Origin of the sequence: Pantoea sp. NPDC088449, from assembly GCF_044753225.1 — a bacterium.
GTDB lineage: Bacteria > Pseudomonadota > Gammaproteobacteria > Enterobacterales > Enterobacteriaceae > Pantoea > Pantoea floridensis.
In genome coordinates, this window is the sequence record NZ_JBIVMT010000001.1 from 1,604,754 (window position 1) to 1,661,311 (window position 56,558).

55 protein-coding genes (2 of these 55 cut by a window edge) are annotated in these 56,558 nt (G+C 54.3%); 21 read left to right on the plus strand and 34 right to left on the minus strand.

The window, feature by feature from the left end; genetic code table 11:
- From ACIP6T_RS07660 to ACIP6T_RS07685, 6 genes are all read left to right on the plus strand, one after another.
- Positions 1-197, plus strand: the end of a protein-coding gene (locus ACIP6T_RS07660; RefSeq protein WP_097096905.1) for an LLM class flavin-dependent oxidoreductase. It extends 853 nt beyond the left edge of the window; only the last 197 of its 1,050 coding nucleotides appear in the window; its start codon lies off the left edge, out of view; its stop codon occupies positions 195-197.
- A 314-nt stretch (positions 198-511) separates the two neighbouring features.
- Positions 512-2,173 carry an ABC transporter substrate-binding protein gene (locus tag ACIP6T_RS07665; RefSeq protein ID WP_097096904.1) on the plus strand — a complete coding sequence of 554 codons (1,662 nt, stop codon included), beginning with the start codon at positions 512-514 and terminating at the stop codon, positions 2,171-2,173.
- Positions 2,174-2,226: 53 nt separating this feature from the next.
- Complete coding sequence (locus ACIP6T_RS07670) at positions 2,227-3,186, plus strand: ABC transporter permease (RefSeq protein WP_097096903.1); 960 nt, start codon at positions 2,227-2,229, stop codon at positions 3,184-3,186.
- Entirely contained in the window at positions 3,186-4,133 is a 948-nt protein-coding gene (gene opp4C, locus ACIP6T_RS07675) for an oligopeptide ABC transporter permease (protein ID WP_400457102.1), read from the plus strand. Before ACIP6T_RS07670 ends, opp4C begins: the two co-directional genes overlap by 1 nt.
- The gene (locus ACIP6T_RS07680) at positions 4,130-5,110 is read left to right on the plus strand and encodes an ABC transporter ATP-binding protein (protein ID WP_097096901.1); all 981 of its coding nucleotides are present in this window, start codon (positions 4,130-4,132) and stop codon (positions 5,108-5,110) included. The genes opp4C and ACIP6T_RS07680 overlap by 4 nt, the downstream gene beginning before the upstream one ends.
- Positions 5,107-6,081, plus strand: a complete 975-nt coding sequence (locus tag ACIP6T_RS07685; protein ID WP_097096900.1) for an ABC transporter ATP-binding protein — start codon at positions 5,107-5,109, stop codon at positions 6,079-6,081. The genes ACIP6T_RS07680 and ACIP6T_RS07685 overlap by 4 nt, the downstream gene beginning before the upstream one ends.
- Positions 6,082-6,427: 346 nt before the next feature.
- On the opposite strand, the gene ACIP6T_RS07690 is transcribed toward ACIP6T_RS07685, so the two are convergent.
- From ACIP6T_RS07690 to ACIP6T_RS07705, 4 genes are read right to left on the minus strand one after another with little or no spacing between them, the layout of a single operon-like run.
- Positions 6,428-7,192, minus strand: coding sequence for an ABC transporter permease (locus tag ACIP6T_RS07690; RefSeq protein WP_097096899.1), 765 nt, complete (start codon positions 7,190-7,192; stop codon positions 6,428-6,430).
- The gene (locus ACIP6T_RS07695) at positions 7,185-7,943 is read right to left on the minus strand and encodes an ABC transporter ATP-binding protein (protein WP_400456223.1); all 759 of its coding nucleotides are present in this window, start codon (positions 7,941-7,943) and stop codon (positions 7,185-7,187) included. Before ACIP6T_RS07695 ends, ACIP6T_RS07690 begins: the two co-directional genes overlap by 8 nt.
- Positions 7,940-9,238 carry an acyl-CoA thioester hydrolase/BAAT C-terminal domain-containing protein gene (locus tag ACIP6T_RS07700; protein ID WP_400456225.1) on the minus strand — a complete coding sequence of 433 codons (1,299 nt, stop codon included), beginning with the start codon at positions 9,236-9,238 and terminating at the stop codon, positions 7,940-7,942. Before ACIP6T_RS07700 ends, ACIP6T_RS07695 begins: the two co-directional genes overlap by 4 nt.
- A complete protein-coding gene (locus ACIP6T_RS07705) occupies positions 9,235-10,299 on the minus strand; it encodes an ABC transporter substrate-binding protein (RefSeq protein ID WP_097096897.1) in 1,065 nt (354 codons plus the stop codon). The genes ACIP6T_RS07700 and ACIP6T_RS07705 overlap by 4 nt, the downstream gene beginning before the upstream one ends.
- A 305-nt stretch (positions 10,300-10,604) precedes the next feature.
- Between ACIP6T_RS07705 and ACIP6T_RS07710 the strand changes: the two genes are divergently transcribed.
- From ACIP6T_RS07710 to ggt, 9 genes are read left to right on the plus strand one after another with little or no spacing between them, the layout of a single operon-like run.
- A complete protein-coding gene (locus ACIP6T_RS07710; protein ID WP_097096896.1) occupies positions 10,605-11,303 on the plus strand; it encodes a GntR family transcriptional regulator in 699 nt (232 codons plus the stop codon).
- On the plus strand, positions 11,300-12,034 hold the full coding sequence (locus ACIP6T_RS07715; RefSeq protein WP_097096895.1) for an ABC transporter ATP-binding protein: 735 nt from the start codon (positions 11,300-11,302) through the stop codon (positions 12,032-12,034). Before ACIP6T_RS07710 ends, ACIP6T_RS07715 begins: the two co-directional genes overlap by 4 nt.
- A 1-nt stretch (position 12,035) precedes the next feature.
- Positions 12,036-12,803 carry an ABC transporter permease gene (locus ACIP6T_RS07720; RefSeq protein ID WP_400456228.1) on the plus strand — a complete coding sequence of 256 codons (768 nt, stop codon included), beginning with the start codon at positions 12,036-12,038 and terminating at the stop codon, positions 12,801-12,803.
- 26 nt (positions 12,804-12,829) lie between these two features.
- Complete coding sequence (locus ACIP6T_RS07725) at positions 12,830-13,807, plus strand: ABC transporter substrate-binding protein (protein ID WP_400456230.1); 978 nt, start codon at positions 12,830-12,832, stop codon at positions 13,805-13,807.
- A gap of 15 nt (positions 13,808-13,822) precedes the next feature.
- On the plus strand, positions 13,823-14,845 hold the full coding sequence (locus tag ACIP6T_RS07730; RefSeq protein WP_097096892.1) for a zinc-binding dehydrogenase: 1,023 nt from the start codon (positions 13,823-13,825) through the stop codon (positions 14,843-14,845).
- On the plus strand, positions 14,842-15,252 hold the full coding sequence (locus ACIP6T_RS07735) for a PaaI family thioesterase (RefSeq protein WP_097096891.1): 411 nt from the start codon (positions 14,842-14,844) through the stop codon (positions 15,250-15,252). The genes ACIP6T_RS07730 and ACIP6T_RS07735 overlap by 4 nt, the downstream gene beginning before the upstream one ends.
- Positions 15,249-16,019, plus strand: a complete 771-nt coding sequence (locus ACIP6T_RS07740; protein WP_400456232.1) for a VOC family protein — start codon at positions 15,249-15,251, stop codon at positions 16,017-16,019. Before ACIP6T_RS07735 ends, ACIP6T_RS07740 begins: the two co-directional genes overlap by 4 nt.
- Positions 16,012-17,538 (plus strand): class I adenylate-forming enzyme family protein, encoded by a 1,527-nt coding sequence (locus ACIP6T_RS07745; protein ID WP_400456234.1) that lies wholly within the window; start codon positions 16,012-16,014, stop codon positions 17,536-17,538. Before ACIP6T_RS07740 ends, ACIP6T_RS07745 begins: the two co-directional genes overlap by 8 nt.
- Positions 17,528-19,150, plus strand: coding sequence for a gamma-glutamyltransferase (gene ggt, locus ACIP6T_RS07750; RefSeq protein ID WP_400456236.1), 1,623 nt, complete (start codon positions 17,528-17,530; stop codon positions 19,148-19,150). Before ACIP6T_RS07745 ends, ggt begins: the two co-directional genes overlap by 11 nt.
- Positions 19,151-19,200: 50 nt before the next feature.
- Here the strand turns inward: ggt and ACIP6T_RS07755 are convergent, their stop codons facing one another.
- The 11 genes from ACIP6T_RS07755 to ACIP6T_RS07805 form a co-directional block, all read right to left on the minus strand.
- Entirely contained in the window at positions 19,201-20,499 is a 1,299-nt protein-coding gene (locus ACIP6T_RS07755; protein ID WP_097096887.1) for an NtaA/DmoA family FMN-dependent monooxygenase, read from the minus strand.
- Between the two features lie 2 nt (positions 20,500-20,501).
- Positions 20,502-21,293: an amino acid ABC transporter substrate-binding protein gene (locus ACIP6T_RS07760; RefSeq protein WP_097096886.1), complete on the minus strand. Its 792-nt coding sequence runs from the start codon at positions 21,291-21,293 to the stop codon at positions 20,502-20,504.
- A gap of 13 nt (positions 21,294-21,306) precedes the next feature.
- Entirely contained in the window at positions 21,307-21,975 is a 669-nt protein-coding gene (locus ACIP6T_RS07765; RefSeq protein ID WP_097096885.1) for an amino acid ABC transporter permease, read from the minus strand.
- Positions 21,976-21,991: 16 nt separating this feature from the next.
- Positions 21,992-22,726: an amino acid ABC transporter ATP-binding protein gene (locus ACIP6T_RS07770; protein WP_400457104.1), complete on the minus strand. Its 735-nt coding sequence runs from the start codon at positions 22,724-22,726 to the stop codon at positions 21,992-21,994.
- Between the two features lie 123 nt (positions 22,727-22,849).
- A complete protein-coding gene (locus ACIP6T_RS07775) occupies positions 22,850-24,088 on the minus strand; it encodes a Zn-dependent hydrolase (protein WP_400456238.1) in 1,239 nt (412 codons plus the stop codon).
- Complete coding sequence (locus ACIP6T_RS07780; protein WP_147198719.1) at positions 24,085-24,564, minus strand: L-2-amino-thiazoline-4-carboxylic acid hydrolase; 480 nt, start codon at positions 24,562-24,564, stop codon at positions 24,085-24,087. Before ACIP6T_RS07780 ends, ACIP6T_RS07775 begins: the two co-directional genes overlap by 4 nt.
- 12 nt (positions 24,565-24,576) lie before the next feature.
- Complete coding sequence (locus tag ACIP6T_RS07785; protein ID WP_097096882.1) at positions 24,577-25,728, minus strand: branched-chain amino acid ABC transporter substrate-binding protein; 1,152 nt, start codon at positions 25,726-25,728, stop codon at positions 24,577-24,579.
- 23 nt (positions 25,729-25,751) lie between these two features.
- Positions 25,752-26,474 carry an ABC transporter ATP-binding protein gene (locus tag ACIP6T_RS07790; RefSeq protein WP_097096881.1) on the minus strand — a complete coding sequence of 241 codons (723 nt, stop codon included), beginning with the start codon at positions 26,472-26,474 and terminating at the stop codon, positions 25,752-25,754.
- Positions 26,467-27,234 carry an ABC transporter ATP-binding protein gene (locus ACIP6T_RS07795; protein ID WP_097096880.1) on the minus strand — a complete coding sequence of 256 codons (768 nt, stop codon included), beginning with the start codon at positions 27,232-27,234 and terminating at the stop codon, positions 26,467-26,469. The genes ACIP6T_RS07790 and ACIP6T_RS07795 overlap by 8 nt, the downstream gene beginning before the upstream one ends.
- Positions 27,231-28,262: an ABC transporter permease subunit gene (locus ACIP6T_RS07800; RefSeq protein ID WP_320204513.1), complete on the minus strand. Its 1,032-nt coding sequence runs from the start codon at positions 28,260-28,262 to the stop codon at positions 27,231-27,233. Before ACIP6T_RS07800 ends, ACIP6T_RS07795 begins: the two co-directional genes overlap by 4 nt.
- 82 nt (positions 28,263-28,344) lie before the next feature.
- Positions 28,345-29,295 carry a branched-chain amino acid ABC transporter permease gene (locus ACIP6T_RS07805; protein ID WP_097096878.1) on the minus strand — a complete coding sequence of 317 codons (951 nt, stop codon included), beginning with the start codon at positions 29,293-29,295 and terminating at the stop codon, positions 28,345-28,347.
- Between the two features lie 169 nt (positions 29,296-29,464).
- On the opposite strand from ACIP6T_RS07805, the gene ACIP6T_RS07810 reads away from it, so the two are divergent.
- The 3 genes from ACIP6T_RS07810 (at position 29,465) to ACIP6T_RS07820 (ending at position 32,768) form a co-directional block, all read left to right on the plus strand.
- Positions 29,465-30,424: a LysR substrate-binding domain-containing protein gene (locus tag ACIP6T_RS07810; protein ID WP_097096877.1), complete on the plus strand. Its 960-nt coding sequence runs from the start codon at positions 29,465-29,467 to the stop codon at positions 30,422-30,424.
- A 933-nt stretch (positions 30,425-31,357) separates the two neighbouring features.
- A complete protein-coding gene (locus ACIP6T_RS07815; protein WP_400456242.1) occupies positions 31,358-32,194 on the plus strand; it encodes a macro domain-containing protein in 837 nt (278 codons plus the stop codon).
- A 61-nt stretch (positions 32,195-32,255) separates the two neighbouring features.
- Positions 32,256-32,768, plus strand: a complete 513-nt coding sequence (locus tag ACIP6T_RS07820; RefSeq protein ID WP_400456244.1) for a TIR domain-containing protein — start codon at positions 32,256-32,258, stop codon at positions 32,766-32,768.
- 99 nt (positions 32,769-32,867) lie between these two features.
- On the opposite strand, the gene ACIP6T_RS07825 is transcribed toward ACIP6T_RS07820, so the two are convergent.
- The 7 genes from ACIP6T_RS07825 to ACIP6T_RS07855 all read right to left on the minus strand — a co-directional run bounded on the left by ACIP6T_RS07825 (position 32,868) and on the right by ACIP6T_RS07855 (position 39,739).
- The gene (locus ACIP6T_RS07825; RefSeq protein WP_400456246.1) at positions 32,868-33,035 is read right to left on the minus strand and encodes a hypothetical protein; all 168 of its coding nucleotides are present in this window, start codon (positions 33,033-33,035) and stop codon (positions 32,868-32,870) included.
- Between the two features lie 157 nt (positions 33,036-33,192).
- Complete coding sequence (locus ACIP6T_RS07830) at positions 33,193-34,605, minus strand: EmmdR/YeeO family multidrug/toxin efflux MATE transporter (protein ID WP_345829867.1); 1,413 nt, start codon at positions 34,603-34,605, stop codon at positions 33,193-33,195.
- A gap of 120 nt (positions 34,606-34,725) precedes the next feature.
- A complete protein-coding gene (locus ACIP6T_RS07835) occupies positions 34,726-35,475 on the minus strand; it encodes an ABC transporter ATP-binding protein (protein ID WP_400456248.1) in 750 nt (249 codons plus the stop codon).
- Positions 35,468-36,343, minus strand: coding sequence for an ABC transporter ATP-binding protein (locus ACIP6T_RS07840; RefSeq protein ID WP_400456250.1), 876 nt, complete (start codon positions 36,341-36,343; stop codon positions 35,468-35,470). Before ACIP6T_RS07840 ends, ACIP6T_RS07835 begins: the two co-directional genes overlap by 8 nt.
- On the minus strand, positions 36,336-37,616 hold the full coding sequence (gene livM, locus ACIP6T_RS07845; protein WP_400456252.1) for a high-affinity branched-chain amino acid ABC transporter permease LivM: 1,281 nt from the start codon (positions 37,614-37,616) through the stop codon (positions 36,336-36,338). Before livM ends, ACIP6T_RS07840 begins: the two co-directional genes overlap by 8 nt.
- A gap of 10 nt (positions 37,617-37,626) precedes the next feature.
- Positions 37,627-38,541 (minus strand): ABC transporter permease subunit, encoded by a 915-nt coding sequence (locus tag ACIP6T_RS07850; protein ID WP_097096871.1) that lies wholly within the window; start codon positions 38,539-38,541, stop codon positions 37,627-37,629.
- Between the two features lie 82 nt (positions 38,542-38,623).
- The gene (locus ACIP6T_RS07855) at positions 38,624-39,739 is read right to left on the minus strand and encodes a branched-chain amino acid ABC transporter substrate-binding protein (protein ID WP_345829199.1); all 1,116 of its coding nucleotides are present in this window, start codon (positions 39,737-39,739) and stop codon (positions 38,624-38,626) included.
- Between the two features lie 429 nt (positions 39,740-40,168).
- On the opposite strand from ACIP6T_RS07855, the gene ACIP6T_RS07860 reads away from it, so the two are divergent.
- Positions 40,169-41,617, plus strand: a complete 1,449-nt coding sequence (locus ACIP6T_RS07860; protein WP_400456255.1) for an AMP nucleosidase — start codon at positions 40,169-40,171, stop codon at positions 41,615-41,617.
- 50 nt (positions 41,618-41,667) lie between these two features.
- On the opposite strand, the gene ACIP6T_RS07865 is transcribed toward ACIP6T_RS07860, so the two are convergent.
- The gene (locus tag ACIP6T_RS07865) at positions 41,668-42,084 is read right to left on the minus strand and encodes a hypothetical protein (RefSeq protein WP_400456257.1); all 417 of its coding nucleotides are present in this window, start codon (positions 42,082-42,084) and stop codon (positions 41,668-41,670) included.
- Positions 42,085-42,424: 340 nt separating this feature from the next.
- Positions 42,425-43,723 carry an NCS2 family permease gene (locus tag ACIP6T_RS07870; protein ID WP_400456259.1) on the minus strand — a complete coding sequence of 433 codons (1,299 nt, stop codon included), beginning with the start codon at positions 43,721-43,723 and terminating at the stop codon, positions 42,425-42,427.
- A 405-nt stretch (positions 43,724-44,128) separates the two neighbouring features.
- On the opposite strand from ACIP6T_RS07870, the gene ACIP6T_RS07875 reads away from it, so the two are divergent.
- Positions 44,129-44,875, plus strand: a complete 747-nt coding sequence (locus ACIP6T_RS07875; RefSeq protein ID WP_097096868.1) for a response regulator — start codon at positions 44,129-44,131, stop codon at positions 44,873-44,875.
- On the opposite strand, the gene ACIP6T_RS07880 is transcribed toward ACIP6T_RS07875, so the two are convergent.
- The 6 genes from ACIP6T_RS07880 to ACIP6T_RS07905 all read right to left on the minus strand — a co-directional run bounded on the left by ACIP6T_RS07880 (position 44,812) and on the right by ACIP6T_RS07905 (position 51,088).
- The gene (locus ACIP6T_RS07880; protein WP_400456261.1) at positions 44,812-45,861 is read right to left on the minus strand and encodes a carbohydrate kinase family protein; all 1,050 of its coding nucleotides are present in this window, start codon (positions 45,859-45,861) and stop codon (positions 44,812-44,814) included. The genes ACIP6T_RS07875 and ACIP6T_RS07880 overlap by 64 nt on opposite strands.
- A gap of 3 nt (positions 45,862-45,864) precedes the next feature.
- Entirely contained in the window at positions 45,865-46,725 is an 861-nt protein-coding gene (locus ACIP6T_RS07885) for a ketose 1,6-bisphosphate aldolase (protein ID WP_400456263.1), read from the minus strand.
- Positions 46,726-46,736: 11 nt separating this feature from the next.
- The gene (locus ACIP6T_RS07890; protein WP_345829187.1) at positions 46,737-47,420 is read right to left on the minus strand and encodes a D-lyxose/D-mannose family sugar isomerase; all 684 of its coding nucleotides are present in this window, start codon (positions 47,418-47,420) and stop codon (positions 46,737-46,739) included.
- Between the two features lie 61 nt (positions 47,421-47,481).
- On the minus strand, positions 47,482-48,420 hold the full coding sequence (locus ACIP6T_RS07895; protein ID WP_097096864.1) for an ABC transporter substrate-binding protein: 939 nt from the start codon (positions 48,418-48,420) through the stop codon (positions 47,482-47,484).
- A 168-nt stretch (positions 48,421-48,588) separates the two neighbouring features.
- Entirely contained in the window at positions 48,589-49,572 is a 984-nt protein-coding gene (locus tag ACIP6T_RS07900; RefSeq protein WP_097096863.1) for an ABC transporter permease subunit, read from the minus strand.
- Positions 49,573-49,582: 10 nt separating this feature from the next.
- Entirely contained in the window at positions 49,583-51,088 is a 1,506-nt protein-coding gene (locus ACIP6T_RS07905) for a sugar ABC transporter ATP-binding protein (RefSeq protein WP_400456266.1), read from the minus strand.
- A 144-nt stretch (positions 51,089-51,232) separates the two neighbouring features.
- Between ACIP6T_RS07905 and ACIP6T_RS07910 the strand changes: the two genes are divergently transcribed.
- On the plus strand, positions 51,233-53,821 hold the full coding sequence (locus ACIP6T_RS07910) for an ATP-binding protein (RefSeq protein ID WP_400456268.1): 2,589 nt from the start codon (positions 51,233-51,235) through the stop codon (positions 53,819-53,821).
- On the opposite strand, the gene phnE (ACIP6T_RS07915) is transcribed toward ACIP6T_RS07910, so the two are convergent.
- The 4 genes from phnE (ACIP6T_RS07915) to phnC form a co-directional block, all read right to left on the minus strand.
- Positions 53,775-54,659 (minus strand): phosphonate ABC transporter, permease protein PhnE, encoded by an 885-nt coding sequence (gene phnE / locus ACIP6T_RS07915; protein WP_400456270.1) that lies wholly within the window; start codon positions 54,657-54,659, stop codon positions 53,775-53,777. The two genes, ACIP6T_RS07910 and phnE (ACIP6T_RS07915), sit on opposite strands and share 47 nt — an antisense overlap.
- Positions 54,656-55,519, minus strand: coding sequence for a phosphonate ABC transporter, permease protein PhnE (phnE, locus tag ACIP6T_RS07920; protein WP_097096859.1), 864 nt, complete (start codon positions 55,517-55,519; stop codon positions 54,656-54,658). Before phnE (ACIP6T_RS07920) ends, phnE (ACIP6T_RS07915) begins: the two co-directional genes overlap by 4 nt.
- Positions 55,520-55,602: 83 nt before the next feature.
- Positions 55,603-56,529 (minus strand): phosphonate ABC transporter substrate-binding protein, encoded by a 927-nt coding sequence (gene phnD / locus ACIP6T_RS07925; protein WP_097096858.1) that lies wholly within the window; start codon positions 56,527-56,529, stop codon positions 55,603-55,605.
- A 26-nt stretch (positions 56,530-56,555) separates the two neighbouring features.
- A protein-coding gene (gene phnC / locus ACIP6T_RS07930) for a phosphonate ABC transporter ATP-binding protein (protein ID WP_345829181.1) crosses the window boundary here: on the minus strand, positions 56,556-56,558 show its final stretch. It continues 828 nt past the right edge of the window; 3 of the gene's 831 nt are visible here — the last part of the coding sequence; its start codon lies off the right edge, out of view; the stop codon is at positions 56,556-56,558.

Sequence of the window (56,558 nt, forward strand, 5' to 3'; positions counted from 1 at the left end):
TGGGCAGTGCGGAGCAGATTCTCGAACGGCTGTTTAACGATCCCGTCTTACGTCTGGTGAATGAGCTGAGAATCGAACTGCCTTATGAATTGCATTATGCGGAGTACAGCCAGATTATCAGCGATTTTGCGACGCTGATTGCGCCGGAGCTGGGCTGGACAGCACTGCCGCAAGTTTCGCACGTTGGGCGCGAATGAAATCCCGAAGAAAGTCAGCGGCAAATGTCCTTATCGCGGCATTCCGGCTTAACACGTAAAAAATAGCGCGGACGTCCAGATTCGTTACCGATCTTTTTATTGTGCCGTAACGTTGATCTGAGTCGCATTCTTGTAATAAAGAAAAGTATTCCCAAGCTTATCCATAAATAACATAAGGACATTTCGTTATTTGTTATAGCGTTTGATTGTTAGACACCGGATCAGGGGAAGATTAATTTTCAGTTTTTGTAAATGAACATTGCCATAATATTTTTGAGGGATCTCTTTTGGTCAGTTTAATAAACAAACAAAGCATGCAGTACAGACTTAAAATAGCACTCTTCAGCAGTCTGGCAGCTTTCAGCGCCATGACGTTTGCCGACGATGCCCTAAAAGAGGGTATCACCCCAGCCACCGATTCCAGCCAGATTCCGGCAGCGGCGAAATTGCGCAAAGACACGGTGGTGGCGGGCATTTCTGAACCTCAGGGGATTTTTAACCCTTACTTTTTTGTCAACGGCTGGGATGAAAATGTCACCAACGTCATTTTTTCACGCCTGATTGACTGGGACAGCCACGGCAATCTGGTGCCGGGTCTGGCGCAAAGCTGGACGGTAAGCCCGGATAACAAAGTCTATACTATTAAGCTTCGCCCCGATCTGACGTTCAGCGATGGCTCCCCACTCACCGCCAAAGACGTTGCCTTTACCCTTACCGTCCTCTACGACCCGAAATATGATGGTGACACCGACATCACCCTCGCGAATATTGCCGGGGGCGCGGAATATAAAGCAGGTAAAGCCGACAGCGTCAGTGGCCTGAAAGTCATCGATCCCCTCACACTCCAGATCACCACCACACAACCTGGCGCAACCACACTGGCAAAAATTGGCGGGCCGGTGCTGTCGGAAGCTTATTACGGCAAAGGCTATCAGCGTGGCAATCTTGACTATCTGCGCACACTGCATGGCAAACCGCTGGGCAATGGCCCCTATGTCTATGACAAATACATCCCCGGGCAGGAAATTCGTTTTCATGCCAATAGCCACTTTTATCGTGGCACACCGCCAACGCCTCGTTTTATTTATCGCGTCACTAACCCCTCAACCAATTTCCAGTTGTTCCAGACCGGTGAAACGGATTACGACGCCTTTACTTCACGACCGGATGATATTGAACAGCTGAAACTGCTCGGCTTTGCCAATATCAATCTCTACGGGTCCAGTGATTACAGTAAAGTCGAGTTCAACGTTCGCCGCCCGGCGTTGCAGGACGCGAAGGTGCGTCAGGCGCTGATATATGGGCTGGATCGTCAGAAGCTAATCGATGTGGTGTACCAGGGGTATGGCAAGGTTGCCATCGAACCTATCGCGCCCATCTCCTGGGCATATAACCCGGATGGCGTGAATCCCTACAAATACGATCCGGCACAGGCGAAAAAATTGCTTGATGAGGCGGGCTGGAAACCCGGTTCCGATGGTATTCGCGTAAAGGACGGCAAACGTCTTGAACTGACCTTACTGGCAAGTAAAAAAGTGCTGAACGACGCGCTCATCCCGATCGCCAAAGAGGACTGGCAACAAATTGGCGTGCTACTGAAACCCCAGGTGGTGGACTTCAATGCGCTGATGGCCCAGCGCAAAGCGGGCAATTACGACCTGGCGTCCTTTAGTACCAGCACGTTAAACGATCCGCATGACGGGGTATGGGATTACTACAGCACCGAGGCTAAGGAGTCCGGTTATAAAAATCCTCAGGTGGATAAGCTGATCAATGAAGGCAATGCGGTGCTGGATGTGGCACAGCGCAAACCGATTTACCACCAGCTGTACAAAGTGCTGGCAGATGACCCGCCGGTGATCCTGCTCGGTTATCGCCAGATCCTCTCCGCCAGCAGCGCCCGCGTGACCGGCTTTAAACCGGATATCTATAACGGCCTGACCGGCAGTCTGCCGGACGTCAGAATCGTTAAGTAACCTTGCCCACTGTTCAGCCGTCAGGACTTCCTGACGGCTGATATGAGAATACCATGAGAAATTTTATCCTGAGGCGGCTGCTGAACACCCTGCCCATGCTGCTGTTTGCCTCTTTTATCATCTTTATGTTGTTTGCAAAGACACCCGGTGACTTTATTGATGGCAACGTGACGCTGACCGCCGCGCGCGCGGCTGAGCTGAAGGCGATTTACGGCCTTGATCAGCCGCTGCTCACCCGCTATCTGCACTGGCTCGGCCAGCTGTTACGGGGTGATTTGGGTTTCTCACTGCAATACCAGATTCCTGTCACTCAGTTGCTCAATCAATACGTCTGGAATTCCTTCCTGCTCGCCAGTGTCGCACTGGTGTTTTACTGGGGAATTGGCCTTGCCGCCGGTATCGCGTCGGCAATCAAACCCAACTCGTGGTTCGATCATCTGGTCAGCGTGCTGGTGTTTGCCGCAATGTCTTTTCCGACCTTTTTTCTCTGCCTGCTGTTAATCAAATGGTTCGCGGTAGACCTGCACTGGTTGCCGGTCGGCGGCATGACCAACACCGGCAGTGATGACAGCGGCTGGGCCTATATTGTGCAGGTGGGGGCCCACCTGATGCTGCCGGTGCTGGCACTGGTGATGTTGCAGGCGGGCAGCCTGACGCGCTATTTTCGCGCCAGCATGCTCGACGTCATCAAAATGGATTTCATCCGCACTGCTCGGGCAAAAGGTTTACGCGAACGCACGGTGATCATGAAACATGCGTTACGCAATGCGCTGCTGCCGATCATTACCCTGCTCGGCTTTGAGCTGCCGGGATTGTTCTCGGGTGCCCTCATCACCGAAAAAGTCTTCAACTGGCCGGGTGCAGGACACATCCACATCGATTCGCTCGCTGCCCGTGACTATCCGGTGCTGATGGGTTTCACGCTGTTTCTGGCGGTATTAACTATCCTCGGCAATCTTCTGGCCGACGTGCTTTACGCGTGGGCTGACCCGCGTATTCGGGTGAGTTCATGATGATCAGTTCACTTTTTTCCACGCAACGCCGCCTGCGCAAAGCGGTAATCCCGGCACTGGCCCAGGCCACGTCCTCACCGTGGCGTCAGGCATGGCAGGCATTACGGCGTAATCCTCTGGCGATGGTGTGCCTGGTTTTACTGGTTGTCATGGCGATCTGGTGCGTGCTGGGGCCAATCTGGTCGCCGTGGCAGGATGACGCCACGGATGCCCTGATGATCAACAAACCGCCAGGGGCACAGCACTGGCTGGGAACCGATTTCCTGGGGCGGGATGTCTACACCCGTTTGCTCCTTGCCGGGCGCATTTCGCTGACCATTGGCCTGCTGACGATGTTGCTATCGGTGGCGCTGGGGTATCTGCTCGGTGCCGTATCGGGCTACGCGGGTGGCCTGACCGACAAGCTGATTATGCGTCTGGCCGATCTGGTCATGACCATTCCCAGTCTGCCGCTGCTGATTGTCGCCGGCGCCATGCTGTCGGAGCTCGATTTTTCAGCGGATGCGCGCATCTATATGGTGGTCATCATGCTGAGCCTGCTAGAGTGGCCTAAACTGGCGCGGCTGGTGCGCGGGCAAATCCTTTCGCTGCGCGAGCGTGATTTTATGCTGGCAACGCAGGTACTGGGCCTGTCATCACGTCGCCGCCTGTTTGGTCATCTGCTGCCCAATACCATCCCGATTCTGGTGGTCATGGCGACGATGGCTGTGGCGAACGCCATTCTGAGCGAGTCGGCGCTGAGCTATCTCGGTCTTGGCGTCGTCCCGCCGACCCCCTCCTGGGGCAATATGATGGATGCCGCCAATAGCCTGATCGACTTCCAGCGTCGCCCGTGGCTGTGGATGCCACCGGGCATCGCCATCTTTATCACCGTGGTTGCTATCAACGTACTGGGCGACGGCTTGCGTGATGCGCTCGATCCCCGCATAAAACGGAGCCAGAAATGAGCCAGCCACTGATCACCTTCGAACAGTTATCCGTCTCCTTTGCCGCCGAACAGGGGCGTGTGCAGGCCGTGCAGGAGGTCTCCTTTACTATTCATGCCGGACAGACCTTGGGTATTGTCGGCGAATCCGGCTGTGGCAAAAGCGTTACCGCCATGTCGCTGATGGGACTGTTGCCGCCGCAGGCCGCACGTATTGACGGCGGAGCCATCCGCTTCCAGGGGCAGGATCTGCTTACACTCAATCCAGCCAGGATGGCCGACCTGCGAGGCAACCAGCTGGCGATGATTTTTCAGGAACCAATGAGCGCCCTCAATCCGGTGCTGACCATTGGCGAGCAGCTGTGTGAGCCATTGATTCGCCATCGTGGGGAGTCGCCTAAAGCCGCCTGGCAGCAGGCGATCGCGCTGATTAGCCGCGTCGGGCTGGCGCGCGCGGAGAGTCTGATGACCAGCTACCCGCACCAGCTTTCCGGCGGCATGCTGCAACGCATCATGATTGCGATGGCACTCAGCTGCCAGCCGAAACTGCTGATTGCTGACGAGCCAACCACCGCGCTGGACGTCACCGTTCAGGCCCAGATTCTGTGTCTGCTGCGCGATCAGGCCCGTGCCAGCCAGATGGCGCTGATGCTGATCACCCATGATCTGGGCGTCATTGCCCGGATGGCGGAGCAGGTAGTCGTGATGTATGCCGGGCGGGTTGTTGAATACGGCCCCACCGCAGAGGTACTGCGTAATCCGCTGCATCCCTATACCCAGGGGCTGATCGCCTCCCGACCGGTTCCCGGCGAGCGGCGACGTCGGCTCTACTCCATCCCCGGCCAGGTGCCGGACCTTACCGCGCTGCCCGCATTCTGCGCTTTTTTTGACCGCTGCGATCGCGCCAGTGAAATCTGCCGGGCAGGCATACCACCGCTGGTGGGTACAACACGGCAGGCCGCCTGTTTTCACCGGGAAAAAGTGGAATCTTTCGCATGAGTTCTGAATACATAATTGAAGTGGACGCGCTGAAGAAGCACTTCCCGATACGCGATGGCCTGTTTGGTCAGGAAACCGGGCAGCTTCGTGCCGTTGACGGTGTCAGCTTTCGCATCCGCCCGGGTACCATCTTCGGTCTTGTCGGCGAATCCGGCAGCGGCAAAACTACCGTAGGCCGCACAGTGCTGGGGTTACATGATAAAACCGCTGGCACGATTAAGTACCGGGGGCAGGACCTGTCGACGCTGACGGCACGGGAAATGCAGTCACTGCGGCCCAGAATCCAGCTGGTGTTTCAGGATCCCTACAGCTCCCTCAATCCGCGTATGCGTATCGGCGATGCCATTGGTGAGGCGCTACTGGCGCATAAACTCTGCACCCGAGCGGAGTTGTACGACAGGGTGATCGCGGTGATGAAGATATGTGGGCTGGCTCCACAGCATTACCCGCGTTTCCCGCACGAATTCTCGGGGGGACAACGCCAGCGCATTGGCATTGCACGGGCACTGATTCTCAACCCGGACTTTATTATCGCCGATGAGCCAATTTCAGCGCTGGATGTCTCCATTCAGGCGCAGATCATCAACCTGTTTTCCGATCTGCGCGATGACCATGGCGTCACCTTCCTGTTTATTTCGCACGATCTCGGCGTGGTGGAACATCTTTGCGATGACGTGGCTGTGATGTATCTCGGGCAACTGGTGGAGACCGCCAGCCGCGACGCCCTGTTTAGTCAGCCGCTGCATCCCTACACACAGGCGCTACTGGCCGCCGTACCGACGCTCGACCCACAACATGAACCCATCGCGGTGATTAACGGGGAGATTCCGGATCCGTCACGGCCTCCCTCCGGCTGCCGCTTCTCGTCACGCTGCCCGCAGGCAGAAGCGCAGTGCCATGCGACGGTGCCGGAATTACGTGAAGTGTCGCCTGGGCACCGGGTGGCGTGTCATTTTATTCAGTTTAACTAAGATTAAGCCTCACCAGACATCGCAAAGAGATGGCAATGGCGGTCACTTAATCTCAGTGATATCCGATCCCCAGCTTTGATCACGCTGTCACCCGGCAGGCGTCGCGTCAGCAGTTCTTTGATGCCGGGGATCTGATGATATGACAAGATTTCGTGGCCGGTTTTATACACCAACGCCGCATCAAAAGTCAGGTAGTACAGCTTTTCATTGGTCAGAATGAGATGTTCAGGTCAAAACCTATTTCAGAAAATCGACAACCCAAATTAAATTTTAAATGAATTTTCATAATCTTCACCATGTAATTAAACACATTTGAATGCATCTTTTAAACACCCCCAAATTTAGATTAACGCTTTGATGATACCTCCCAAAAAACAACCTTACGCTGCAGTATTTTTACAAAATGAGCACCACATATGCCTATTACCGCCAATAGCAACACACCAGAAAACATCGTTGAAAGGCTCATATTGACGGAGCTGGAGGCAATTAAATATCCCAAACCCTGTTGAGCTGACAAAAACTCGGCAACAACGGCTCCAATTAACGCCAGTGAAACACCAATCTGTAATCCAGAAAATATTTCACTGGCAGCCGATGGAAGTTTCACATGAATCAATAAGTAAACTTTCGAAGCTGAAAATGCCCGACAGGTATCTAACAATTCATTATCCGTGCGACGAATGCCATTTACGGTATTAACGAACAACGGGAAAAAACACACGAGAGTGACCAAGACTACTTTGGAGGCGATGCCAAAACCGCACCACACCAGAATAATGGGACCTAATGCGACTTTGGGCATCGCCTGCAAGGCGACCAGCAGCGGATAAACAAATCGTTCAAAGGTAGTGGATTCAGCCAGAACGATGCCGAGAGCGATAGCCAACAGACTTCCAAAGGTATAACCCAAGGCAATTTCACTTAATGTTGCAGCAATATGCGGCCAGATACTGGCATCCGCGAACCCCTGATAAAGGGCTAAGAACACCGCAGCTGGGCCGGGCAGAAGATAATCAGGAATAGCAAAAAGCCGTACCGAAAAGTCCCACAGCAGTAGCAGCACCGCCAAACTGATGGTCGGGCAAAGAAATGGCATAATCTTACGCATGAGTAAAATAGCTCCTCAAATGCTGGCATAACTGCATAAAGTCCCGGTCGGCAAGCGTTTCAAGCGTTCGCGGACGCGGCAACGGAATGATTAAATCTTCAACCAGCGTGCCAGGCCGTGGCGACATCACCAGCACGCGGTCGGCAAGAAACACCGCTTCCTGAATACTGTGGGTGATGAACAGCACGGATTTGCGCTGCTGTTCCCAGATACGCTGTAACTCCAGCATTAACGTTTCTCTTGAGAACGCATCCAGTGCCGCAAAGGGTTCATCCATCAGCAATAGCTGCGGGTCATGTAACAGCATTCGTGCAATACCCACTCGCTGTTGCATTCCACCGGAGAGCTCAAAAGGATAGTTCGCTGCAAATTCCGCCAAGCCCACCAATTCCAGCATGTGGTAGGCTCGCAAGCGCGCTGGCGCGATAGCCAGACCCAGTGTACGCGCCGGTAGCAGTACATTTTCTAGCACCGTTTTCCATGGCAACAGATTAGGCTTCTGGAAGACCACGCCGGTCTGTTTGCCTGGACCTGACAGGGGATGGCCGCCAAGGGTTATCTCCCCACCACTGGCGGGTAATAATCCCGCCGCAAGTTTGAGTAAGGTCGATTTGCCGCAGCCAGAAGGACCTAGAATGGCCACAAACTCCCCTTCCCGCACGGATAAATTCACGTTCGACAATGCTTGGATCGTGCCGCGACGTGTCGGATATGTAAGTTCAATATCCCGAAGTTGCAGTGCCTCAATCATGACTGAGCCGATGTTGCAGCAGCTAAAAATACCAGTACCCGCTCCCAACTACGTTGGTTGGCTCGTGCATTTTCCAGCGCGGTGCCACCGCCATCAATGACAACGCCGGCCACCGGATGCACACGCGCGATGTCAGTCGTCGGAACACCAGGAAAGCCAATGGCGTGGCCCGCACCGTTATTCTCCACATGTTCCACAGGCCAGCGATGCCGATGAGCCCGCAGCGTTTTTTCAATGCGACGGCAATAATCACGAGAAGGCCAAAACCCGTCATCGCTGCCAGAGATGAGCAGCACCGGTCCGGCAATACGCTCAACAGGTATGCGTGCAGCTGTCAGGCTGGCAGCGTGTTGCTCAACGGCCACGAATGCAGGCGCCTGGCGGATAGGTGCACCGGGCTCCGGTGGATGATCAAAAGCATGCCAATCCGCTGCGGGGTTTTCCTGCCAGATGTTGCGTAAAGGTTGCCCCTGATAGGTCCAGGCGACGGCATCTCTTGGCTCGTCTGGGCGTCCAGCACGTAATGTGCCGTGCACTACAGCACTCGGCACATAACCCATCACCGCTGAAACCAGATCGGGATAAGTTGCACCTAACAGCAGCGCCAGCTCACCGCCTCGTGAGTGCCCTGCCACCGCGATAAAGTCAGCTCGCGGCTGTAATGCTTGCCGTGCCCAAATTAGCGCCTGCTCAAAATACTCAAGCGGCGTTTCGGATATGTAATCAGGTCTGCCTGGCGCTTTGAAATATCCCAGTGCCAGTGATTGATAACCCTGCGCCGCAAACAGCGCCGCACGGGATTCAGGCATACCGCCGCCAGAACCATTAAGCACAATGACCAAGGGGAAAGGCCCGGTGCCTGGGGGTGTGAACAGCGTGCCAGACAATCCTTGCTCGCGGACTTCGCGTCGGACAACGCCGTCCGCGAGAATACGCTGCGTCAGTGTTGCCGTAGCGACCTCACCTTTCGCATCATGCAGCTGCAATTTCAATTCGCGCGGCGCCAGACTTTCACTTGAACTGGGATCGGTAGGTCCAGATTGCTTTCGCAACGCCCAAATGAATGCTCCCGGTTCCGCTAGCGACCAGTCCCCCTCAATCGGTGCTGCCGTGTCGAGATTTAACACCTCCGATCCATCGATATCAAAGCGAGCAACACTTTGCCAGATGCTGCCATCAGCATGCACAAAGTCAGTGGTCAGCGTGGCGACGCCTTCAGCCAGACCCACTGCATGAATCTGGCGTGGTCGATCAATCAAATCGTCGGGGTGGTCGATGAATAATTGAGCGCTCATTTGGCCTCCTCGGCGCGTTTTTTCAGGGCTTGCTTATCAAAGTCATTAAAAGCGGCGACAAACTGGTTCGAGAAGATGCGATCGACGGGTACGTCAGCGCTGGGGAACTCACCGGCCTGGGCCATGGCGGTGATAGAAGAACGGATCACTTTCAGATCGTATTCACCTGGTGTCCGGCGCGAGCCGTCTTCCCTATAAAGCGTGCGATGCAGGCGGCGTGAAAGAAGCGTGGTTGCATCAGCAAGTGCTTTGGCATCGGCATTTGCCGGCTTGCTTTCCGGGTTCTGCCGCCAAAACGCCTGCACGCAATAGGTTGGATTGATTTCACACACATAGTGCGCTTCGGTATAGGCACGGCCGAAGCGGCGGATGAGATCCGGATTATCTTTAAAGGTATCCTCATGGGCGATAAAGCCATTGCCGGCACTTTCCTGAAACACGTCAGGGTAAGCGATACGTCGAATCGGTGTTCCCGACAATTCCAGAATATCGTCCCAGCTACTGTTAAAATTCAGTGCATCGACCCGCTTATTCCGTAAGGCAACAAATCCTGATCCCAGCGCTCCTACGGCGACGAACTTGACATTTTTACCGGGTTGAAATCCTGCCACCTTAAGCGCGGCTCTGCTGTTAGGAATCGTGCCCCACGTCAGTGCGCCTACACCAATATTTTTATCTTTGAGGTCAGATAGCGTTTTAATGGGTGAGTCGGCTAAAACCGCATATTCCATGGTTTGTGATGGCGTGCCGTTATAAAAAAAACGTAACGGAAGAGGATTTTTGCCGCTGAAATAGCTGGATATCACCGGCTCTGAAACAGGAAAACCAAAAGTCACGCGCTTGCTGGCAACTTGAGGTAATAAAGCGCCAGCACCCTGGAACACCACCAGATTTACCGCCAGATTCTGTTGCTTAAACAGTCCCAATTCCTGTGCTGCTGCGTAAGGTGCGCCATCATGTACGGCTAAGGGTATAGCCAGCGCAACCGTTACATTATCAACCGCTTTAGCCGGAACAACACCTGCACATAAAAGCGAAAATAAAACCCACTGCAGTCGCATCTTTTATTTCCTGGGTAATGAGTATTGGTCACCAGGGTAAAGGAGTGATTTTGAATCAAGAACAAATAACTTTATCTATTTATGTGCATTTCCTGGATGAAGTGGGATGCCCAGAATAATTAAAGCGAATTTATTCAGTAAAATGCTAAGTGTCTATGTGTGAGCAGCCCACACTATGCATTTTTATAGATTAGATTACTGATTTAATTATTAGGAAATGACGATATGTTTAATTAAGAATGCGCTAATTCATCTCTTCAACCTCGCCCTGTGAGCAGCTCACAAGGGCATACTGAGAGGCCAGCGTGACTGATTTTTTATCTCTAAGTGATAAGGCATACCATACGATTCGCCGCGATATATTGACCTGCCGCTTGCTGCCGGGATCGCTGGTGACTGAATCTGAATTGATGGAGCGCTATCACACCGGTAAAAGCACGATACGTCTGGCGTTGGCCCGGCTAAGCCATGAAAAACTCGTCATTTCCCGGCCGCGCAAGGGCTATCGCATTGCACCGGTTTCTGTGCAAGACGTAGAAGAGGTCTTCACGGTGCGCGCCGCGCTCGAACCCCTTGCAGCACGCCTTGCTGTGGGGAAAGTGGATATTGAATTGCTCAAATCGCTGGAGGCGCAGTGCCGCGTTGAAGTGGCTGCTCCGCTCTCTACGCGCATCGATGTTTTTATGAATGCTAATAAACGCTTTCACCTCACCATCGTGGAAGCAACGGGCAATCAACACCTGATTAATACCTTGTCAGGGCTGATGGATGAAATGTCGCGCCTGGTGGCGCTGGGATTTAATGTTCAGCGAATTAAACCCGAAATTAAACATGACCATAACGCCATGATTGAGGCGTTTATAGAAGGTGATGCAAAACGCGTTGAAACTATTGCACGCCGACATATTGAAACTTTCCAGGCGATGACGCTGGAAAAAATATATGCCACCCTGAGCAAGAAAGGCACCTTATTACCTGTGTTGCCGCGGGAGATATTTGAATGAGCGCGGCCATAAAGTTAAAGGATGTCAGTAAATCCTTCGCCCATCAGCCTGTACTGGAAAAAATCTCATTAAGCATTCAAAACGGAGAGATTGTCGCTCTGCTTGGTGCCTCTGGAGGTGGAAAAAGCACGTTGCTCAATCTCATTTCCGGTCTGCTTGATGCCGATGATGGCGACATTCTTATTCAGGGAACAGCAGCGAAGCATTTTCAGCAATGGCAACAGGTAGCCTACTTGTTTCAGGAGGACAGACTGCTACCCTGGCGCTCAGTCCAACAGAACGTGCATTTTGGCCTGGAAAATAGCGCACTGAGCAAATCTGAGAAGCAGCAACGCGTCAGTGATGCTTTAAAGCTGGTGGGACTCGCAGATTATGCCCAGCACTGGCCTCATCAATTGTCTGGCGGCATGCGCAGCCGTGTTGCGCTGGCGCGCAGCCTGGTGGTGCAGCCGCAAATCATGCTGATGGATGAGCCTTTTTCACGTCTTGATCCTCAAACGCGCAGTACATTACACAACGAACTCTTACGCATCCAGGCGCTAACGGCGATGACCATTATTATCGTGACGCATGATGTTGAAGAAGCCGTTGTATTAGCCGATCGGGTCGTTGTGCTGAAGCCGCACCCAGGTCGTATTCACTCGCAAACGGCATTGTCCTTACCGCGACCGCGCATTGCCACTCTCCCTGACGTCAATGAACAGATTCGTTTGCTCAGGCTGGAGGTGTGAAATGACCTTACTTTCACGCACGCTCAGTCTGCTCATCCAACGTCTGGTCCTGATGGGTATTTTTCTGCTGGCATGGTGGCAAGGTTCGCAGCACCTGCCGACGTTTATTTTACCCAGCCCTGGTGCGACCTGGCAGGCTCTGCTTGGGTTGTGGCATACCGGCACCTTATTTCATGACATTGGCGTAACGCTGGGGCGTGTGGTGTCAGGTTTTGCGCTGGCCGCATTTATCGGCACGCTTTGCGGCTTGGTGCTCGGTGCCAATCCGCGTGTCGCACGATTCTGTGAACCGCTGCTGGCAGTCCTCAATACGGTCTCTTCAGCCATCTGGGCCATTTTTGCCATCATCTGGTTTGGCATATCAGACGCCACCACGGTGTTCGTGGTGTTTATGACAGCGATGCCGCTGATTTTAACCAACGTCTGGCAGGGCGCGCTGAATGTGGAAACCCAGTTTGTGGAGCTGGCACGCAGTTTCCGCATGAGCCGCAGACAACTGCTGTCAAAAATTTATTTTCCTTCAATTTTGCCCTACTTCTTCTCCGGTGCGCGTCTGGCGTTTGGTTTCGGCTGGCGCGTGTCTCTGGTGGCTGAAACGCTCGGTTCATCGGATGGGATCGGTTACCGCCTGCGCCAGGCCGGCGACCTGGTGCAAACCAGCCAGGTTTTCGCCTGGACACTACTACTCGTCGCACTGATGTTGTTGCTGGAAGGTGGTCTGTTGAAGCCACTGGAGCGACACCTTTTCCGCTGGAAAAAACGCATATAACTCATTCTTTTCATCAGGGGTATGTCATGAAAAAGCTGCTTGTCTTGTTCACGCTGCTGGCCACGCTGTTACCGCAGCTTAGCTTTGCCAACACAAAAATTCGTATCGGATACTGGACCTCGGGCGTCAGCCTCGGTTACGGCGCAGTGCTTGAAAACCAGGCTTTTCTTAAGAAGCGCGGGATCGATGCAGAGTTCGTGCATTTCCCGGATGTAAACGCACCGTTAAAGGCATTAGCTTCGGGATCGATTGATTTAGCATTCGGCGCACCGGTTGCTGGCGTATTTAGCATGGCATCAGAAGGTGTGCCGGTCAAAATCATTGCCGCTACCCAGCCCGCCGACGTGGCCTTTGTTGTGCCGCAAGGTTCGCCCATTACCTCGCTAGCTCAGTTGAAAGGTAAAAAAATAGGCATGTCTCCGGCAGGCTCATCGGTGGCGGTAATTGGCACCACTCTGTTACAGGAAAATGCCGGCATCACGGCCAATGACTTTGCCTTGATTGGTGGCAACGAGTCCCGCCTCGCGCAGTTCTTGTCGCAAAAACAAATTGATGCCGCAGCCCTGCGTACGCTGACCGTTCAGCAACTTCCAGAGCTGAAAATGCGCGTCATCGCGACCTATGCCGACGAATGGAAAAAGCTTACCCATAGCGATGCGCTGCCGTATATCGGCGTCGGCACCGCACGCAGCGAGCTGATCGCACAGCACCCTGAAGCCGTTGCCCAGGTTATTGCCGCCTTGCGTGACACGCTGGCGTGGGGCCGCACCCATCCCGACCAGGTCGTGAAAATTCTTCAGACTCAAGCAAATCTGCCGGAAGACCAGGCCCGTGCCTATGTCGGCCTGTGGGATCGCATGAACCAGATGTCATTTGAAACAGCCGACATTGACACGCTGAAGCGTGAGCATGCGGTACTGCTCAGTAGCGGCGCAGTCAAAGGTGCATTGAACAATCAGCTGTTTGATAACCGCCCTTACCTTCAATCCAAAACCCTGAACTAAACCGGAGTACAACTCATGAAAGCGCTGGTATTAAACCAACACGGCGACCTTGACCAATTGCAGATTGATCCTGACAAGCCCCAGCCACTTGTCCAGGCGGGCCACGTGGTGGTGCAGGTTCACTCTTCCTCTTTCAACTATCACGATGTGTTCACCGTTCAGGGCATGCCGGGCATCAAGATTCCGTTGCCGGTTGTGCCAGGGCTGGATTTAGCCGGCACCATCGCCAGCGTGGGTGATGATGTCGCTGACTGGGCCATCGGCGATCGCGTGTTGGTGAATCCACTGAAACCCGGCGTCGGTTTGATGGGCGAGATGATTGATGGCGGCATGGCCGAGTATGCGCTGGTTGAGGCCAGCCAGCTGATAGCCATCCCTGAAAAGGTGAGCTTCGAACATGCGGCGGCCCTGCCCGTGGCCTATGGCACGGCGCACCGTATGCTAATAACCCACAATACCGTGAAAACGGGTGACAAGGTGCTGATCTTAGGCGCCAGCGGCGGTGTTGGCACGGCCTGTGTAGTGCTGGCGAAACACCTTGGTGCGGAAGTGATTGCCTGTGCGGGCAGTGATGAAAAAGCCACAGCGCTGAAAGCTTTAGGTGCCGACCATGTGGTGAATTATCGCGAGCAGGACTTCTCGCGCTGGGCGATCGAAAAATATGGAAAACCGCAGCGCCGCACGCATGAAGGGGGCGTTGATGTGGTGGTTAACTTTACCGGTGGAGAAACCTGGCGCCCCTCGCTGAAGTGCCTGAAACGCGGCGGTACGCTACTGGTATGTGGTGCAACTGCGGGTTACGACCCAAAAGAAGATTTACGTTATGTCTGGAGTTTTGAGCTGAATATCAAAGGCTCAAACAGTTTCTATAAGGAAGATTTAACCGCGCTGCTGCACATGGTTGCCAACGGCCAGATTACACCATTAATCGATCGCGTTTTACCTCTTGAACAAGCCGCTGAAGGGTTACGTCTGATTCGCGATCGTGAAGTGCTCGGCAAAGTCATTGTTAATCCCTCATCAGGAGCTCAGTCATGAATGCACATGAAGTCGAACAAAAACTGCTGCAAGGCCCCTATCATCAATGGCTTGGATTGAAAGTATTCAACGTAGCGGAAGGGGAAATTACGCTACAGGTTCCGTTTCGCGCTGAGTTTGTGGTCAATCCTGCGGGTGGCTACATTCATGGTGGAATTCTGGCGACGCTGATTGACCTTGCAGCTGACTGGGCGTTGGTTGCCTGGACACAAAAAGGCGTGCCAACGCTGAATCTGCACGTGGATTACCATCGCCCTGCACGCGGTGATCTTACGGTAAGCGCCAAAGTCATCAAACACGGCAAACTCGCCTCCAGTGCGGAAGCCTGGATCCATGATGCGGAAGGTCGACTGGTCGCAAGCGGACGGGGTCTTTACGCCACGCCGGTCACACAGGGGGTAGCATGATCCTGCCATTGGATCATTTGGTGATTAATAGCCATTTTGCGCTGGATGACAGCGCAAAGCTGTTTGCAGACCTGGGCTTCCACTTAACCCCGCGCGGATATCACAGCCTGGGGTCGATTAATCATCTGATCATGTTTGAGCATCATTATCTGGAGCTGATTGGTCTGCCAGATCAGCGCGAACCCTTGCGACGCGAACTCCTGGAGAGCCCGGTCGGTATTGATGGATTAGTGTTTGCCACGACAGATGCCGCCCAAACTGAAAATACGCTACGTCAGTCAGGATTCGCCGTACAACCGGTACAACACTTCTCACGAGAGGTCGTCAGCGCTCAGGCCAGTGGCGAAGCACGCTTCAGCACGATGCGCCTGCAAGCCGGTAGCTTTAGCGCAGGTCGTGTTTACTTTTGTCAGCACCATACCCCTGAGTGGGTCTGGCGTGACGAATGGCTTCAGCCAGGCAGAATAAAGTCGCTGATTGTGGTCGCAAAAGAGGTTGTCGCCACCGCACAGCAATACGCGCGTCTTGGGCAAACCGATCTTTTACACGTCATCAGTCCAGCGGAATGGCACCAAGAATACGGTGTGCTGCTGCCGTTGGCGACTGAACGTGAAAGCTGGTTTGCTGCCATACAGATTTCGGGGCGAGACCTGACACTGGTATCACAAGTGGCAGCAGCCACTGGCCTTCCGCATGAGCAGCGTACAGGACAACTTCGTGTTGCGATTCCGGCTCTGCAAATGGTGCTGGAGTTTACCGATGACTAACAAGACATTTTTAGACTGGCCAGAAAACCTCGGCGTGTTTCACGCTAGCCTGCGTGAAAGCGATCGGATCGCGTTTCTGATGCCGCAGGATGAGCGACAAAATACCATCACATTCCGCACGTTAAATACCCGTGCAGATGCCATCGGACTTGGCTTGCAACAGTACGGGTGGCCAGCAGGGAGCCGCGTTGCGCTTCTGGCACGTAACTCGATTGAGTATATTGCTTGCCTGCTGGGCATCATGCGCGCGGGTCTGGTGGCGGTACCGATTAATTTTCGTTTTCCGGTTAGCACGATTGAACGCATTCTCACTGACAGCGGCAGCAAACTGCTGCTGGGTGACAGCGATCAACTTGCACGCGTCAGTACGGATTTGCCACAGGTAGCTTTTGGCAGCGCGCTGACTACGCTGGAACGTAACGGTGAATTCACCGCTTGGCTTCCCAAAGCCGATGATCTGGCTTTAATGCTCTATACCTCGGGTTCTACCGGCATGCCGAAAGGCGTTCGTTTAACCCACGCCAGTCACCGTTGGGTAGTACAAACCCGGTTGACCGCGCAGGAACTGACGGGCGAGAAAGTGCTGATTGCGGCGCCCTTCTATCATATGAATGCCCTTGCGCTGGCGTTATTAACGCTCGCCAGCCATGTCACCACCGTCCTGCTGCCGCAATTTGAAGCCCGAGCCTATTTACAAGCGGTTGATCGCTACCGATGCAGTTGGTTGACGGCCGTCCCCCCCATGCTGGCGATGATGTTGCAGGAAAAAGCATTGTTAGCCTCAGTCGATCTCTCCTGCGTAAGGGTGATTCGCATGGGTTCAGCACCCGTCAGCGATAGCCTCTACAAGGCACTGCGTCAGTGGTTACCACAAGCGCGCATTATCAATGCCTATGGCACCACCGAGGCTGGACCGGTGGTCTTCAGTTCGCATCCTGATGGTTTGCCAACACCGCCGGGATCACCGGGTTATCCTCATCCCGCCGTTAGCGTGAGACTGCAGAGCAGAAAGGATAAACCCGCACAAGAAGGCGTATTAGAGATGAAAAGCCCAGCGCTGATGCTGGGATATCATCAACGGCCTGATGTCTCCCCTCCTTTGACATCTGACGGTTGGTACATCACAGGGGATGTTTTCCGCCGTGATGAGCAGGGGTTTTACTGGTTTGTCGGTCGCCATGATGACATGTTTGTCAGTGGTGGCGAAAACATCTGGCCTGGTGAGGTGGAAAAGTTGCTCGAAAGCCATCCGCAGGTACAACAAGCCTGTGTCGTACCGGTGACAGATGATATCAAAGGGCAAAAACCGGTTGCGTGGGTCATTCCACGCGCGGGTGAGCAACTGGATCCCCAAGCGCTTAAAGCATGGGCTTTAGCGCATGGACCCGCCTATCAGCATCCGCGTCATATCTGGCTGACCGACGGTTTCCCCCTTGCCGGAACCAATAAAGTGGACCGACGGGCATTGCAACTCACCGCTGAAGAGCGTGTGCAACAGAGGAAAGAGCATGGCGTTTAACTGGGAAAACCCTTATCTGACCGCACGCACGCCTGTTTTTGCGCGCAACGTGGTTTCGACTTCGCATCCGCTGGCTGCCCAGGCAGGCAACCGAGTCCTGCTGGAGGGCGGTAATGCGGTAGATGCTGCTATCGCGACAGCAGCGACCTTAACCATCGTCGAGCCTGTATCTAATGGATTGGGCAGCGATGCCTTTGCGCTTGTCTGGGCAGATGGGCAATTGCACGGTCTCAACGCGTCCGGCCCTGCCCCTGCCGCGTGGGATCTGAACTATTTCCGTCAACGTTATGGTGACAATGCCAGCGGACACGCCAATAGACCCGAACGCGGTTGGGACTCCGTTACTGTACCGGGGGCCATCGCCGGCTGGGATGCACTGCATCGCCGATTTGGCAAATTGCCCTTCTCCCGTTTAATGCAGAGCGCATTAGAGATCGCCGAGCGTGGCGTCACGGTCGCACCCATGGTAGCCAAGAAATGGCGGGCAGCCGTCCCGATTCTGGCGGAGCAGCCAGGTTTTGCAGACGCTTTTATGCCAAATGGCCGTGCGCCCCAAGTAGGGGAAGCGTTTCGTTTTTCTGCGGCGGCAAAAACGTTGGGCATTCTTGCTGATCAAGGCGCACGAGCCTTCTATGAGGGAGAATTAGCCGAAAAAATTGTGAAGTGGGCACAAAATACCGGCGGCAACCTGACATTAGAAGATTTACGTCGCTATCAGCCAGAATGGGTAACACCGGTCAGCCAGTCTTATCGTGGCTATGAGGTGCATGAAATCCCACCCAATGGACAGGGTATTGCCGCGCTGATTGCGCTGGGCATTTTGGAAAACTTTGACCTTGCCAGCCTGCCGCTGGACAGCGTTGATAGCCAGCACTTACAAATCGAGGCCATGAAGCTGGCCTTTGCAGATGTCTACCGTTATGTGGCTGACCCAACATCAATGGAAGTCACGCCGGAGCAGATGCTGGATCCCACCTATCTTAAACAGAGGGCTGCCCAGATTGATATTTCTCGCGCCAGCTTACCCGTGGCGGGGATCCCGCGCAGCGGTGGTACCGTTTATCTGACCACCGCAGATGAGAGCGGCATGATGGTGTCCTTTATTCAGTCTAACTATATGGGCTTTGGTTCAGGCGTGGTGGTGCCGGAATATGGCATCAGCTTACAAAACCGGGGGGCAGGTTTTTCTAGCGATCCTAAATCAGCCAATGTGCTAGCGCCGGGTAAACGCCCTTTCCATACCATCATTCCGGCGTTCCTCACGCAAAATGGTCAGCCACAGATGAGTTTCGGCGTAATGGGCGGGGATATGCAGCCACAGGGGCATGTGCAAACGGTGGTTCGCATGCTTGATTATCAGCAACAACCGCAAGCTGCCTGCGATGCTCCACGCTGGAAAGTGAATCGTGATTTCACACTGGACCTGGAAAACCGTTTTGACACTGATGTGACACAGCAACTAAAGGATCGCGGACATCAGTTGAAATCCATTTACGATCCCTACATGGATTTCGGTGCCGGGCAGTTTATCTGGCGACTTTCAGAGAGTCCTGACCACGGCTATGTCGCGGCCAGCGACAGCCGACGTGATGGGCAAGCGCTAGGATTTTAAGGTCAGCGCGGCACACATTTTGGCCTGCAGTACCCAGCTTTCAGAACGGTTCACTGCAGACCCAAATGGCCGCGTAAAGTGTCGTGTTCATAGGCTTCCCTGAAAATTCCTCTTTCCTGTAAAAGTGGAATAACGTGATTAAAAAAGGCATCTGCCGCCCCGGGCCAGGGTGGCATGATCACAAATCCATCCACTGCACGCTGCTGGTACCAAAGCGCCATGCGCTCTGCGAGGCTTTCAGCCGTGCCTGCCACAATAAAGCCACTTCTCGCTATCCATTTCGTGAACTGACGCAGCGTCATGCCCTGCTCTCTTGCGTGATCCAGCATCGGAGCAAAACGTTCACGTCGACTTAGATGGGGGAGAATATCCGGCATGGCTTCATCCAGCGAGTGTTGTGACCAGTCATAATCCATGGTGTTTGAAAGGTGCGTCAGCGTCGCCAGGGGATGATGCAACTGGCTGAGTTCAGCCAGTAACTCGTCTGCTTCCTTTTGTGTCGCCCCGATAATCGGCTGCAACCCCGGCAATACTTTTAGGCTTTTGGCGGAGCGTCCATACTGCACAACTTTGGCTTTGATTGCTGCGTAGTAGGCCTGCGCGGCAGCAAGACTGGGCTTTTCCGAAGCAAAAATGGCGTCCGCGCGCTGGGCCGCCAGCTCGGTAAAGGCCCCTGACCCACCAGCCTGAATCGTTACCGGGCGGCCCTGTGGAGCGCGCGAGAGGTTTAACGGTCCCTGCACGTTGAACCATTTGTTGCTGATGTCAGCGTAATGAATTTTACGGGCATCGGCATAAATTCCCTTTTCTCGATCGCCCACTATGGCACCATCTTCCCAGCTGTCCCATAAGCGGAACACCGCTTCAATAAAGGAACCGGCCTTATGGTAGCGTTGATGATGGCTCAGCAACGGCACCCCAAAGTTCCTGGCTTCACCGCCGCTGGTTGAAGTCACCACATTCCACCCTGCTCGGCCTTGAGAGAGATGGTCAAGCGTCGCCAGCGTGCGTGCCGCCGCAAACGGGCTAGCGAAGGAACTTGAGATCGTTCCCGCGAGGCCGATCTTTTCCGTGACAGCACTCAATGCAGAGAGCACCGAAAAAGGATCGGGCCGTTCGGTGACACGATGGGTGACGGCTTCCGCAAAATCATTGCCATAGATATCATCGACCGACAATTTATCGGCCATAAACACCAGATCAAACTTTGCCTGCTCGGCTTGCATCGCCAACGCTTTGAGCTGTTTGAAATCAGCGGGATGCGGTACAGGTTGAGATGAGGGCATACGCCAACCCGCATAATGGCAACCGGTGGTTTCGAGAAACAAGGCGAGGTGTAAAGAGGACATGATTAATTCTGCCCTCCTGCTGGCGCGTGACTGAGGTCCTGATCAAACCATTTTTCCGAAATGGATTTTAGCGTACCGTCATTACGCAATTGGACGAGCGCAGCATCCACTTTTTTCCGTAACTTGTCTCCTTGCGCATCTTTGCGGAACGGCAATGCCACCTGACGCACGCCAAAAGGCTCGCCTACGACTTTAAGTGGCAGTCCTTTTTGTTTGATTTGTCCCAGCAGGATGACCTGGCCTGAAATAAATGCATCGGCTTTACCTTGCGCGACCGCATTCACCACCACGTCCCTGCCTTCATAGGTCACCAGATTGATTTTATGCTCAGGATCTGACTCCTTTAATACGTTGGCGTAGTTAGAACCCAGTTCCGCTGCCACGGTTTTACCGTTCAAATCGCTCAGGCCATGCACCCAGTTATTGTTTTTACTGACTGCAAGCTGTGCCGCTGAATAGTAATAAGGTGTGGAAAAATTATAGGCTTTACGACGTTCTGGTGTGTCGGCGAAGTTACCCACGGTATCCACTTTTCCGGTCTGGAGAGACCCCAGCACACCGACCCAATCTGAAGTAACCCACTCAACTTTGAGTCCCGCTTTCTTCGCGACCGCGTTCAGCACATCGACGCTGAAGCCCTTAAGCTCACCGCCTTCCTTAAAGTAGTGTGGGTAACCATCTGGTGTCGCACCCACACGCAATACATCCTGAGCATCGCTCGTCTGCTTACTTTGATCGCATGCGCTCAACAACACTGCTGCACACAGGCACATCACCAATCCGCCTAACTTCATACCGACTCCTGAACTATTGTTGATAGGGTTTGCCCAGATGGGTTTCCAGTTGCCGCTGCAGTAATGAGAGCAGGAAGGTCACTCCCCAATAGACCAATGCAACAGCGGTATAAGCTTCGAAGAATTTAAGCGAGGCAGTGGCTTCAAGTTTTCCTGCCGACAGCAACTCGGTGACACCGAGTGTAAAAGCCAGTGAGGAGTTTTTAATCAGCCCGATATACATGTTGCCTGTTGCCGGGATCGCATTGCGACAAATTTGCGGAAACAAAATGCGCCAGCAAGCAACGGGTAGGCTTAAGCCGCTAGCCAGTGCAGCTTCAATTTGCCCGCGGTCCACTGAATCAATCCCCGCGCGGAATATCTCAGCCAAATATGCAGCAGTGTTAAAACTCAATCCGGCGATAACCGCGTAAACGGGCCCAACGGAATTCAATACTGGAAATAGTTGTGGCAAACCAAAATAGATAATCAATAATTGAACCAGTACTGGAGTGCCTCTGAAAAAGGAAATATACAGCCGAGCGACACCACGCAGTAGCTTTCCGCCACGCAGCATGAGCGCGAGTAGCAAACCCAGTAAGGTGGCTACAATGATGGAAGCTCCCGAGATCAGCAAAGTGATTGGCAGATAGCCCAGAATGGCGGGAATCAATTTGAACATATAGATCAGGTCAAAATTCATGGTCTAGTTTCCTGACTTATATTTCGTAGTCGTTTACAAAGGCGTCTATTCGGCTTCCCACATCACCTTGAATGATCTCATCGGGTGCACCCTGAGCGATGATTCTGCCTTGCTCCATAAAAAAGAGCCGATCTGAAATTTCTCGGGCAAAATTCATCTCATGAGTCACGATAGCCAGGGTGATATTCTGCGTCGCAATTTCGGCAATCAGTTTTAATATGCCGCGGCGCATTTCAGGATCAAGTGAGGAAGTGGGCTCATCCATCAGAATGACTTCAGGTTCCAGACTGAGCGCACGTGCAATTCCCACCCGCTGCTGTTGCCCTCCCGATAACATCGCCGGATATGATGACGCTTTATCATGCAGCCCGACACGATGGAGATATTCCAGGGCTTTATCATCCGCTTCCTTACGACCTAGTTTTTTAGCGAAACGCAGGACCTCAGTAATATTTTCCTGTGCGGTTTTATTTCGAAAAAGATTGTAATGCTGGAAGACCATTGAGCTTTTACTGCGCAGCGTATTGATCTGTTTTCGCTGGACATGCTGTGCATCTATAGATGCGTTACCGATTGAAATCTTCCCCGAATCGGGCAGGACCAGAAGATTCAACGTACGTAAAAGCGTGGACTTTCCCGAACCTGACGGGCCAATGATGGAAACCACCTCTCGTGGCTGCACATCGAAACTGATATTGTCGAGTGCCTGGAAGCCGCGAAACGATTTACTTATCCCTGAGACATTTATCATTGATTTATCGGCATACATTAAGAGTCAGCAGCCGATTATCAACAGGTCATTAAATCAGACAAAATGCTTAATAGCGCGAAGCATATGTTTTAATTTGCTAACGAATATTAAGTTAACGAGAATTTACTCGCTTTCATTCGCCGCAATGATAATCGTTCGAAAGAGTGTATTAGCCCCTTTCTCTGACCATTCTGGCAAAATAGCTTCTGCCTCGTTGTGGCTAATCCCTTTTACACAAGGAATAAAAATAATAGCCGTGGGTGCTACACGTTGAATATAACAAGCATCATGGCCGGCCCCGGAGACCATATTGCTTTGACTGAACTCCAAATGTTCCACCGCCTTTTCAATGCGAGACACACAACACTGATCAAACTTAATCGGTGCATAATCAAAAATTTTCTCAACGTGAACTGTCAGATGACGATGGGATAATGTGTTTAGTGCATCATGCAAACCTGATTCCATGACTTCCAGACTCTTTGATTCAGGATGACGAAACTCAACGGTGAAGAAAACTTCACCCGGTACAACGTTACGGGAATTAGGCACCACCCGAGACATGCCAATTGTACCCCGACCATCCTTGCCGCTTTGTTGTGCAATCTTCTCGACAGCCAGCACAATTTCCGCAAAACCGCACATCGCATCCTGACGTAAATCCATTGGTGTCGTGCCCGCATGCGCGGCAAAACCCTGAAGGGTGACTTCAAACCATCGCTGCCCCATGGCGGCATGAACAATACCAATATCCGTGCGAGTTTCTTCGAGGATCGGGCCTTGTTCAATATGCAATTCATAGCAGGCATGAAGGTCAATTGGTTGTACTTTGTGACGACCTTGATAGCCGATCGTTTCCAACGCCTCAGCAACGGAGATACCCGCACTATCCAGGCGGCTCAGTGCAAAGGCCTTAGAGAAGACACCGGCCCAAGCTCCCGAGGCCAACATGGCTGGCGCAAATCGCGCGCCCTCTTCATTGGTCCAGTTAACCAGCAGAATATCGCGCTCGGTTTGGATTTCGTGATCATTAAGGGTGCGCAACACCTCCAACCCGGCCAGTACGCCATAGACACCATCATAATTGCCTCCCTGCGGTTGTGAATCAGCATGAGAGCAGATCATGACGGGCGCCAGCCCGGCATTTTTACCGGGTCGTCTGATGAACATACTACCCAACTCATCAATCTCGCAGGAAAAACCCGCTTCAGCGGCCCAGCGCTTCAGGGTATCTCGCCCCTGACGGTCTTCTTCACTTAGCGTAAGACGCGTCACACCGCCAGCAGGGGTCGCACCAAAAGTGGCAAAGGTTTCGAGGGATTGCCACAGTCGTTGCGCGTTGATACGGGCTGTGATACTCATGATTTTACCCGATAGCGAAAGTCACAACGCGGCGCACCAGACATCACTGTGGTGGTGCGCGTTAGCTCAACTTCAGGTGCATAACCGACAATAAACTTGTCATCCCGCGCACAAGAAAGGAGATGCCCAATCTCGCCTAAGCCCATCTCGTGATACATCTCGGCATAGCGACAGCGGGTGACGTCATAGTTATAGCGTTGCCCGTCGTCATCGAGCACTTTAACGTCTAATGCATTGTCTTTTTCCCAGAGATATTGCAGATTGACGAAACTTCGCAGATCTGCCTTTTTGGGCTCTTTTTTGGCAAACTCTTGCCCCGCCTGGATAGCCGCGCTTTCAATGGCTTCTCCAATCAGCGCTTGCGCCTGAGCCTTCCCGAGCTCTCGCACCAGGACGTCATAAATCGGTTTGATAATTTCGGCTTCAATCTTACGCCGGGCAAGAATGCCCAGCTCTTCGTTTTGATGACAACTCATTATGTTCTCCCGTTACTTCGCAGCACCACCCACGACGGTCTGTGGTTGCCATTTACCGTTCACGACTTTGTAAACAGTGAAGGATGGATTTTTGAGGTTGCCTTGCGCATCAAAGGCGATTTGTCCGGTCACGCCGGAAAAATTGATGTTACGCAGTACCGGCAGGTATTGGCTTGCATCCACAGAATTGGCCTTTTCAATCGCAGCAATCAACACGCGTGTAGCGTCGTAGGCAAATGGCGCATGCAGTTCAATGTGAGTGTGATAGCGAGACTGGTAAGCTTGCTCAAAGCCTTTACCACCCGGCATTTGATCTACCGGTAAGCCCGGCTCCAGCGCAACAACACCGTCCCCTTCTTTTTGCGCCAGTGTCAGGAAGGTCTGACTAACAAACCCACCCGCACCCATTAATGTTGCGTTCATGCCAAGCTGTTTAATGCGGCGCGCCAGCGGTGCGGCTTGGCTGTCAACGCCTCCGAAAAACACCAAGTCAGCATTTTTGCTACGAATAGCCGTAAGTACTGCACTGAAGTCTACAGTTTTATCGTCCACATACTGGCGGTCAACGATTTTGACGCCCTGCGATTCCAGCGATTTGATGAACTCATCCGCCAGCCCTTGGCCAAAAGCAGTGCGATCGTCGATGACTGCAATACGCTTCGCTTTTAGCGTTTTAATTGCATACTGACCTGCATAGTTACCGCCATCATCATCATGACCCATGACGCGGAAGCTGGTATCAAAGCCTTGCTGCGTGTAGGCGTGCCCTGTGGCGACCGGGGCTACCTGCGCGATGCCAGCATCATGATAAATCCGCGCGGCAGGGATACTGGTTCCTGTATTCCAGTGTCCCACCACCCCGGCCACACCGCTGTCAACTAAGCGCTGTGCAACGGCAACCGCAACACGTGGATCAGACTGATCATCTTCCGACTGCAATTTGAAGGTCACAGCTTTACCACCCACGGTCGGGTGCGCTTTATTGGCATCATCGATCGCCAGTTGAGCACCGTTCTCCAAATCCTTGCCGATACGCGCTGAAGGTCCCGTGAGTGGGCCCGCCAGACCGATCAGGATGGTTTCGTCAGCATGTACAGGCACCGAAGCAGTCATACCCGCCAGAAGCAGTGCAGTGCTGATGGTACTCATTTTGATTGTTTTCATAGTGTTCCCTGATGTTGGTGAAGTTAAATGGGCAATTCGCCCAGGTAAATTTGTTGAATACGATCGTCGTTCAGCAACGCATCCGAGCGCCCCTGATAGGGTATGGTTCCACTGTCCATCACCCAAGCGTGGTCGGTGGCTTGCAAGGCCAACCGCGCGTTTTGCTCGATCAGCAGTAATGTGATGCCAGTGGTACGCAGAGAGTGGATAACCTCGAAGATGCGCTCCACCATGATGGGCGCCAGCCCCATGGAGGGTTCGTCCAGGATGAGTAATTTCGGATTGCTGAGCAGTGCTCGGGCAATCGCTAAAAGCTGCTGTTCCCCACCGGAAAGCAGCCCAGCCAACTGCTGTTTTCGTTCAGCAAGGCGAGGAAACTGTTCCATTAGCTGCGCAATGTGGTGGCGAACATGGGTGCGGTCACGACGGTGCCAGGCTCCCATTTGCAGATTCTCCAGCACTGTCATGCGCGTAAAAATTCCGCGTCCTTCCGGTACCAGCACAATGCCTTTTTGGACCAACTCATTGGGATGCAAACCTTTGATGGATTGCCCCTGCCAGAAAATTTCGCCGGAGTAAGGCTGCAAACCGCAGATAGCGCGTACAGTGGAGCTTTTACCTGCGCCGTTCGCGCCGATAAGCGTGCCCTGCTCTCCCGGCTGCAAACTTATATTGATGCTTCGTACGGCCTGTATGCCGCCGTAATGCACGCTAAGATCCTTGATCTGTAACGCAGACTCAGACATGTGCATGGCCTCCCAGATAAGCTTTGATCACCGCAGGATGGCGACGCACCGTCTCTGGATGGCCAGATGCAATCACTTTGCCGTAGTCCAGTACCGAGATGTGATCGCACAATCCCATCATCAATTTCACATCGTGCTCAATAATCAGCAGCGTTTTACCATCGTCCCGAATGCGGCGCAGCAAACCACCTAGCGCGACTTTTTCTGCCGCATTCATGCCCGCTGCGGGTTCATCCAGCGCCAGCAGTTTGGGATCCGATGCCAACGCCCTGGCGATTTCCAACCGGCGCTGATGGCCGTAAGCCAGGTCGCAAGCGCGATAGTGGGCAAACTGAGCAATACCGGTGTATTCAAGCCACTGCCATGCCAGTGTTTCGGTCTCACGCTCTTCAGCACGCGCGCGGCGATGGCGGGAGAGAGCGGCCCACAAACCGTTACGTGTCCGGACATGCCTGCCGATCATCACGTTTTCCAGCACGCTCATCTCGTTGAATAAACGCAGATTCTGAAAAGTACGCGCGATACCCGCTTGCGTGACTTTTTCTATTCTTTGCGGGGTATAGGGTTTTCCCGCAAGGTCAAATTCGCCACTGTCAGCTCGGTATAACCCGGTGATGAGATTAAAACAGGTGGTTTTGCCAGCACCATTCGGCCCAATTAGCCCATAAATGTCGCCCGCCTTAACGTTCAGGCTGACATCATCAACCGCTTTAATACCGCCAAAGTGTTTATGCAAATGACGCACGCTCAGCAGATTCATGATGCCACCCCCGGATGACGCACCGGCCAAAGGCCATGCGGCCTGAACAGCATCACCAGTACCAGCGCCAGGCCATAAAACAGCTGACGTAAAATTTCCGGTTCAATGATCACGCTACCAAACAGTGCCTGCTGCAATGGAATCGCCTGGCTTCTCAGTACTTCGGGCAATGCAGAGAGCAACACTGCACCAAGAATGACGCCCGGCACATGCCCAATTCCGCCCAAGACCACCATGGCGAGAACCACGATTGACTCGTTCAACGTAAACGACTCCGGTGAGACAAACCCCTGGAAAGACGCGAACATCACCCCGGCTACGCCACCGAATGACGCCCCAAGCGCAAATGCCAGCAGCTTGAAGTTACGGACGTTGATACCCATGGCACGCGCCACATCCTCATCTTCACGAATTGCGTGCCAGGCGCGGCCAATGCGCGAATGTTGCAACCGTAAACAGATAAAGATGATGACCGCGATGAGCAGCGCGAAAAGGTAATACCATAAATAGAGTGCCGGAATTTTTTGGCCCAGCAGGTGGTAAGTGCCACTGAATTTCAGGCCAAACAGATTCAGGGAATCAATACCTGAAATGCCTTTTGCACCATTCGTGATATTGACCGGACGATCGAGGTTACGCATCAAAATACGGATGATTTCACCAAACCCCAGTGTGACGATCGCCAGATAGTCACCACGTAATCCCAGCGTGGGTGCGCCCAGCAGAATGCCGCAGATACCCGCAACAAAAGCGCCTAACGGCACCAGCCACAAATAGGAGGTATGCATGCCATGGGAGAACATGGACTGCAAGGCGGGAAAGGCATCCATAAGATGCGGTGACGCCAGAAGCGCCGCGAGATAGGCACCCACGGCATAAAAGGCAATAAACCCCATATCCAGCAGGCCCGTAAAGCCCACCACAATATTCAACCCTAATGCCAACATGATGTAGAGCAGAGTAAAATCAATCACCCTGACCCAGTAATTACCACCCGTGGCAGATGCAAGCCAAGGCGCAATGAGCATGCCCGCGATCAGTAATAACAGGCCTGAATTGAGGCGGCGTTTGGGTACATTTTCAAATGAAATAGCGCTCATAGTCTTATCCTCAGGCACGCTGTGCCACGCGTTCGCCTAACAACCCTGCTGGTCGGAACACCAACACCAGAATTAAGATAATGAAAGCAAAAACATCCTGATAATTACTGCCAAAGACGCCATGCGTTAGCTCTCCCAGATAGCCCGCGCCCAGCGATTCAATAATACCCAGCAGCACTCCGCCCACCATGGCACCACGAATATTGCCAATCCCACCCAGAACCGCAGCAGTAAAGGCTTTAATTCCCGGTAAGAATCCCATCGAGAATCCGGCATTGCCGTAGTTACTTGCCATCATGACTCCTGCTAAAGCGGCGAAAACACCCCCGATGGCAAAGGTCAACGTGATGATGCGGTTTGGGTTGACGCCCATTAGGCTGGCTACGCGAGGGTTTTCAGCAACGGCACGCATACCGCGCCCCAGCCGAGTAAACCCCACCAGCAACCACAACCCTGCCATGGCGCTTAAGGCCAGCAGGAAGGTGACAATACCGGTAACAGTAATAATGGCAGGGGGATGCTGTGCATCACCGGCGGTGATCGCTATCGGATCCATCGATAAAACTTGCGGGAACATCAGCGGATTGCGGCTCCAGATGATCATCGCGCAGGTCTGGAGCAGGACAGAAAGGCCAATACCACTGATCAACGGTGCCAGGCGCGGAGCATTGCGCAAGCGGCGGTAAGCAAAGCGCTCAATGCCCATTGCTAGTAGCGCGCAAACACCCATTGCCAGCAGAGTGGCAATCGTTAGTACGACCAGTGCATTTAAGTGTGGGAAATGTTGAGTAAGCAACTGCATCCCAGACAGGGTAGTCAGTGCCCCAGTCATCAAAATGTCGCCGTGTGCAAAATTAATGATGCGCAAAATTCCGTACACCATGGTGTATCCAAGCGCTATCAGGCCATAAATGCTGCCAAGCATCAGGCCATTAATCAGTTGTTGTATAAATGTATCCACAGTAGTTATCCGGAATTAGCTGTTGCGCGCTTAACATCCGATAACTGAGCAAAATTGTAAAATACGTATATATTCTTACTTATGGCAAAATTAATTACCTATAACCATATGATTTAAGTTAACTTATTTTCAACTAGAGAGTTTCCACCGCTGAGAAATAGTGGTTTATATGAGAAAAACAGAACAATCAATCGATGATGATTTCGCATCACATACAGCGTTTTCGGATGATCCACCTTTACGCGCTGTACGTGTGTTCGAAGCCATCGCGCGTTTAGGTAGCTTGAGTGCAGCGGCGCAAGAGCTAAATATCTCGCCTTCCGCGGTGAGCCATCAGCTTCGCGTGTTGGAAAACTTTTTGCAGCTGCCGCTAACCGATCGCCAAGGCCGCCGGCTGGTTCTTAGTTCGTCGGGCAGGGAATATTATCGCTCCATTCGTTCTGCATTTTCGGTACTCCGACAAGCGACAGGGCATATCATGGAGCAAAATCCCTCACGCAAAGTGACTATCAGCCTGATTCCCCTTTTTGGCATGAGTTGGTTTATTCCCAGACTGCCTAAATTCTCGAATATCCATTCGCAAATTGAAATTAACGTGGTGTATGCCAATCACCGTAATTATCACAGCGATGCCTCTGACCTTTCTATTCGCTTCGGTACCGGACAATGGGCGGGATACAATGCAGAAAAGCTGATCTCCGGGAAAATGGTGCCAGTTGCCAGCAAGGATTTTTTACGCACACATGGCTATATCGATACTCCTGAAATCCTGGCACAAACAAAAAAAGTGCATGATGAGGAGAGGAATGCATGGCAGCAGTGGTTCAACAGTCTCGATATCACGCATTTCAGGAAAGAGGGTCCCATCTTTGAAGATGGGTTACTGACGTTGGCTGCGGTGCGCGCAGGTCTGGGATGTGGCCTGTTGAGGGAGCCGATGATCGCCCCTTTTCTTGCATCAGGCGAACTGGTGAAGCTTTTCGACCACGAAATCGATGATGGCAGGGACTATTATTTATGTACTCGACAGAATATGGATCTGTCTGAAGACAGTCGATTACTGCAGAGATGGTTGTACGGTGAAGCAAAGGGTTCAGAGATGAATCAAATGATAATAAACGCTAAATAACTCACAGGTTGTCAGCGCAGCTGACAAGATTATACCTACATACACGATGCATTATATGATGATCAACCTATGTGTGACATGAATTCTATAAGCCTCGAAACGTTTGTGAAATCAAGTCAACCGCGCCATCGGTAATGGCAGCCTCTCTTGACCTGCTTCCCATTGATTAACACACCGCAAGGTTAGCAATATCTTCATCCGTCACATGAGTACATCCTCATGAAGAATCCTTTTCCGACGATAATGTCATCAATATTGTCCGCGAGGCCGAACCCGGGGTTACGGCCCTGAAACTTTGCCGTAAGCAAGACCCCATCTGCCCCTGATATTGACTGATTAGACAACAAGCGGGTATACCGCATTTGTAACCTTAACGGCTGGGGTGTAAAACGCAGGCGACGCCGCAAGGGTCTGCCGACTGATTGCAGCTGACATGAAGCCGGTTATGCCTGGATCATATTCGGGGGCAGGGTCAACAACCCGATATTACAAACTGACGTTGTTATCTACTACTTGGGACGTCAGTGACAATAGTAGCGATCACCAAATGCACGAGGCCGCACACATCAGTTTGTAGAAACTGCTTCGATTGGTGGTCATTCTGGTGGTCTTGACAGGGAGAGCTTTCAGCATTAGCTTACTTATTAGCCAGTTACTGGCAAAGGCGATCCCAGTCAGAGGAGCCATATTTAGAGAAGCCCGCTTAGGAAACTAAGCGGGCTTTTTGCATTGTGGTTTCCGACAGCGTGAAGATACAAAACTGTTATCAACAACTTAAAAAAATCCCAGGTTTTCAAAATTACCTGTCGCTGGATCATACTTTTAATTAAACACGTATATTTTATGTGGATTTTTGGCTGTCTCACGTTTACTTTCAATTGCGAATGAGCCTTAGGGATTAAGGATACCACTCATAACAAAGGAAAGTCGGATATGTTAAAAGTCAGATTTTTTGATGCAAAAGTGAGAAGCGATTTTTGTAACTATGCTTCAGCTATTACTGGTTGCATCGCTGCGGTAGTTTTATTTAAGGATATCCCGCTAGAATATAAAGATATCGCAGGCGTGACATGCATTATCCTATTAATCCTGGTTTATCTTTTCATCTGGCGCAGGGCGAATAAGCTTAGAGCAATTAATTTGACCGTTGAAGGCAGCACGGTAACGATTAAAACGGGTGATATTTTTGCGGAGCAAGGTCTCAAGGCGATTGCTTTTAACGAGTACTTTGACACGAAGGTAGATGATATCGTCATTGCTCGTCAAAGTCTCAACGGTAAGTTTATTACTGAGCATCTCTCCTGTTCGCTAGAAAAACTGGATGAACACATTGATAATTATGCCTATGCAAGGGAGGATGTTGCCACGCTTAATACGACTAGATTATCAGGTAAAAATCAAAGTTATAAGCTTGGAACCATCTGCGTCTGGGACGATTATCTGTTAACGGCTTTTGCCCGGTTTAATAAATTTAATGAAGCCCATTTATCAATGCCTGAATACCTGGCGTTTCTGATTAACTTTTGGGATAGCGTTAATCGTGTGTATGCCCAGAAAAGCGTCACGGTGCCTATTTTTGGTTCAGGCATCACAAGAATAAAGGGACACAAGCGGATCAATGATGAAGAACTGTTGAAAATTATGCTCTGGACTTTCCGAGTGAGTGAAATGCGATTTAAACATCCCGCAAAATTAACCATCATGATTCATGAAGACAAGATCAGCCAAATCAACTTATTTGACCTCCAGTCAGCAAGAAATGGATTGTAGCGTAGAGCTTAACGCTCTGGTTAAGCGAGATGTATTCAAAATAACAAAGGAGTGATTATTTATGGTATACCGTACCAGAACCTATATTGCGGGCGAATGGGATGGCGATAAAGACGCCATCGATCAGTTACATCTCTGGAATAAGAGTAAACATTGGGGTCTTTCTTTTACCGATGCACATGACTTAACACAAGCCCGCGACAGCAGTTTAAACTGCAGTATCAAATCCTCACTGGCAACAAGATTTAATTCATCAAAAAAATTTGTGCTTATTGTTGGAAAAAATACTAAAACGGCCCGCAGTGGTCGTTGTCAGTATTGCGCGAGTTACCGTAGTTGGACAAGCTCTTGTTCAAAAGGGCGGTCGGTAGATCACCGTAGCTACATTGAGTATGAGTGTGAGAAAGCAATAAAGGACAATCTTGAAATCATCGTGCTTTACAACGCGGCCTCTGTTAATAAAGATAAATGCCCTGATGCCATACGGAATACAGGTACTCACGTTGCTATGTGCTTCCTGAGGGATGGTACCTACTATTGGGATTATCAGGCTGTAAAAAACGCGTTCAGTTAATGCCGCACATAAAAAAACCCGCTGGCCTAACAGCGGGTTTTCTATTCCTCAGCGCACAGTTCATTCCAGTAGCTGTAGCGCATTACATGATGTAAGCGCTCATCTCTCATAGTAGCGATACACCGAGGGATGGAATTCAACGCCATACAGTTGGCTAAGCGGAATCAGTAGATCGATGTGGTTACTGAGATCGAACTCGCGCTCTTCTGCGGGTTTGGTCGCGCCGTTGAGTAGCTGGTCAAACCACTGCTGCAAGAAATTTTTCATGGTCAGCATCTCCGTAATTGATTGACGCTGACAGTAAACCTCATCCCGCCATATAACCAAAACGATTAGTTGTGCGCTTCTTTGCCAGCTGATGCATATAAAAAAAGTGCGCATCAATGCGCACTCTACAAATCCATCGCCAGCGGAGGAAATCCCCCTATTCCCTGCTTTTGGCCATCATCTTATGGTAATTGTTCAGCCATTTGCCGCTGTTTAAACGCCACCAGAAGCACAGGCCGCGCACCGTCCAATCGAGGAACATGCCGAGCCACACGCCCACCACGCCCATGCCCAGCACAATGCCGAGGAAATACCCGGCCACCACGCGTGCGCCCCACATACTGAACATCGACACATACATGGTGTAGCGCGCATCGCGTGCGCCCTTCAGGCTGGCGGGCAGCACCCACGAAGCAGTCCAAATCGGCATAAAGGCGGCATTCAGCCAAATCAGATGTTTCGTCACCGAGATGACTTCCGGATCGCGACTATAAAACTGCGCCAGGGTTCCGGCGAGCGGCACGGTGATTAACGCCAGCGAACACAATCCGATCATCGCCAGCCAGAACACATGTTTGATTTGCCGTTCCGCCTGCATCACCTGATTAAGCCCCAGCCTTCGTCCCGTAATGATGGTTGAGGCCGATCCGAGGGCATTGCCCGGCAGGTTGATCAGCGTAGCAATCGAGAAGGCGATAAAGTTCCCGGCGATTTCATTGGTGCCCATACCAGCGACAAAAATCTGCGTCAGCAATTTACCGCCGTTAAACAACACCGATTCGATACTGGCGGGAACGCCAATGCCCAACACTTCCATCAGAATGTTGCGATCCCAGCGACGAAAATAGCTGGCGATGGAGATTTTCAATGCTGGAGCAATGCCGCGATACAGCACGTAAATCGCCGCCGCCGCACCAATATAGCGTGAAATGGTTAGCCCTAATCCGGCGCCGACAAAGCCCAATCCTTCCCAACCCATACAGCCGTATATCAGTACGCTACTGATCACGATGTTGAGAATGTTCATGCCGCCGTTAATCAGCATCGGGATTTTAGTGTTGCCCGCACCACGCAGTGCACCGCTGCCAATCAGCGCAATCGCCGCCGCTGGATAGCTCCACGCCGAAGTTTGCAGATAGCTCAGCGCCAGCTCTTTCACTTTGGGATCCGCGCTGCCGGCAATCACATCAATGATCAGGTGTCCCCAGAACTCAATGGCGATAACCAGCACAAAAGCCAGCGCGGTCATCAGTCCTAGCGACTGACGCGTCGCCGCGCGCGCACGCTTACCGTTGCGCTTGGCCAGGCTAAACGCCACCACCACCGTGGTACCGAGATCGATTGCCGCGAAGAAGGAGATCACCACCATATTGAAGCTGTCGGCCAGACCCACGCCCGCCATGGCTTCTTTGCCTAACCAACTCACCAAAAAGGTACTGAGGACACCCATGAGCATCACACAGAGGTTTTCGATAAAGATCGGCACGGCTAAGGGGGTAATTTCACGCCAGAACAACGTGCGATAAGAGCGACGTTTGGGATACCACGCCGTATTTCTAACCGCCCGCATCATTACTACGCCAGGATTTTGCAAGGGATTTCCAAATCACTTTGGAGAGGAAGAAGAGTAATAATGATGATAGGCCACTGACAAATATGCAAAGTGTTTCCCATCACCATTTAATCATTATTACAAACTTTTTGTCGCCACCACCGCAGGATCGGCTGCACCTCCCAGATAGGCGCTGCGCACGTCGTCGTTATTGAGCAACTCGGCCCCGCTTCCGCTGAGACGAATCTCGCCATTGACCATCACATAACCGCGATCCGCCAGCTGCAGCGCATGCCTGGCATTCTGCTCCACCAGAAACAGCGTCATTCCCTGCTGCGTTAGCTCGCGCAGGATGGCAAAAATCTGCTTCACCACAATGGGCGCGAGGCCAAGACTGGGTTCATCGAGCAGCAACAGTTTGGGTCGACTCATCAGCGCGCGGGCGATCGCCAGCATCTGCTGCTCGCCACCGGAAAGCGTCATGGCGCGCTGCTTACGCCGCTCCAGCAGGCGCGGAAACAGCTGATACATGCGATCTTTATCCTCCTTAACAAAGCGCTCACCAATGGCGATGGTGCCCATCAGCAGATTCTCTTCTACCGTCATATCGGGAAAAATGCGCCGCCCTTCCGGCGCCTGCGCAATACCGCTGGCGGCGATGAAATGAGTTGAGCGCTGGCTAATCGCTTCACCGCGTAAACGAATTTCACCGCTGGCAATGCGCGGCTGGCCAAAAATTGACATCAACAGGGTCGATTTACCGGCCCCGTTGGCGCCAATCAGCGCCACGGTTTCACCCTGATTAACGGTTAATGAAACCTGTTTCAGTGCCTGCAGCGGACCGTAAAACACGTCTACCTGCTCAAACGCCAGCATCGGTTCAGCCATGGTCGCTCTCCTCTTCTGCACCCAGATAGGCGGCTATCACTTTAGGATCGTGACGAATTTGCTGCGGCGTGCCCTGCGCAATCACGTCACCGTGATCCAGCACCACGATGTGGTCAGAAATGCGCATCACCATCGGCATGTCGTGCTCAATCAGCAGTACGCTGATGCGATGGTCGGCGCGCAGGCGATGCAAAATCTGGCTCAGCGCCTCAGTCTCCACTGGATTTAACCCCGCCGCCGGTTCGTCCAGGCAAATCAATTCTGGTCGTGTACACATGGCACGCGCAATCTCCAGCCTGCGCTGCTGACCATAAGAGAGTGTGCCCGCCAGCCGGTTGGCAGTGGAGACCAAATCAACATTTTCCAGCCAGTAGAAAGCGCGATCGAGTGCACGATTTTCCGCTTGGCGATAGCCGCGCGTGTTCAGTACACCCGCCAGCAGCTGGCGATTGACCTGCATATGCTGCGCCACCAACAAATTCTCAATCACCGACATCTCACGAAATAGCCGAATATTTTGGAAGGTGCGCGCCAACCCGGCGCGGTTCACCAGATGCGCGCCGCCAAACATCTTGTACCAGAGACGCGAGCCGAGCCGTGCCGGATGGATAAAGTCTGTTGCATGAATTTTTTGTCCCAACACCTGAATCACATCGGTGCTGCGCTGGTTGGCATTGAGCACAATGCGCCCGCTCGTCGCGCGATAAAAACCGGTCAGGCAGTTGAAGACCGTGGTTTTGCCTGCGCCGTTCGGGCCAATCAGTGAGGTCACCGATCCGCGCTCCACCGCCAGGCTAACATCATTCAACGCCTTAATGCCGCCGAAGCGCATCATCAGGTTGGTCACTTGCAGGATGGCATCACTCATGGCGCACTCCTTTGCGTAACGGCACACCGACGCGTGCGGTGCGCACCAGGCCGCGCGGCCGCCAGATCATCATTAGCACCATTAGCATGCCGAACAGCAGCACGCGATACTCGGCAAAGCTGCGCAACAGTTCGGGCGCCACCGTCAGGACAAACGCCGCCAACACCACGCCGAGCGTCGAGCCCATACCGCCGAGTACCACAATGGCGAGGATCAGCGCCGATTCAAAAAAGGTGAATGACGTGGGATTAACGAAGCCCTGATAGCTGGCAAAAAATACTCCGGCAATGCCCGCGGTGGAAGCACCCAGCATGAAGGCGGAAAGCTTAACCAATACGTGATTGAGCCCCATGGCGCGGCAGGCAATTTCATCTTCGCGCAGCGCTTCCCAGGCACGGCCAATCGGCATGCGCGTCAGGCGATGTTTGATCCACAGCACCAGCAGCACCACCAGAACCAACACCACGTAAATGAAAATAAACTTCATATTTGGGTTGTAGGTGACATGAAAGAACTCGTGATACGGCACGCCCCCCTCGCGCGCGCGCCGACCAAACTCAAGGCCAAAGAAGGTTGGAGACGGTACAGAAACGCCGTTCGGCCCTCCGGTAAAAGAGAGCCAGTTAGTCAGCACTAAGCGGATAATTTCACCGAAGCCGAGCGTAACAATCGCCAGGTAATCGCCGTGCATGCGTAGCACCGGAAAACCGAGTAGCGCCCCGGCAAAAGCGGCCAGCAGCGCCGCCAGCGGCAGCATGCTCCAGAAACCCAAGCCAAGATATTGATAGCCGAGCGCCAGGCCGTACGCGCCGATGGCGTAGAAGGCGACATAGCCCAAATCGAGCAACCCGGCGAGCCCCACCACAATGTTTAAACCCAGCCCGAGCAGCACGTAGATTAGGCCAAGAATCGCCACCGTCAGCAGGTATTTACTGGAAAGAAACGGAAAGGTCAGCGCCACGATCAGCAGCAGCGGCAGAATCCAGCGCAGGCGCGAGCGGTAGCCGGGATCGCGCACGTAAACGCCATCATCCCCGCCGGCAAACTTACGCATAACGCGCTGGCCAAAGGGGGCGAGGATAAACACGCTAAACAGCAAGCGTCCCGCCATCACCACGGCCACCAGCAGCCCCACGCGCTGCGGTGAAAGTGTGAAACTGTAACCATCAAGCACTACGCCAACGATCGGCCCAAAGACCACCAGCGCCACCAGTCCTGCCAGCAGCGTGTCGAGCAGCGCCTGGCGCAGCGGATTTTGCGTCATTGCCTTCATCAAAACGTCCTCACACTTTCGCAACCAGCGGCCGTCCCAGCAATCCTTGCGGGCGGAAGATCAAAATCACCACCAGCAGCGAAAACGAGAACACATCTTTGTAATCCGAGTTCACCATGCCAGCGAACTGCGCTTCCGCCACGCCGAGCAGCAATCCGCCCAGCATTGCGCCCGGCAGCGAACCGATGCCGCCGAGCACCGCCGCCGTGAAGGCTTTAATGCCAATGATGAATCCGGCGTAGAAATCAAAAGTGCCGTAATTCATAGTGACCAGTACGCCAGCTAATCCGGCCATCGCCGCGCCAATGACAAAAACCAGCGAGATCACCCGATCGGTATTAATCCCGAGAATCGATGCCATGCGCCGGTCCTGCTGCACCGCTCGGCAAATTCGCCCCAGCTTAGTGTATTGGATAACCCACGTTAGCAGCGCCATGCCGCACAAGGCCGCGATCAAAATGAAAATTTTAGTCCAGGTGATTTGCACCACGCCGCCATCAATCTCCATGCGCAGCACGCCCGTCAGCAGCGTTGGAATCCCCTGCTGATTCGGTCCCTGGCTAAGCTGTACATAGTTTTGCAAAATCAGCGACATGCCAATCGCCGAGATCAGCGGTGCAAGCCGCGTTGAGTTACGCAGCGGCCGATAGGCAATACGTTCAATCGCCCAGCCGTAGGCCGACGTAACAATGATGGTGAAGATCAGGGTGCCGAAAATCAGCAGCGGAAAGGAGTGAATGCCAAAGAAACTGAGGAGCGATAAGCCAATTGCGCACAGATAGGCGGAGATCATATACACCTCGCCGTGGGCGAAGTTGATCATGCCGATGATGCCGTAAACCATGGTGTAGCCGATGGCGATCAAGCCATAAACCGCACCCAGCGTTAAACCGTTAATCAGTTGCTGTAAGAAGAAGGCGTCCATAATCTCGTCTCGTAATCAATGGGAGCGCACACCTCACGCTCAATCGCGAATAGCCCCGCAACGTGCGGGGCCGCGTGGCAGATTACAGTTGGTGGTATTTGCCTTTGTCATCCCACTGATAAACAACGTAATCCGAGACTTTGAGGTCGCCTTTTGTATCCCACGCTTTTTTGCCCATCACGGTATCCACGCTGTTAGCTTTCAGCCAGTCGCTGGCTTTAGCGTTATCTTTACCGGCCGCTTTGTACGCGGCTGCCAGCGTCTGCACGGAAGCATAGGCATATAAGGTGTAACCTTCGGGCTCAAAACCGCCGGCGCGGAATTTCTCGATCACCGCTTTACCATCGGCAATGGTGCGCGGATCGTTGCCAAAGGTCATGTACACCCCTTTGGTGTATTGCGGGCCGCCTGCCGCCGTCACCATCTCCTCGGTGACGATGCAGTCGCCGGAGAAGAAGGCAGCATTCACGCCTTGCTCACGCATCTGGCGTACCAACGGACCGGCTTCCGGATGACAGCCGCCGAAATAGACCACGTCAGGTTTCAGCGCGCCAATTTTCGTGACCAGCGCATTGAAATCTTTCTCACCTCGCGAAAGCCCTTCATACAGCACCTCTTTTACGCCGCGCTTCTCCAGCGAGGCTTTCGTGGCATCCGCTAAGCCCTGACCGTAGGTGTCCTTGTCATGAATAATCGCGACTTTTTTGGCTTTGAGCTTATCAATGATGTAATCGGCGGCAATTGCGCCCTGCTGGTCGTCACGGCCACACATGCGGAACATGGTTTTCATACCACGCTCGGTGATTTGCGGGTTGGTAGATCCAGGCGTAATCGCCAGCACGCCAGCCTCATCATAGACTTCCGACGCCGGCATGGTGGAGGAGGAGCAGAAGTGGCCCACTACCGCCATCACTTTGTCTTGATCAACTAAGCGGTTAGCGACAGAGACCGCCTGTTTTGGCTCGCAGGCGTCGTCCCCCTGCACCAGCACGATTTTCTCACCGTTAATGCCGCCGGCGGCATTGATGTCCTCCGCTGCCTGGCTGGCGCCTTTCCAGTATTGCGCGCCGTAGGTCGCATTGGGCCCAGAGAAAGGACCGGCCACGCCAATTTTAATATCTGCCTGAGCGTAAAAAGCCACGCTTAAACAACCTGCAATCGCCACCTTCATTGGGTGTTTTATGAATTTCAAAGACATGCTTTCAATCCTCAACGGGTCAGGAACGGAGCCATACCACGGCCTGGGAGAAATCAATTTCTGAAACTTCGGCGGAACAGCGTGCGGCCAATAAAATCCCCTGAGATCGCCACTCATGGCGATCTGCTTTCAGTCACGCATCAATGTGCGCCCTGAGCTCAACAGCTTAGGTTCATTAAGGCTACGGTTGAAAATCAAGCAATAATCTCGCCAACTTATTATAACGCGGGCGGTTTTTGCATAGGCATCGCGCCAGGGCTGGAGACACGCGATGTAACATCCCTGCTGATCATAAACATAGCCAAGGTTACGCCACACACCAGCACCGCGATGGTGCAGAATGCGGTTGATCACAGATTCTTCATCGTCGTGAGGGGTTTATCCGCTATGCTCTGGTGAAAACGGTCCACGTTTCCTGAAGGAGAACCTATGAACACGCAACGGAACGGATTAAGCAGCCAGCAAGCGCTGGACGAATTAGAGCGTCTTTATGATGCGGCGGTTGACGCCCTGCGCAACGCCATTCGCGATTTCACGGCAACCGGACAAGTGCCGGATGAAGCCGCACGCCAACAAGGCCTGTTTGTTTATCCGCAGCTGCGTATCACCTGGCTGGGCGAAGGCCCGCAGAAAAATCGCACCCGCGCCTGGGGACGCTTCACCCATACGGGCAGCTACAGCACCACCATCACGCGCCCGGCGCTGCTGCGTCACTACCTTAGCGAGCAGTTGCACATGCTGGAGAAGGAGTATGACTTGCAGATTGAAGTGGGGCCATCACAGCAGGAGATTCCTTATCCGTATGTGATCGACGGTTTGTCGCTCGATCGCTCCATGAGCGCCAGCATCGCGCGCCATTTCCCCACCACCGAACTGTCGCAGATTGGCGATGAAACGGCAGACGGCCTGTTCCACGCCAATGCCATTTTCCCGCTGTCGCACTTCGATGCGCTGCGCACCGATTTCTCGCTGGCACGTCTGCGTCACTACACCGGCACCAGCGTTGAGCATTTTCAGCCGTTCGTGCTGTTTACCAACTACACACGCTACGTAGATGAATTCGTACGCTGGGCCATTGAGCAAGTGCAGGATCCCAGCACGCCGTATGACAGCCTGGCCTGTGCCGGTGAGGTGGTGATCACCGCCGAGACACCAGACCCAACGGCGATGATGTCCGATCTGGCGTGGAAGAAACACCAAATGCCCGCCTGGCACCTGACGTCACCGAATCGTCGCGGCATTACGCTGGTGAACATCGGCGTGGGTCCATCCAATGCTAAAACCATCTGCGATCATCTTGCAGTGATTCGCCCTCACGCCTGGCTGATGATTGGCCACTGCGGCGGCCTGCGTGAAAGCCAGACCATCGGCGATTATGTCCTCGCACACGCCTACCTGCGTGACGATCACGTGCTCGACAGCGTATTGCCGCCGGATATCCCGATCCCAAGCATCGCCGAAGTGCAGCGTGCACTGTATGACGCCACCAAAGCGGTGAGCGGCATGCCGGGCGAAGAGGTTAAGCAGCGCCTGCGTACGGGTACGGTCGTCACCACCGATGACCGCAACTGGGAGCTGCGCTACTCCGCTTCTGCGCTGCGCTTCAACCTGAGCCGCGCCGTGGCGGTCGATATGGAGAGCGCCACCATCGCCGCACAGGGTTACCGCTTCCGCGTACCTTATGGCACCTTGCTGTGCGTGTCAGATAAACCGCTGCACGGCGAGATCAAACTGCCCGGTCAGGCGAACCGCTTCTATGAAGGGGCGATATCTGAGCACCTGCAGATCGGCATCTGCGCGGTAGAACTGCTGCGTGCCGAGGGCGATAAGCTGCACTCAAGGAAGCTCAGAACCTTCAACGAGCCACCGTTTAGATAATCATGATGAGTTCCGGCCCTTGTGGGGCCGGAACAGTGCTGTAAAGCGCGTCATGACATCTTCAAAACAATATTCTGAACAAACCACGCCAACACCAGAAGGCAAGTCGGTAACATGATTTTCCAGGTAAGACTGTTGTTAAAGGCAGATATTTTTTCTTCCAGCTGATTGAATCTTTGATCAACTCTTTCGAACTTCTCATCAATCCTTGCGAACCGCGCATCTATTTTGTCGAACTTCAGTTCGGATTTCTCTTCCATCCGCTCAAACTTTTTATCGATACGTTGTTCAAGCGCCCCTAGCTCGCCCATAATCTCGACACGCATTGCCCCCTGCTCGGCTCGAACCTTTTCGATATCCGCCTTGGTAGCAAAATGTTCAGAACGCGCGGTTAGCACAGCCACATCCGTTTGAATCTGCTGGGTAGTTTTTTCCAGCTGTTCAACCCGTTTGGTTAATTGTTCCATTTGGTGATCTCCTTTGTTACCAAGGTCAAAAATTAGCGGTCGGAACACACGAGTTGTATTGCTAATGGGGTAATCCATCACCGAATCCTTTTCCATCGCTTTCTTTCAATCCGTCCACCACCCAGCCAGTGAAACAGATTTGCGCAGCGTTAACATTCCACGATCCCGCCATCCACAGCACTATTTTACAGGGCAGGATTAAACAACACGCACAGCCTAGGCCGACCCGAGAGGGAAGAGAAGTGAACATCAAAAGGGATTGCGAGGTGTCACGCAGAAAATAAGCAGAGGATTGTAACCACAGACACGGAAGCCCGAACGGGCTTCCGTTAAATAACCATTATGCGCTCAGCCAACCCAGTTTGATGACAAACAGAATTGACAGAATAATCAGCGCCGGATTCACCTCTTTGGTGCGTCCGCTCAGCAGTTTCACCACGGTCCAGGTGATGAAGCCAAAGGCAATACCGTTGGCGATGGAATAAGTCAGCGGCATGGTTAGCGCCGTCACGGTCACTGGCGCCGCAGTAGTGATGTCTTTCCAGTCAATATCCGCTAAACCCGAGGCCATCAATACCGCCACAAACAGCAGCGCAGGTGCCGTTGCATACACCGGTACGCTGCCCGCCAGCGGCGAGAAGAACAGGCTGAGCAGGAAGAGGATAGCCACCACAACCGCCGTCAAACCGGTGCGACCACCGGCACTAACGCCTGCAGCAGATTCCACATAGCTGGTGGTGGTTGAGGTGCCGAGCAGCGAACCGAACAGTGCTGCGGCGCTATCGGCAATCAGCGCACGGCCCATTTTCGGCACGTTGCCCTGCTCATCCGCTAATCCTGCACGTTTGGTCACGCCCAGCAAAGTGCCGGTGTTATCGAACACATCCACAAACAGGAAAGCGAAAATCACGCTCACCAGGCCCACATTAAACGCACCAGCAATATCCAGCTGCATCAAGGTCGGTGCAATGGAGGGTGGCGCGGAGAACACACCGCCAAACGGCGTCAGGCCAATACCCATAGAAATGAAGGTGACCACCAGAATGCCGATCAGTACCGCGCCGGTTACGCGACGAGCTTCCAGCACCACAATGATAAAGAAGCCTAGCAGCGCTAACAGCGGGCCAGGTTTGGTCAAATCGCCCAGGCCAACCAGCGTTGCCGGATTGTCCACCACGATACCCGCGCCTTCCAGGGCAATAATCGCCAGGAACAGGCCGATTCCAGCACCAATACCCGCACGCAGCGGCAGCGGAATGCTGTTAATAATCCACTCACGAATTTTGAAAAGCGACATGGCAAAGAAAATCACCGCTGACAAGAACACCGCGCCCAGCGCGACTTGCCACGTGTATCCCATGTGCAGAACCACGGTATAAGTGAAGAAGGCGTTAAGGCCCATGCCCGGTGCAAGGGCAATCGGGTAGTTAGCGATCAGGCCCATCAGCACACAGCCAATCGCCGCCGCCAGACAGGTTGCAACGAAGACCGCGCCTTTATCCATGCCGGTTGCGCCGAGGATGCTCGGGTTAACAAACAGAATGTAGGCCATCGCCAGAAAGGTCGTGATACCCGCAATGATTTCCGTGCGGACCGTTGTGTTATGCGCTTTTAATTTGAAGAGTTTTTCTAACATCATCATCTCTCATGAGCGGAGTCGGCACCAATGCGCGTTCTCACTTGCCAATGTGGTTTACATGTTTATTTTTGTAGTGAAGGCCAAGCGGCGTTGAGTGAAATCTTCCGCTTACCCTTGTCTCTAATAGCAATAGCTATGCCAGCCTCGTACGCAATCGATTACGTTTCTGATTACCTGTGGGGCTAAGATAATTCTGAACCATAACGAGGCGCGATTATGGTGCATTGCACCGCTGCCGCGCAATCGTTTTCCTTCCCCGCGATGATGACGGCAAAATGGTGCTGCACAGCACGCTTTCGTACTGTCACAGGCGATGGCGCTCACGTTTCTGGTGCTGGTTTCAGCAAGCAAAAAACGCCGGGTTACACTGCTTTTAACCCTTTCGTAACAAAAGAGGCGCCCCCCATGAAGCCCGCGATTTTGGTGGTCGATGACGATCGTGCGATATGCGAACTGCTGCATGATGTCTTAAATGAACATGTTTTTACTGTTTACAGTTGCCATCAGGGTAAAGATGCGCTCACGCTGCTGGCACTGCATCCGGAAATATCGCTGGTGATGCTGGATATGATGCTGCCCGATACCAATGGTTTGCTGGTGCTGCAACAGATGCAGCGGCAGCGTCCCGATGTACTGGTGATCATGTTAACCGGCATGGGCTCGGAAGCAGATATGGTGGTAGGCCTGGAGATGGGGGCGGACGATTACATCGCCAAGCCGTTTAATCCGCGCGTGGTCGTGGCGCGTGCGCGGGCCGCATTACGTCGCTGCGGGCGGCTGGCGCAGCCGGAAATTCTGCAGGATGAGGGCTGGCAATTTAACGGCTGGCGTCTGGATGATGCGCGCTGCCAGCTCTTTAATCCGCAACGTGAAAGTGTGCCGCTTACCCAGGGCGAGTACACGCTATTGCGCGCGCTGGTGGCACATGCGCGTAAAGTGTTAACCCGCGATCAACTGCTGGAGCTAACGCACAGCGAAAGCCTCGACGTTTTCGATCGCACCATTGATGTGCTGATCATGCGGCTGCGGCGTAAAATCGAAGCCAATCCGCATCAGCCCAGCCTTATCCGCACCATCCGCGGACTCGGCTACGTTTTCTCCGCCGACGTCATGCGACCAGCCTCTTCGGCGCGCGAAACGCAGATCGCCTGATCCATCCAGCGCTGCATCTCGGCCAGTGGCCGGGTGCCGTCCAGCGCATTTGCGGCATGCAGATTAAAACTGGCACAGGTATGCGCCAGCTTCAGCGTTTCCGCTAGCGACCAGCCTTCATGGCTGGCATACAACACGCCAGCGCAGAACGCATCGCCCGCCCCCACGCTGCCCACAATCTCTTCTGGCGTTAAGCACCACGCTGGCTGCCAGCGCCCTTCCCCATTGGTTTGCTGTCCCCACGCGCCTTCCGGTGCATGGATCACCACACGCTGACGCACGCCCTGCTGCATCAGCCATGCCGCAGCGGTAGCGAAAGCTTCCGGCGCAGCAAGACCTTGCGCTGTCCGTAATTGCACGCCGGTCAGCGATTGCGCTTCCAGCTCATTGATCACCAGATAATCGAGCCAACGCAGCGCGGGCAGCACCAGCGGACGATATTCCCCCGCGCGCGAGACCAGATCGAGTGAGGTGAGGTAGCCGCGCTGCTGCATTTGCGCCAATAAACGTGCGCTGCGCGTGCCATAGTCGTCGTCGGGCACATCGAGACTATCCAGCAACAGCAAATATCCCAGATGGAAGATGCGGTGAGGCGTCACAACGGCGGCAAAATGTGCCAGGTCGAGCTGTGCATTCGCGCCGCGCGCGTGAAAGAAAGTGCGCTGGCCATCCGGCGCGGTCATCACCTGGGTCATCGCGGTACTGCTAAGGCGCGTTTGCTGCACAAACTGACGATCGATGTGATGTTCGTCCAGCCGTTGCACAATATACTCGCCATCGCTGTCTTCACCGACCATACCCACGGCCGCCAGCGGCAAATTCACCTGCATGCGCGCCAGCGTAAACAGCACATTGAGCGCCGCCCCACCGCTGCATTTTTCGCTGTGATGAATTTCCGTCAGCCAGCCCTGCTCCGGCCAGTGGCTGATACGCTGTACGTGGTCCACCAGCATGCTGCCCGCCCCAATGATGCCATTACGCGCCATCTTTCAGGCCCTCCCGGCGCTGCCGAACACCTGCATCTGCTGCGCCACCACGTTGGCGATATCACGTTCCACCGCCATCAACAGCTCGGCAAAGGCGTCATAGCGTGCATCGCGCTGGCTAATCTGCGTTTCAATCGCACCCAGCGCTGCCTGCGACATGCCGGTGTAGAAGTTAATTTTGTTGATGCCAAGGCTGATGGCACGACGGAAGTCAGCATCGCTGATCCCTGAACCGCCGTGCAGCACCAGCGGAATGCCCGCCGTGGTACGAATCGCCGCCAGCCGGTCGAAATCGAGCTTCGGTTCGCCTTTGTATTTGCCGTGTGCGTTGCCAATCGCCACCGCCAGGCAATCAATACTGGTTGAGCGGACAAAGTCAGCGGCCTGCGCCGGATCGGTGAATTTATCGCTGTCAGCTTCGCCAAACAGCGCACCGCCTTCATCGCCGCCCACCGCACCGAGCTCCGCTTCCACCGACACGCCGAGCGCGTGGCACATCTTCACCACTTCGCGCGTCTGGCGCACGTTTTCGTCGTAGCTGAGCGTCGATCCATCAAACATCACCGAGGTAAAACCGAGACGAATCGCCTGCATCACCGCCTCAAAATGCAGGCCGTGATCGAGATGCAGCACCACCGGAATGTCGTGCAGCGCCGCTTCGGTGCGCACCGCCGCCACCAGATGTTCAAGGCTGACATATTTAAAATGCACCTCGGCGATGCTGATGATAAACGGTGAGCGCTGCTGCTCTGCCGCCTGAAAGAGCGCCCGCAGGAAATGCGTGTCGAGGACGTTGAACGCGCCGAGCGCGTAACTGTTTTGCTGCGCATGAGTTAACCCCTGCGCCAGGGAAATCAGTGCCATGATGGGCTCCTTTATGCCAGCCAGCGGTGATATTCGTTACACAACAGCCAGCGCGGTTCTTCATCTTCATCAAGCGGATTAAAGCGCGCCAGCGGCGTGAGAAAAACATTGTCATGCTCGTCGTCGTTGGGCATTGAGACTTCACCCACCAGCACGTCGCCGTAGCCCTCTTCCCCCCAGAAGCTGTGCCAGATGCCCGGCAGCAAGGTGACGCTTTCGCCGGGCGATAAGCGTAACTGCGAACCGGCGGCATGGGTTTGGCGGATGCCATCCAGCGTGACATTCACCGCCGTATCGGCCAGCTGATTGCCCGCCCGGTTATGCAGCGTGACGATCAGATTGCCGCCGCCACGATTGATGATGTCTTCCATCTTTTGCGGGTGGTAATGCATGGGCGTGATCTGCCCTTCGCGCACATGCATGATCTTTTCGGCATAGGGCTTGCCCCACGGCCGGCCGCCGCGCGAGCCGTTGCGCAGGGTGAACAGGGTTAAACCGGTTTGCGTAAAATCGTCGGCACCGAAGCTGGTGACATCCCAGCCGAGGTGCAGCGCCAGCAGTTCATCGGCGGCCTGTTTATCCAGCGCGCGCCACTGCGCGAGGCCGAAATCGGCCCACGGCGGCAGATGCACATCCTGACGTATAAAAAATTCGCGGGTACGTTGTAAAATCGCATTCACTTCAGAGCGTTGCATGAAAGCTCCTCGCGTTTCGAGGTTCAGGTCGCCATGAATGGCGACCCTACATCTGTCGGGATTATTTCACCGTCCAGCCCTTGTAGCTGCTTACGCTATTACGATCGATCATCGTCACTGGGATCAACACCGGCTTATCCGGCGCTGGTTTACCCTGCAGAATGTCGTAACCGATCTCGACCGCTTTCGCTGCCATCACCTGCGGGTCTTGCGCCGGCGTCGCAACGAACAGTGAGCCTTTGCGTTTCAGCGCTTCTTCACCGTCTGGCGATCCATCGACGCCAACAATAAAGAACTCGTTACGCTGTGCCTGTTTCGCGGCTAAATCAGCCCCGATCGCCGTGGGATCGTTAATGGCGAATACCGCATCAATCTTCGGATTAGCAGATAGCAGGCCGGTCATCACTTCCAGGCCACCTTCACGGCTGCCTTTAGCGTTCTGGTTATAAGAGAGCAGTTTGATATCAGGATGAGTCTTCAGCTCGTTCATGCAGCCTTCGACACGGTTCTGCACCGCAGAGACCGGCGGCCCGTTGATGATCACCACGTTGCCTTTGGCTTTCAGGCGATCGGAGATGTATTTACACGCCATCGCCCCGGCGGCGGTGTTATCGGAGGTAATGGTTGCGTTGGCGCCGTCAGCCGCCACGTCGACCGCCACCACCACAATGCCGGCGTCACGCGCACGTTTCACCGCCGGCGCAATGCCTTTGGAATCGGCGGCGTTAAGGATGATCATGTCCACTTTGGCGGCGATAAAGTTATCAATCTGGCCCACCTGCTGGCCAAGATCGTAGCCGCTGGACACCAGCGTCACATTGACCTTGTCGCCCGCCAGCTCCCGCGCCTTGAGCTCTGCGCCTTTGGTGATCTGCACGAAGAACGGGTTGGCAAGATCGCCCACCGTCACGCCGATAGATTTCAGTTCTTTTGCCTGAGCCACGCCAGCACTGAACAGCGTCGCCGCCAGCAGCCCGGTTACAATCGGATTAAAACGCATAGTCGATGTTCTCCTGCTTTTTTTGGTTTTTTACCCTCACCCTAGCCCTCTCCCGCCAGCGGGAGAGGGAATGATTAGGTGGAGCGGACTTTGAAATTTCAGCTTGCTCGGGCGGCCCCCTCTCCCGCCTGCGGGAGAGGGCTGGGGTGAGGGCCAGCACGCACAATCTCAACCCACGTGATGCCGGGTGCGATACTTATCGATCAGCACCGCGATAATGATCACCGCGCCCTTAATCACTAACTGCCAGAAATAGGAGACGCCCATCAGCGTCATACCGTTATTCAACGTGGCAATGATGAGCGCACCAATCAGCGTACCGGTGATGGTGCCGATACCGCCGACAAAACTGGTGCCGCCAAGGATCACCGCTGCAATCGCATCCAGCTCATAACCGACGCCGAGGTTGCCGTTGGCGCTATACAAGCGCGAGGCGCTCATCAGCCCACCGAGTCCGGACAGCAAGCCGCTCATGGCGTAGACAAACAGCAGCACCACGCTAACTTTGATACCGGTGAGGCGCGCCGCCTGTACGTTGCCGCCCACCGCGTAGATGTGTACGCCCAGCGTGGTGCGACGCAGAATGAACCAGCACAGCGCAATCACCGCAAAGGCGATAACGATCAGCCACGGCACCGGCCCGAGATAGCCGTTGCCTATCCACTCAAAATTGATGTCGGAGTTAATCACCGTGGTGCCGTTGGCCAGCAGATAGGCCGCGCCGCGCATCGCGGTATAGGTACCCAGCGTAACAATAAAGGGCGGTAGCCCTGCCCACGCCACCAGAACGCCGTTGAACAACCCCATAATCAGCCCGGCACCCAAGGCCGCCGGAATAGTGAGCGACGCAAATGCCGGATCGAGCGATACCACCATCGCCACCACTGCCGTGGTGCCGAGCATCGATCCCACTGACAAATCAATGCCGCCGGTGAGGATCACAAAAGTCATGCCCGCCGCCAGCACGATATTGATCGAAGCCTGACGTGTGATGTTGAGCAGATTGCCCTCGGTGAAGAAGTTCGGCGTGACAAAGCCAAACACCGCCACGATCAGGATGAGAATCGGCAGGATGCCGACGGTTTGCAGCAGATCGCTCATTAACGCGCGCTTGAGCGTCGGGCTTTTTACGCGTGCGGTTTCACTGGTCATTGCGGTCTCCTCAGGCCTGAACCGGCTGTGCGCCGGTGGCCAGTGTCATAATGTTTTCCTGGCTAATCTCTGCCCCACTCAGCTCACCGGCGATAGAACCTTCGCGCATCACATACACCCGATCGCTCATGCCCACCACTTCCGGCAGCTCGCTGGAGATCATTAATATCGCCACGCCCTGCTGCGCCATCTGCTGCATCATGCGGTAGATTTCGCTCTTAGCGCCGACATCCACGCCGCGCGTCGGCTCGTCAAGAATCAGGATGCGGGGCGCAATCGCCACCCAGCGTGAAATCAGCAGCTTCTGTTGATTGCCGCCGGATAAACCACCGGCTCGCACCTGAGCGTGCGGCACGCGAATGTTGAGCGAATCGATCGCTTCGCTGGCGATCTTCTGCCCTTTGCGCCGGTTCAGCAGGCCGTAGCTGGCATCACGCTCCAGCGTCGCCATCACAATGTTGTCTTGCGCCGCCAGCTCGAGAAACAGGCCCTGCTCTTTACGGTTCTCGGTGAGAAAACCGATGCCGCGCGCAATCGCATCGCGCGGGGAGTGAATCTGCACCTTTTCGCCATCGATCCAGATCTCGCCGCTGCTGGGTTTACGCACACCAAAAATCAGCTGCGCCAGCTCGCTGCGCCCGGCACCGACCAATCCCGCCAGGCCGACGATCTCGCCGGCGCGCACCACCAGGCTGCTGGGATGCACTTTGTGTTTGTCGCCCAGGTGATTGACGGCCAGGCGGATGTCGCCAGGCGGAATGGTGCGATCTTTGTTGAACAGGTCGCTGAGCGGACGGCCCACCATCATGCGCACCAGCTCGCTGGCGTTGAGCTGTTCGCGCGTCAGGCTGCCCACATATTCGCCGTCGCGCAGGACGCTCACCCGGTCTGAAAGCTCATACACTTCCGCCATGCGGTGGCTGATATAGATGATGGCCATGCCTTCGCTGCGCAGACGTTTAATCAGCGCAAACAGCTGTTCGGTTTCGCGATTGGAGAGCGCCGCGGTAGGTTCATCCATCACCAGGATGCGGCTGTTACGGTGCAGCGCGCGGGCGATTTCCACCTGCTGCTGCTCGGCAATGCTGAGACGGCTCACCAGATCGGTGGCGTTGAACTGTGCGCCCAACCGATCGATCACCCGCTGCGCCTCCTCCGCCATCTGGCGACGTTTTACCAGTCCGCCGCGCGTGATTTCGCTGCCGAGGAAGATGTTCTCCGCCACCGTGAGATTGGGTGCCAGGTTGATCTCCTGATAAATCAGCGTAATGCCCGCCGCCAGCGCCTCTTTAGGGCCTTTAATCGCATAAGGCTGGCCGTCGATAAGAATTTCCCCACTGCTGGCGGTATAAGCACCGGCCAGAATTTTCATCAAGGTACTTTTGCCTGCGCCATTTTCACCCATCAGCGCATGCACTTCACCGGGCCAGACCGTGAGGTCGACGCCCTTTAGCGCATAGAAACTGCCAAAGCGCCGGGTGATACCACGCATCGAGAGTATCGGTGTGCCGTCCATTGAGAGGCTCCTGCTGGCAAAGGTTGCAGCGAGTAAAGCCTGCCCAGATAAATGGAAAATGTCAGCGACCGTTCATATTTGTCATATTTCGCCCCGCTCGCGCTTCTATACTCGCCGGGAGTTGAGCGGTAAGAGGTGGCGAAAATGAGTCACGGTCTGCACTGGCACGCTGGCGCGCGTAGTCGCCTGCTGCTGTTTAACCTGCTGGTGATGTCGGTCACGCTGGCAGTCGGCCTGGTGGCGATTTTTGGATTTCGCCACGCCGGTCACATTCAGGAACAGGCACAGGCACAAACTCTGGCCGATATGAATGGCAGCCTGGCACTGGCGCGCGATACCGCCAATGTGGCGATTGCCTCAGTGCGCCTGTCGCAGGTGGTCGGCGCGCTGGAGTATCAGAGCGAGTCGGCTCGTTTGCAGCAAACCCAACGGGCGTTGCAGCAGTCGCTGACGCTGCTAGCCCACGCGCCGCTGGCCGCACAGCAACCGCAGCTGCTCACGCGGATTCGTGAACGCAGCCAGATGCTGGAACTGAGCATTAATCAACTGCTGCGTGAAGGTCATCAACGCCACTTGCAGCGCAACGTGATGCTAAGCGGCCTGTGGCAAGCGCAGCTGCTGCTTAATCGTATTGATCTCCTCACTCACGCCAATTCCCCTTCTGACGCGCTGCGTCAGCAAACCCACAGCCTGTTAAGCGTGGCGATTCAATCCACGGCGCCACAAGCGGCGGTGCAGCAGCTGCAAACGGTGCTGCGCCAGTGGCACGCGTTAGCATTGAGCGGCGTGTTAAATACTCAGGCACAACGGCTGATCGCGACCAGCAGCAGTTTGCTACCCGTGGCGCAGCAGCTTGAGCAGAGTGATATCGCTATCGCCTACGCCACCTACCGCATTAAAGCGCTGGTGGCGATGCTAAATGAAGACATTACCCATTACGTGCAGCTGGTGGCGCAGCAGAGCGATGCGCGCAGCGCAGTGACTCACGAGGAGCTGGATTCCATCATCGGCTTTATTGGCCTGTTTATGCTGCTGGCGCTGCTGATCACCGGTTACGCGGGTTACTACATTTACCGCAATCTCGGCTCCAGCCTGACGGCGATCGCCCACGCCATGACGCGGCTGGCACAGGGTGAAAAGAGCGTCAACGTACCCGGTCTGGCGCGGCGCGATGAGCTTGGCGATCTGGCGCGCGCCTTTAACGTGTTTGCGCGTAATACCGCCTCGCTGGCGCACACCTCGCGCCTGCTGAAAGAGAAAAGCAACCAGCTGGAATCCACCTTTCTGGCGATGCGCGACGGCTTTGCGCTGTTTGACAACAGCGGCCAGCTGGTGGTGTGGAATGCGCAATATGCCGAGCTGCTGGGTATCGCGCCGCGCGAACTGCATCGCGGCCTGCACTATCAGCAGCTGCTAACCCGCGTCAATATCCAGCTCAACGGGCTAGCGGATGCCCAGGAAGTGCGGCTGGATGATGGCCGCACGCTGGAGCTGCGTTTCAGCCCGGTGCCGCGTCGTGGCATGGTGAACACCGTGCTGGAGCGCACCACGCGCAAAGCGCTGGAAGAGGCGCTGCTGCACAGCCAGAAGATGAAAGCGGTTGGACAGCTAACCGGCGGACTGGCGCATGATTTCAATAATCTGCTGGCGGTGATCATTGGCAGCCTGGCGCTCACCGTCGATCAGCTGCCGCCCGGCACACTCGCCAACCGCATCGATCGTGCCCGTCAGGCGGCCGACCGTGCCGCACAATTAACGCAGCGCCTGCTGGCCTTCTCGCGCAAACAGGCGCTCTACCCGCGTGCGGTATCGGTGGTGGAGCTGGTAGACAATCTGCACTCGCTGTTGCAGCACGCGCTGTTACCGGGACAGCAGCTGGTGGTGGATGCACAGCGTCCCGGCTGGCCGGCGTGGATCGATGCCGGCCAGCTGGAAAATGCGTTGATGAATCTGGTGGTGAATGCGCGCGATGCCATGGAGCAACAAAGCGGAGAAATCCGTCTGCGCATCTGGAACCAGCGCAAGCAGGAAGCGGACGGCAAACGCGATCGCGTCACGATTGAGGTTATCGATCACGGTTGTGGCATGTCGACGGAGGTGCGTGAACAGGTGTTTGAGCCATTCTTTACCACCAAAGCGATCGGCAGCGGCAGCGGTTTGGGGTTATCGATGGTGTATGGCTTTGTGCGTCAGTCCGGCGGGCAGATAGAACTGGAAACCGCGCCGGGGCAAGGCACCACCGTGCGCCTGCTGCTGCCACGCGCGCCAGATACCGCGCAGCCGGTGGCGCTGCCGTCGGCCTTTACCCCGGAGATCAGCAGCGATCGGCTGGTATTGGTACTGGATGATGAACCCACGGTGCGGCAAACGTTGTGTGAACATCTGCATCAGCTCGGTTACCTGACGCTGGAGTGCGGTGACGGCGAAAGCGCGCTGGCACTGCTGCGCCAGACGCCAGATGTTGAGCTGCTGATCAGTGATTTGATGCTGCCGGGCGGGCTTAACGGCGCGGACGTGATTCGCCAGGCGCAGGCGCAGTGGCCGCATCTGGCGACAATCTTAATCAGCGGTCAGGATCTGCGTCAGACGCAGGTCACGCTGCCGCTGTGTGAGCGGCTGGCGAAACCCTGGCAGCAGGCGCAGTTGGTGCAGGTGCTGGAGCGCGCCTGGCAACGCAGTGCACGGCTTAATCGCGCGCGGCAGGCTGCCACAGCGGCACCCCTTTCCCGGTGATATAGCGTTTGCGCAGCTTGCTGGACACCACGTCCATGATCATCACCACCGCCACCAGGATAATGGTCAGGAACATCACGACATCCCAGTTCCATAGACGCATGTTCTCGGCATAAACCAGCCCCACACCGCCGGCGCCGACGAAACCGAGCACCGCCGCCGACCGCGTGTTGGACTCAATCTGATACAGGCTGAGCGCGAGAAAGGTCGGGAACGACTGGGTGAAGATGCCGTAGCGATGTTTTTGCAGGCTGTTAGCGCCCACCGCGCTAAGGCCGCGGCTCGGTGAACGCTCCACCGCTTCGTGCCCTTCGGCATACAGTTTGCCGAGCAGGCCAACGTCCTGAACCACAATCGCCAACACGCCCGCCAGCGGCCCCATGCCCACGGCGCGCACGAAGATCAGCCCCCAGATCGCCATGTCGATGCCGCGCAATACATCAAGCACGCGACGCACCACCAGTGAAATCGGCCGCGTCACGGGATCGTGCATCACGTTACGCGCCGCGAGGAACGAAACCGGCAGCGCAATCAGTGAGGCGGTTAGCGTACCGGAAAACACAATCGCCAGCGTAATCCCCACCTGGGTGAAGTAGTAGCCAAACGGCCAGTTGAGGAAATCCTGCCAGACAAACATGCGCAGGAAATAGCGGCTAAGCTGCTGGCAGCCGATGAGAAAGCGGCTCCATTCAATGCCAAAAAACTCAAAAAAGAACAGGTAGTAAAGCACGATAGCCAGTGCCACCAGCGCCACGCGACGCAAATAGCGCTGCTGAGCGGCAAACAGGGCGGCGTGCTCCTGTTTGAGTTTGGCGACATCCGGTGCCAGCGTAATCATTGCATCTCTCCTTCCACCACGCGGCGACGCAGCCAGCCAGACAAGGTATCCAGCAGCGAAACCACCACAATAATCAGCAGCAGCGTGATGCTGACCTGATCGTAACGATCGAGTTTTATATTGGTCATCAGCTCCTGGCCGATCCCGCCCGCGCCAACCAGGCCAAGAATGGTCGAGGAGCGGAAGTTAACTTCCAGACGCATAAAGCTGTAGGAGAGGAACGTCGGTTTAACCTGCGGCCAGAAGGCGAAGCGCATGCGCTGCAGTTTGCTGGCCCCGCAGGCAGCGAGGCCGCGCACCGGTTTATCCGAGGCGCTCTCAATCGCTTCGTAGAACAGTTTGGTCAAACTGCCGACGGTGTGCAGCGCCAGCGCGAGGAAGCCGGGAATGGCGCCAATGCCGAATGCCATAACAAACATCACCGCCCACGCCAGCTCCGGCATGGTGCGCAGGAAGGCGACAAAGGCGCGGATCGCGATGCGCAGGCTGCGCGGCGTTTGCGTATTATCGGCGGCGAAAAACGCCAGCACGGCGGCAATGCCTACCGCCACGATGGTGGACGACAGCGCCAGCTGTAAGGTTTCCCAGATCAGCGGCAGCTGGAAGTGCAGACGGTAGCCCCAATAGGCCAGCGAACCTTCGGTTTTGCCATCGGCAAACAGCAACGGCAGGTGCAGCACCGGCAGGGTTGCGCCGATGTAATCAAAGAAGTGTGGCAACGATTGCCAGACGGTGAGCAGATTGAATTCCGCCATCTTGCCCGCGGCCAGATAGAGCGCCAGCAACAGCAGCGACCACAGCAGCGAGTCGCGCTTTTGCTGGCGGCGGATGCGTTGGTAGTAGTGTTCGAAATCGGTCAAGAGGGAGATTCCTGTGTAACCCGGTCGCCATGAATGGCGACCCTACATTGTAGGGTGCGCATTAATGCGCACCGTTTTATCGCTTACCCGCGCGAACCCTTCATCAAATCACGCTTCATATCGATAATGTTCTGATAATCCGCCACGGTTGCCGGGCCGATGTGCTGGGTTCCGCCCACCGCTTTAACAAAGCAGCCGTGATCGTCTTTATCCAGTTTCTTGATGGTGGCCACCACCTTCGCTTTGAAATCAGCGGGCAGGTTGTTGCTCACCAGAATGGGGCCGTTCGGGATCAGCGGCGACTGCCAGATAATGCGGATCTGCTTCATCAGGTCCGGATGATCCATACGAATCAGGCGACCAAACGCACCGGAGGTATAGCCGCTTTCACGGTCGCCAATCAGCGATGTCCAGGTTACCGCGCCATCAAACTGGCCGTTGAGCACGCCGAGAATGTCCTGCTCGTGGCCGCCGGAGAAGGTGACGCTGGAGAAGGTGTTGTTGTACTTATCATCAACCGTGCCGCCAAACTCTTTCTTGAATGCCTGATTCGGCATCAGGAAGCCTGAGGTGGAATCGGGATCGGCCATGCCGAACGATTTGCCCTTCAGGTCTTCCAGTTTTTTGTACGGGCTGTCGGCTTTGACGATCACCACCGAGTGATAACCCTGTGAACCGTCTTTGTCATCCACCACAATGCCGACTATATCTACCGCTTTCGGGTTCTGCAGGTAAACCGAGGCGTAAGAAGCAGGCGACATGCTCAACACCAGATCAATCTTGTTGCCCAGCAGGCCCTGAATCACGCCGGAGTAATCTGAGGAGTTGCGCAGTTTGGTATCCACCTGCAGCTCCTTGTCGAAGAAATCTTTCACACACTGGTTATCGCCAATCTGCTGTGTGGCGTTCTGGCCGCCGAGAATACCGAGGTTCAGTTCTTTTGGTGCATCCGCTGCGTTAACGCCAAAAGCCATCGCCATAGTCAGTAAAGCTAAAGAGGTCAGTTTCATTGGTGGTTGTTCTCTTGCCGTGGAAGTTA

Excerpts from the sequence above, each read along its gene's own strand:
- ACIP6T_RS07755 (WP_097096887.1), bottom strand. The coding sequence starts at position 20,499 with ATGTCCTCTTTACACCTCGCCTTGTTTCTCGAAACCACCGGTTGCCAT.
- livM (WP_400456252.1), bottom strand. The coding sequence starts at position 37,616 with ATGAAGGCAATGACGCAAAATCCGCTGCGCCAGGCGCTGCTCGACACG.
- ACIP6T_RS07865 (WP_400456257.1), bottom strand. The coding sequence starts at position 42,084 with ATGGAACAATTAACCAAACGGGTTGAACAGCTGGAAAAAACTACCCAG.
- ACIP6T_RS07725 (WP_400456230.1), top strand. The coding sequence starts at position 12,830 with ATGAAAAAGCTGCTTGTCTTGTTCACGCTGCTGGCCACGCTGTTACCG.
- ACIP6T_RS07810 (WP_097096877.1), top strand. The coding sequence starts at position 29,465 with ATGAGAAAAACAGAACAATCAATCGATGATGATTTCGCATCACATACA.
- ACIP6T_RS07905 (WP_400456266.1), bottom strand. The coding sequence starts at position 51,088 with ATGGACGGCACACCGATACTCTCGATGCGTGGTATCACCCGGCGCTTT.
- ACIP6T_RS07885 (WP_400456263.1), bottom strand. The coding sequence starts at position 46,725 with ATGGCACTGATTTCCCTGGCGCAGGGGTTAACTCATGCGCAGCAAAAC.
- ACIP6T_RS07815 (WP_400456242.1), top strand. The coding sequence starts at position 31,358 with ATGTTAAAAGTCAGATTTTTTGATGCAAAAGTGAGAAGCGATTTTTGT.
- ACIP6T_RS07730 (WP_097096892.1), top strand. The coding sequence starts at position 13,823 with ATGAAAGCGCTGGTATTAAACCAACACGGCGACCTTGACCAATTGCAG.
- ACIP6T_RS07825 (WP_400456246.1), bottom strand. The coding sequence starts at position 33,035 with ATGAAAAATTTCTTGCAGCAGTGGTTTGACCAGCTACTCAACGGCGCG.
- ACIP6T_RS07895 (WP_097096864.1), bottom strand. The coding sequence starts at position 48,420 with ATGCGTTTTAATCCGATTGTAACCGGGCTGCTGGCGGCGACGCTGTTC.
- ACIP6T_RS07715 (WP_097096895.1), top strand. The coding sequence starts at position 11,300 with ATGAGCGCGGCCATAAAGTTAAAGGATGTCAGTAAATCCTTCGCCCAT.
- ACIP6T_RS07875 (WP_097096868.1), top strand. The coding sequence starts at position 44,129 with ATGAAGCCCGCGATTTTGGTGGTCGATGACGATCGTGCGATATGCGAA.
- ACIP6T_RS07780 (WP_147198719.1), bottom strand. The coding sequence starts at position 24,564 with ATGAGTTGTCATCAAAACGAAGAGCTGGGCATTCTTGCCCGGCGTAAG.
- ACIP6T_RS07705 (WP_097096897.1), bottom strand. The coding sequence starts at position 10,299 with ATGCGACTGCAGTGGGTTTTATTTTCGCTTTTATGTGCAGGTGTTGTT.
- ACIP6T_RS07700 (WP_400456225.1), bottom strand. The coding sequence starts at position 9,238 with ATGAGCGCTCAATTATTCATCGACCACCCCGACGATTTGATTGATCGA.
- ACIP6T_RS07670 (WP_097096903.1), top strand. The coding sequence starts at position 2,227 with ATGAGAAATTTTATCCTGAGGCGGCTGCTGAACACCCTGCCCATGCTG.
- ACIP6T_RS07840 (WP_400456250.1), bottom strand. The coding sequence starts at position 36,343 with ATGAGTGATGCCATCCTGCAAGTGACCAACCTGATGATGCGCTTCGGC.
- ACIP6T_RS07880 (WP_400456261.1), bottom strand. The coding sequence starts at position 45,861 with ATGGCGCGTAATGGCATCATTGGGGCGGGCAGCATGCTGGTGGACCAC.
- ACIP6T_RS07760 (WP_097096886.1), bottom strand. The coding sequence starts at position 21,293 with ATGAAGTTAGGCGGATTGGTGATGTGCCTGTGTGCAGCAGTGTTGTTG.
- ACIP6T_RS07745 (WP_400456234.1), top strand. The coding sequence starts at position 16,012 with ATGACTAACAAGACATTTTTAGACTGGCCAGAAAACCTCGGCGTGTTT.
- ACIP6T_RS07795 (WP_097096880.1), bottom strand. The coding sequence starts at position 27,234 with ATGAATCTGCTGAGCGTGCGTCATTTGCATAAACACTTTGGCGGTATT.
- ACIP6T_RS07785 (WP_097096882.1), bottom strand. The coding sequence starts at position 25,728 with ATGAAAACAATCAAAATGAGTACCATCAGCACTGCACTGCTTCTGGCG.
- ACIP6T_RS07685 (WP_097096900.1), top strand. The coding sequence starts at position 5,107 with ATGAGTTCTGAATACATAATTGAAGTGGACGCGCTGAAGAAGCACTTC.
- ACIP6T_RS07855 (WP_345829199.1), bottom strand. The coding sequence starts at position 39,739 with ATGTCTTTGAAATTCATAAAACACCCAATGAAGGTGGCGATTGCAGGT.
- ACIP6T_RS07850 (WP_097096871.1), bottom strand. The coding sequence starts at position 38,541 with ATGGACGCCTTCTTCTTACAGCAACTGATTAACGGTTTAACGCTGGGT.
- ACIP6T_RS07775 (WP_400456238.1), bottom strand. The coding sequence starts at position 24,088 with ATGAGTATCACAGCCCGTATCAACGCGCAACGACTGTGGCAATCCCTC.
- ACIP6T_RS07800 (WP_320204513.1), bottom strand. The coding sequence starts at position 28,262 with ATGCTCATTGCGCCTTGGCTTGCATCTGCCACGGGTGGTAATTACTGG.
- ACIP6T_RS07765 (WP_097096885.1), bottom strand. The coding sequence starts at position 21,975 with ATGAATTTTGACCTGATCTATATGTTCAAATTGATTCCCGCCATTCTG.
- ACIP6T_RS07665 (WP_097096904.1), top strand. The coding sequence starts at position 512 with ATGCAGTACAGACTTAAAATAGCACTCTTCAGCAGTCTGGCAGCTTTC.
- ACIP6T_RS07790 (WP_097096881.1), bottom strand. The coding sequence starts at position 26,474 with ATGTCTGAGTCTGCGTTACAGATCAAGGATCTTAGCGTGCATTACGGC.
- ggt (WP_400456236.1), top strand. The coding sequence starts at position 17,528 with ATGGCGTTTAACTGGGAAAACCCTTATCTGACCGCACGCACGCCTGTT.
- ACIP6T_RS07890 (WP_345829187.1), bottom strand. The coding sequence starts at position 47,420 with ATGCAACGCTCTGAAGTGAATGCGATTTTACAACGTACCCGCGAATTT.
- ACIP6T_RS07770 (WP_400457104.1), bottom strand. The coding sequence starts at position 22,726 with ATGATAAATGTCTCAGGGATAAGTAAATCGTTTCGCGGCTTCCAGGCA.
- phnE (WP_400456270.1), bottom strand. The coding sequence starts at position 54,659 with ATGATTACGCTGGCACCGGATGTCGCCAAACTCAAACAGGAGCACGCC.
- ACIP6T_RS07870 (WP_400456259.1), bottom strand. The coding sequence starts at position 43,723 with ATGATGTTAGAAAAACTCTTCAAATTAAAAGCGCATAACACAACGGTC.
- ACIP6T_RS07830 (WP_345829867.1), bottom strand. The coding sequence starts at position 34,605 with ATGCGGGCGGTTAGAAATACGGCGTGGTATCCCAAACGTCGCTCTTAT.
- ACIP6T_RS07720 (WP_400456228.1), top strand. The coding sequence starts at position 12,036 with ATGACCTTACTTTCACGCACGCTCAGTCTGCTCATCCAACGTCTGGTC.
- ACIP6T_RS07740 (WP_400456232.1), top strand. The coding sequence starts at position 15,249 with ATGATCCTGCCATTGGATCATTTGGTGATTAATAGCCATTTTGCGCTG.
- opp4C (WP_400457102.1), top strand. The coding sequence starts at position 3,186 with ATGATCAGTTCACTTTTTTCCACGCAACGCCGCCTGCGCAAAGCGGTA.
- ACIP6T_RS07900 (WP_097096863.1), bottom strand. The coding sequence starts at position 49,572 with ATGACCAGTGAAACCGCACGCGTAAAAAGCCCGACGCTCAAGCGCGCG.
- ACIP6T_RS07835 (WP_400456248.1), bottom strand. The coding sequence starts at position 35,475 with ATGGCTGAACCGATGCTGGCGTTTGAGCAGGTAGACGTGTTTTACGGT.
- phnD (WP_097096858.1), bottom strand. The coding sequence starts at position 56,529 with ATGAAACTGACCTCTTTAGCTTTACTGACTATGGCGATGGCTTTTGGC.
- ACIP6T_RS07820 (WP_400456244.1), top strand. The coding sequence starts at position 32,256 with ATGGTATACCGTACCAGAACCTATATTGCGGGCGAATGGGATGGCGAT.
- ACIP6T_RS07690 (WP_097096899.1), bottom strand. The coding sequence starts at position 7,192 with ATGCGTAAGATTATGCCATTTCTTTGCCCGACCATCAGTTTGGCGGTG.
- ACIP6T_RS07860 (WP_400456255.1), top strand. The coding sequence starts at position 40,169 with ATGAACACGCAACGGAACGGATTAAGCAGCCAGCAAGCGCTGGACGAA.
- ACIP6T_RS07910 (WP_400456268.1), top strand. The coding sequence starts at position 51,233 with ATGAGTCACGGTCTGCACTGGCACGCTGGCGCGCGTAGTCGCCTGCTG.
- ACIP6T_RS07695 (WP_400456223.1), bottom strand. The coding sequence starts at position 7,943 with ATGATTGAGGCACTGCAACTTCGGGATATTGAACTTACATATCCGACA.
- ACIP6T_RS07735 (WP_097096891.1), top strand. The coding sequence starts at position 14,842 with ATGAATGCACATGAAGTCGAACAAAAACTGCTGCAAGGCCCCTATCAT.
- ACIP6T_RS07680 (WP_097096901.1), top strand. The coding sequence starts at position 4,130 with ATGAGCCAGCCACTGATCACCTTCGAACAGTTATCCGTCTCCTTTGCC.